At 40.8% G+C, this 57671-nt stretch carries 53 protein-coding genes and 1 tRNA gene (2 of these 54 cut by a window edge); 14 read left to right on the top strand and 40 right to left on the bottom strand.

What is annotated here, in order from left to right:
* Window positions 1-104, top strand: partial view of an AmmeMemoRadiSam system protein B gene (amrB, locus tag SLH46_RS02025; RefSeq protein ID WP_320279472.1) — the 3' portion only. The gene continues 1327 nt to the left of window position 1, outside the view; only the last 104 of its 1431 coding nucleotides appear in the window; its start codon lies off the left edge, out of view; it ends in the stop codon at window positions 102-104.
* Here the strand turns inward: amrB and recO are convergent.
* The 4 genes from recO to SLH46_RS02005 all read right to left on the bottom strand — a co-directional run bounded on the left by recO (window position 86) and on the right by SLH46_RS02005 (window position 4168).
* Window positions 86-811 carry a DNA repair protein RecO gene (gene recO, locus SLH46_RS02020; RefSeq protein WP_320279471.1) on the bottom strand — a complete coding sequence of 242 codons (726 nt, stop codon included), beginning with the start codon at window positions 809-811 and terminating at the stop codon, window positions 86-88. The genes amrB and recO overlap by 19 nt on opposite strands.
* A 29-nt stretch (window positions 812-840) precedes the next feature.
* The gene (gene porZ, locus SLH46_RS02015; RefSeq protein ID WP_320279470.1) at window positions 841-3159 is read right to left on the bottom strand and encodes a type IX secretion system anionic LPS delivery protein PorZ; all 2319 of its coding nucleotides are present in this window, start codon (window positions 3157-3159) and stop codon (window positions 841-843) included.
* Window positions 3160-3741, bottom strand: coding sequence for a non-canonical purine NTP diphosphatase (locus SLH46_RS02010; protein ID WP_320279469.1), 582 nt, complete (start codon window positions 3739-3741; stop codon window positions 3160-3162).
* A 124-nt stretch (window positions 3742-3865) separates the two neighbouring features.
* Window positions 3866-4168: an ArsR/SmtB family transcription factor gene (locus tag SLH46_RS02005; protein ID WP_320279468.1), complete on the bottom strand. Its 303-nt coding sequence runs from the start codon at window positions 4166-4168 to the stop codon at window positions 3866-3868.
* A gap of 176 nt (window positions 4169-4344) precedes the next feature.
* Between SLH46_RS02005 and SLH46_RS02000 the strand changes: the two genes are divergently transcribed.
* On the top strand, window positions 4345-5319 hold the full coding sequence (locus SLH46_RS02000) for a polyprenyl synthetase family protein (protein WP_320279467.1): 975 nt from the start codon (window positions 4345-4347) through the stop codon (window positions 5317-5319).
* On the opposite strand, the gene SLH46_RS01995 is transcribed toward SLH46_RS02000, so the two are convergent.
* The 16 genes from SLH46_RS01995 to hypD all read right to left on the bottom strand — a co-directional run bounded on the left by SLH46_RS01995 (window position 5295) and on the right by hypD (window position 25322).
* The gene (locus SLH46_RS01995) at window positions 5295-6092 is read right to left on the bottom strand and encodes a DUF2797 domain-containing protein (RefSeq protein WP_320279466.1); all 798 of its coding nucleotides are present in this window, start codon (window positions 6090-6092) and stop codon (window positions 5295-5297) included. The two genes, SLH46_RS02000 and SLH46_RS01995, sit on opposite strands and share 25 nt — an antisense overlap.
* Before the next feature lie 232 nt (window positions 6093-6324).
* The gene (locus tag SLH46_RS01990) at window positions 6325-7092 is read right to left on the bottom strand and encodes a hypothetical protein (RefSeq protein WP_320279465.1); all 768 of its coding nucleotides are present in this window, start codon (window positions 7090-7092) and stop codon (window positions 6325-6327) included.
* Between the two features lie 72 nt (window positions 7093-7164).
* Complete coding sequence (locus tag SLH46_RS01985) at window positions 7165-8637, bottom strand: M28 family peptidase (protein WP_320279464.1); 1473 nt, start codon at window positions 8635-8637, stop codon at window positions 7165-7167.
* Between the two features lie 212 nt (window positions 8638-8849).
* Window positions 8850-9917 carry a PCMD domain-containing protein gene (locus SLH46_RS01980; protein WP_320279463.1) on the bottom strand — a complete coding sequence of 356 codons (1068 nt, stop codon included), beginning with the start codon at window positions 9915-9917 and terminating at the stop codon, window positions 8850-8852.
* A gap of 8 nt (window positions 9918-9925) precedes the next feature.
* Window positions 9926-10720: a hypothetical protein gene (locus tag SLH46_RS01975; protein WP_320279462.1), complete on the bottom strand. Its 795-nt coding sequence runs from the start codon at window positions 10718-10720 to the stop codon at window positions 9926-9928.
* A gap of 201 nt (window positions 10721-10921) precedes the next feature.
* Window positions 10922-12970 (bottom strand): hybrid sensor histidine kinase/response regulator, encoded by a 2049-nt coding sequence (locus SLH46_RS01970; RefSeq protein ID WP_320279461.1) that lies wholly within the window; start codon window positions 12968-12970, stop codon window positions 10922-10924.
* A gap of 8 nt (window positions 12971-12978) precedes the next feature.
* Window positions 12979-13446, bottom strand: a complete 468-nt coding sequence (locus tag SLH46_RS01965; RefSeq protein WP_320279460.1) for a response regulator — start codon at window positions 13444-13446, stop codon at window positions 12979-12981.
* Between the two features lie 4 nt (window positions 13447-13450).
* Entirely contained in the window at window positions 13451-15544 is a 2094-nt protein-coding gene (locus tag SLH46_RS01960) for a CHASE domain-containing protein (RefSeq protein WP_320279459.1), read from the bottom strand.
* A gap of 247 nt (window positions 15545-15791) precedes the next feature.
* A complete protein-coding gene (locus SLH46_RS01955; protein ID WP_320279458.1) occupies window positions 15792-16802 on the bottom strand; it encodes an aldo/keto reductase in 1011 nt (336 codons plus the stop codon).
* Window positions 16803-16967: 165 nt separating this feature from the next.
* Complete coding sequence (locus SLH46_RS01950; RefSeq protein WP_320279457.1) at window positions 16968-17600, bottom strand: hypothetical protein; 633 nt, start codon at window positions 17598-17600, stop codon at window positions 16968-16970.
* Between the two features lie 51 nt (window positions 17601-17651).
* A complete protein-coding gene (locus tag SLH46_RS01945; RefSeq protein WP_320279456.1) occupies window positions 17652-19277 on the bottom strand; it encodes a T9SS type A sorting domain-containing protein in 1626 nt (541 codons plus the stop codon).
* Window positions 19278-19320: 43 nt separating this feature from the next.
* Entirely contained in the window at window positions 19321-19881 is a 561-nt protein-coding gene (locus SLH46_RS01940) for a GNAT family N-acetyltransferase (protein ID WP_320279455.1), read from the bottom strand.
* Window positions 19882-19942: 61 nt separating this feature from the next.
* Window positions 19943-20617: a hypothetical protein gene (locus SLH46_RS01935; RefSeq protein ID WP_320279454.1), complete on the bottom strand. Its 675-nt coding sequence runs from the start codon at window positions 20615-20617 to the stop codon at window positions 19943-19945.
* Window positions 20618-20928: 311 nt separating this feature from the next.
* Entirely contained in the window at window positions 20929-21465 is a 537-nt protein-coding gene (locus tag SLH46_RS01930; protein WP_320279453.1) for a YceI family protein, read from the bottom strand.
* A 236-nt stretch (window positions 21466-21701) separates the two neighbouring features.
* Window positions 21702-22610 carry a glycyl-radical enzyme activating protein gene (locus SLH46_RS01925; protein ID WP_320279452.1) on the bottom strand — a complete coding sequence of 303 codons (909 nt, stop codon included), beginning with the start codon at window positions 22608-22610 and terminating at the stop codon, window positions 21702-21704.
* A gap of 252 nt (window positions 22611-22862) precedes the next feature.
* Complete coding sequence (hypD, locus tag SLH46_RS01920; RefSeq protein WP_320279451.1) at window positions 22863-25322, bottom strand: trans-4-hydroxy-L-proline dehydratase; 2460 nt, start codon at window positions 25320-25322, stop codon at window positions 22863-22865.
* Between the two features lie 270 nt (window positions 25323-25592).
* Here hypD and SLH46_RS01915 point away from each other — a divergent pair, with 270 nt between their 5' ends.
* From SLH46_RS01915 to SLH46_RS01905, 3 genes are read left to right on the top strand one after another with little or no spacing between them, the layout of a single operon-like run.
* A complete protein-coding gene (locus SLH46_RS01915; protein ID WP_320279450.1) occupies window positions 25593-26696 on the top strand; it encodes an AI-2E family transporter in 1104 nt (367 codons plus the stop codon).
* 49 nt (window positions 26697-26745) lie between these two features.
* Entirely contained in the window at window positions 26746-27438 is a 693-nt protein-coding gene (locus tag SLH46_RS01910) for a DUF4136 domain-containing protein (RefSeq protein WP_320279449.1), read from the top strand.
* 11 nt (window positions 27439-27449) lie between these two features.
* Entirely contained in the window at window positions 27450-28037 is a 588-nt protein-coding gene (locus SLH46_RS01905; protein WP_320279448.1) for a hypothetical protein, read from the top strand.
* 147 nt (window positions 28038-28184) lie between these two features.
* On the opposite strand, the gene SLH46_RS01900 is transcribed toward SLH46_RS01905, so the two are convergent.
* Window positions 28185-28880 carry a DUF4956 domain-containing protein gene (locus tag SLH46_RS01900; RefSeq protein ID WP_320279447.1) on the bottom strand — a complete coding sequence of 232 codons (696 nt, stop codon included), beginning with the start codon at window positions 28878-28880 and terminating at the stop codon, window positions 28185-28187.
* 12 nt (window positions 28881-28892) lie between these two features.
* Window positions 28893-29966 (bottom strand): hypothetical protein, encoded by a 1074-nt coding sequence (locus tag SLH46_RS01895; RefSeq protein WP_320279446.1) that lies wholly within the window; start codon window positions 29964-29966, stop codon window positions 28893-28895.
* A 170-nt stretch (window positions 29967-30136) separates the two neighbouring features.
* Here SLH46_RS01895 and SLH46_RS01890 point away from each other — a divergent pair, with 170 nt between their 5' ends.
* Complete coding sequence (locus tag SLH46_RS01890) at window positions 30137-30811, top strand: hypothetical protein (protein ID WP_320279445.1); 675 nt, start codon at window positions 30137-30139, stop codon at window positions 30809-30811.
* Between the two features lie 57 nt (window positions 30812-30868).
* Here SLH46_RS01890 and SLH46_RS01885 read toward each other — a convergent pair whose 3' ends face one another.
* Both SLH46_RS01885 and SLH46_RS01880 read right to left on the bottom strand, forming a co-directional pair.
* Complete coding sequence (locus tag SLH46_RS01885) at window positions 30869-33088, bottom strand: hypothetical protein (RefSeq protein ID WP_320279444.1); 2220 nt, start codon at window positions 33086-33088, stop codon at window positions 30869-30871.
* 19 nt (window positions 33089-33107) lie between these two features.
* The gene (locus SLH46_RS01880) at window positions 33108-33710 is read right to left on the bottom strand and encodes a hypothetical protein (RefSeq protein WP_320279443.1); all 603 of its coding nucleotides are present in this window, start codon (window positions 33708-33710) and stop codon (window positions 33108-33110) included.
* A gap of 207 nt (window positions 33711-33917) precedes the next feature.
* On the opposite strand from SLH46_RS01880, the gene SLH46_RS01875 reads away from it, so the two are divergent.
* On the top strand, window positions 33918-34610 hold the full coding sequence (locus tag SLH46_RS01875; protein ID WP_320279442.1) for a porin family protein: 693 nt from the start codon (window positions 33918-33920) through the stop codon (window positions 34608-34610).
* Between the two features lie 7 nt (window positions 34611-34617).
* Here SLH46_RS01875 and SLH46_RS01870 read toward each other — a convergent pair whose 3' ends face one another.
* The 10 genes from SLH46_RS01870 to SLH46_RS01825 all read right to left on the bottom strand — a co-directional run bounded on the left by SLH46_RS01870 (window position 34618) and on the right by SLH46_RS01825 (window position 42621).
* Window positions 34618-35244 carry a hypothetical protein gene (locus tag SLH46_RS01870; protein ID WP_320279441.1) on the bottom strand — a complete coding sequence of 209 codons (627 nt, stop codon included), beginning with the start codon at window positions 35242-35244 and terminating at the stop codon, window positions 34618-34620.
* Between the two features lie 13 nt (window positions 35245-35257).
* A complete protein-coding gene (locus tag SLH46_RS01865; RefSeq protein WP_320279440.1) occupies window positions 35258-36049 on the bottom strand; it encodes a hypothetical protein in 792 nt (263 codons plus the stop codon).
* Window positions 36050-36167: 118 nt separating this feature from the next.
* Window positions 36168-36593 (bottom strand): hypothetical protein, encoded by a 426-nt coding sequence (locus SLH46_RS01860; protein ID WP_320279439.1) that lies wholly within the window; start codon window positions 36591-36593, stop codon window positions 36168-36170.
* 72 nt (window positions 36594-36665) lie between these two features.
* Window positions 36666-37673 carry a hypothetical protein gene (locus tag SLH46_RS01855; protein WP_320279438.1) on the bottom strand — a complete coding sequence of 336 codons (1008 nt, stop codon included), beginning with the start codon at window positions 37671-37673 and terminating at the stop codon, window positions 36666-36668.
* 56 nt (window positions 37674-37729) lie between these two features.
* Window positions 37730-38965: a BamA/TamA family outer membrane protein gene (locus SLH46_RS01850; protein ID WP_320279437.1), complete on the bottom strand. Its 1236-nt coding sequence runs from the start codon at window positions 38963-38965 to the stop codon at window positions 37730-37732.
* 28 nt (window positions 38966-38993) lie between these two features.
* Window positions 38994-40010 (bottom strand): META domain-containing protein, encoded by a 1017-nt coding sequence (locus SLH46_RS01845; RefSeq protein ID WP_320279436.1) that lies wholly within the window; start codon window positions 40008-40010, stop codon window positions 38994-38996.
* 39 nt (window positions 40011-40049) lie between these two features.
* Complete coding sequence (locus SLH46_RS01840; protein WP_320279435.1) at window positions 40050-40229, bottom strand: hypothetical protein; 180 nt, start codon at window positions 40227-40229, stop codon at window positions 40050-40052.
* Window positions 40230-40236: 7 nt separating this feature from the next.
* Complete coding sequence (locus tag SLH46_RS01835; protein ID WP_320279434.1) at window positions 40237-41106, bottom strand: VOC family protein; 870 nt, start codon at window positions 41104-41106, stop codon at window positions 40237-40239.
* Between the two features lie 388 nt (window positions 41107-41494).
* Window positions 41495-42004: a DUF4251 domain-containing protein gene (locus SLH46_RS01830; protein WP_320279433.1), complete on the bottom strand. Its 510-nt coding sequence runs from the start codon at window positions 42002-42004 to the stop codon at window positions 41495-41497.
* Between the two features lie 65 nt (window positions 42005-42069).
* Window positions 42070-42621, bottom strand: a complete 552-nt coding sequence (locus SLH46_RS01825; RefSeq protein WP_320279432.1) for a DUF4136 domain-containing protein — start codon at window positions 42619-42621, stop codon at window positions 42070-42072.
* A gap of 211 nt (window positions 42622-42832) precedes the next feature.
* Here SLH46_RS01825 and SLH46_RS01820 point away from each other — a divergent pair, with 211 nt between their 5' ends.
* Both SLH46_RS01820 and SLH46_RS01815 read left to right on the top strand, forming a co-directional pair.
* Entirely contained in the window at window positions 42833-43822 is a 990-nt protein-coding gene (locus SLH46_RS01820) for a helix-turn-helix domain-containing protein (protein WP_320279431.1), read from the top strand.
* 68 nt (window positions 43823-43890) lie between these two features.
* On the top strand, window positions 43891-44631 hold the full coding sequence (locus SLH46_RS01815; RefSeq protein ID WP_320279430.1) for a DUF2490 domain-containing protein: 741 nt from the start codon (window positions 43891-43893) through the stop codon (window positions 44629-44631).
* Window positions 44632-44775: 144 nt separating this feature from the next.
* On the opposite strand, the gene SLH46_RS01810 is transcribed toward SLH46_RS01815, so the two are convergent.
* From SLH46_RS01810 to SLH46_RS01800, 3 genes are all read right to left on the bottom strand, one after another.
* Window positions 44776-45765: an HAD family hydrolase gene (locus SLH46_RS01810; protein ID WP_320279429.1), complete on the bottom strand. Its 990-nt coding sequence runs from the start codon at window positions 45763-45765 to the stop codon at window positions 44776-44778.
* A gap of 79 nt (window positions 45766-45844) precedes the next feature.
* The gene (locus SLH46_RS01805; protein WP_320279428.1) at window positions 45845-47440 is read right to left on the bottom strand and encodes an arylsulfatase; all 1596 of its coding nucleotides are present in this window, start codon (window positions 47438-47440) and stop codon (window positions 45845-45847) included.
* A 230-nt stretch (window positions 47441-47670) separates the two neighbouring features.
* Window positions 47671-48786, bottom strand: coding sequence for a formylglycine-generating enzyme family protein (locus SLH46_RS01800; protein WP_320279427.1), 1116 nt, complete (start codon window positions 48784-48786; stop codon window positions 47671-47673).
* 607 nt (window positions 48787-49393) lie between these two features.
* Between SLH46_RS01800 and SLH46_RS01795 the strand changes: the two genes are divergently transcribed.
* Complete coding sequence (locus SLH46_RS01795) at window positions 49394-50305, top strand: aldo/keto reductase (protein ID WP_320279426.1); 912 nt, start codon at window positions 49394-49396, stop codon at window positions 50303-50305.
* A gap of 32 nt (window positions 50306-50337) precedes the next feature.
* Here SLH46_RS01795 and SLH46_RS01790 read toward each other — a convergent pair.
* A tRNA-Arg gene (locus SLH46_RS01790) sits at window positions 50338-50409 on the bottom strand.
* Between the two features lie 209 nt (window positions 50410-50618).
* Here SLH46_RS01790 and pheS point away from each other — a divergent pair.
* On the top strand, window positions 50619-51638 hold the full coding sequence (gene pheS, locus SLH46_RS01785; RefSeq protein ID WP_320279425.1) for a phenylalanine--tRNA ligase subunit alpha: 1020 nt from the start codon (window positions 50619-50621) through the stop codon (window positions 51636-51638).
* Between the two features lie 321 nt (window positions 51639-51959).
* Window positions 51960-52127 (top strand): hypothetical protein, encoded by a 168-nt coding sequence (locus SLH46_RS01780; protein WP_320279424.1) that lies wholly within the window; start codon window positions 51960-51962, stop codon window positions 52125-52127.
* A 72-nt stretch (window positions 52128-52199) separates the two neighbouring features.
* Here the strand turns inward: SLH46_RS01780 and mgrA are convergent, their stop codons facing one another.
* Window positions 52200-53183 carry an L-glyceraldehyde 3-phosphate reductase gene (gene mgrA, locus SLH46_RS01775; protein WP_320279423.1) on the bottom strand — a complete coding sequence of 328 codons (984 nt, stop codon included), beginning with the start codon at window positions 53181-53183 and terminating at the stop codon, window positions 52200-52202.
* 231 nt (window positions 53184-53414) lie between these two features.
* On the opposite strand from mgrA, the gene SLH46_RS01770 reads away from it, so the two are divergent.
* Together SLH46_RS01770 and SLH46_RS01765 are read left to right on the top strand one after the other, a co-directional pair.
* A complete protein-coding gene (locus SLH46_RS01770; RefSeq protein ID WP_320279422.1) occupies window positions 53415-54518 on the top strand; it encodes a universal stress protein in 1104 nt (367 codons plus the stop codon).
* A 248-nt stretch (window positions 54519-54766) separates the two neighbouring features.
* Window positions 54767-56929, top strand: a complete 2163-nt coding sequence (locus SLH46_RS01765) for a tetratricopeptide repeat-containing sensor histidine kinase (protein WP_320279421.1) — start codon at window positions 54767-54769, stop codon at window positions 56927-56929.
* 66 nt (window positions 56930-56995) lie between these two features.
* Here SLH46_RS01765 and SLH46_RS01760 read toward each other — a convergent pair whose 3' ends face one another.
* Window positions 56996-57671 carry the 3' portion of an alpha/beta hydrolase gene (locus SLH46_RS01760; protein WP_320279420.1) on the bottom strand. It continues 503 nt past the right edge of the window, so 676 of the gene's 1179 nt are visible here — the last part of the coding sequence; its start codon lies beyond the right edge, outside the window; its stop codon occupies window positions 56996-56998.

The following is a 57671-nucleotide window of genomic DNA, read 5'->3' as shown; positions in this document are numbered from 1 at the left end:
GCTCGCAAAATAAAGCCGGAATCGGTTGGGAAGGCTGGAAAACAGCCGAACTATTTACTTACGAAGTGGCGATAGTAAAAGATGATCACGAAAAAATCTCCTGAAGTACTTTTAACGATTTTATTTCGCCCAGGGTATCAAAATGCAAACGATAGTAGTCAACCAAACTCTCTAACAACGAATCACGCATACTTCGTTTAATTTTCAGCTGATCGAGTTCATTGATCTTCAACAGGGCCAGTTTTACCAGTTGCGCTGTAGCCTCTTTATTGGCGAACATCGGATGCGATGGTTCAAACGGAACCACAACTCCCTTTTGCAAATCAAGCCAGCCCTCGAAACCCGGCATTGTTGTATCGGGCATAAAACCCAGATATTCGGTTAAATGAAATAAAAAATACAAATGAAAATTCGCCTTTCCTTCATCCATCAGATCGAGGTACAACAGCGCGTGTTTTATAAACTCAAACAGCTCGGGATAACTCTCCTGCTCGTGGATGGTTTTGTACAGCAATTCTGCCAGAAAGATAGCTTGCGTTGACTTTACAATATCAAAAGGAATATCCTGGTAAGTGGCAAGACTTTTAATCGCCCGGATTCGCTGCAGATCTCGCGACTGTTTCTGATATGCTTCCAGCTCTACCAAAAACATCGGTTGCAGCAAACTGGCTTTATTTTTCGATTTTTTGCTTCGCGCTGCATTGATCATATAACTTTGCCGCCCAAATTCCTTCGTGAATATGGTAGCAATTACACTGCTCTCGCCATATTTTACCGAGTGTAAAACAATTCCTTCCGTTGCAGCTATCATAAATCTGTTAAGCTATTTCTAAAGCCTTATTAATGGATGAACAATACTTTTGTGATGTGCGTTTCTTCCCCATTTTCGTCGTTACAAAAAACCATATAAACACCGGTTTTTACGCGGTTGCCATTTAGATTTGTACCGTCCCAAACTGCCTGGCCTCCAAACGAAGTTGTTTTAAAAACAAGGTTTCCGCTGATGTCGGTGATTTTTACGTCGGTATTTTCAATCAGGCCGGCAATGGTTACCGGGCCATCGTAAGTTTCACGAACCGGATTCGGATACACGTATACATCACTGTACGAATCCGCACCACCTGTTGCCTCTCCCTGATAGGAGATCAGCCCCTTGTCAGTACCGAAAAATACCTCACCATTTTTTTGATTGATCGCAATCGACAGAATGTTATTCGAAAGTAAGGGACTATTTTCAGTGGTAAAATGCAGGACCTCAGCGTCTCCGCTTTCTGACACCAAAAATACGCCAGAACCTTCCGTCCCTAACCACTTACGATTAGCTCCGTCAACAGCAATAGCAGTAACAGTTTCGGTTTCAAGCAGCGGATGATAAATACCGTCATTCAGATCGAGACCCGGCTGAGTGGCGTAAAAATTATCCGAACTCCAAATTCGCGACGGATTACTATACACCGCCACACCTTTCGAACTCCCAATCCAAATTGCACCTTCCTGATCCTCAGCAATGGCAAAAACATCGTTCATTCGAGTAGTAACCTGATCGGTTCCATTGCTAAAATATGTGGTGACAAGCAGCCTTTTTTTCTGGTCTCCGTTTTTATTTACAACGTAAGCATCGTGACCCGGAACCAGCATCCATTTGTCTTGATTTTCATTTACTATGATATCCGTAACATTATAGCTGTTGGCAATTTCAGATAACTCAAACGATTCCCAATCGCCTGACGACGTTAACTTATGCAAATTGTGCGTACACTCTGCATTCGTTATCCACAGGTTTCCTTCCGAGTCGAAGCTCATCCCTCCAACACGTGTAAACGGCTCATTAGGCTGTTCAGGCAAAGCAGTTTCCAACGGACTGTTCAGGTTGTAATACCTTTCCACCAACTCATCGTTGCGGTATTCCAGTAACCCTCCTCCCCAACTGGCAACAAAAAAATGATTCGGATCGCGGGGATCCACTTCAATTGCTAAAATATTATGAAATCCGGTCAACTCAGGATGTGTTTCGTTGGTAAAATATGTCCAGCCATTAGCTCCAAAACGCTGAAAAAGTGGTTCGATATAACCGGCGGTACTACCCGGCGACATCCAAATATCGGTACTAAAGGCGCCAACAAAATACATATCGTTATTTATTGGCCCGGGAGGCAATGTCTGTTCAAAACTCTCGCCGTAATAACGCACCAATACTTCCTTATTATCTGCAATCCAAACCGAACCGTCGGCTGACACTGCAGCACTTCGCGGTGTAATACTCTCCTCAGTTCTGTCGCCGAACACATAGCTATTTATCTGCCCGATTCTATTATGATTGTTATCGATGATAAAAACCGCATCGCGACTGGCAATGGTTAAATACTCGCCATTACTTTGCATATCAAAAGCATAATGAATAGACGAATTGTAGGGCTCCCAGGTGTTGTTATTGAGCATATACATTTCATCGGCGTACCACTCGCCGGCTGCGTAGTTGGCAATTATGTTTCCGGCATGATAAACCAACTGACTGAAACTTTCATCGGCATGCGGAATGTCATCCACATGAATCCAGTTGGCAAAATTCGCCAGGTTCGATTCGTTTTTATCCGCACGGTAAATTCCCTGATCGGTAGCCGCAAAAATCGAATTGACATCGGTTTCCACGTCATTTACTTCCAATGACGATCCTCCGTCGCCGATATAATAAGTATCCTTTATTTCCTGCTTGTCAAGATTGAGTACTACGATTCCAAAACCACAGGCCAGGTAGGCCTCATTTCCCGATATACAAATATTATTGATGATCTTGTTCCCGGCAATGGTTTTCCGCTTGATGTCTGACAGATTAACTACCTCCCCGTCATCGAAAAGCAAATCGATATTACCGTTTGAATAGGCAATTACCAACACCTGATTTTGCTCGCTGTACGCGATGGAGTTTACGCCAAAATCCGAAAGCTCGATTCCGTCGCCAAATTTGTTTACACTATTGTCTTCCAGATCGTAATAAAACAGGCCACCTTCGGTAACACAGTAAACTTTATCAGACGAAACAGCAATTTTGCTGGCATTATTATACGAAAGATAATCTTGCCACGATCCCTGTTCACGCTGTGCCTGCGAAATAAAAAATATCGAGAGAAATAGTACAGAAAGTATAAATTGTTTCATCATTTAATCCAGCTTTTTTAAATAGTCGACCAGTTTTTGCACGGCTCTTCCGCGGTGACTGATCTTGTTTTTATCTGCGAGATCCATTTCGGCAAACGATTGGTTAAACCCGTCTGGTCTAAAAATAGGGTCGTAACCAAATCCAGATCCTCCACGTTTTTCTTTTAGTATTTCGCCGTTTACAATGCCTTCAAACTGCTGTTCTTCACCATTAATTACCAGCGAAATTACAGTTCTAAAACGTGCTTTCCGCTCATTTATTTTAGCCAGTTTTTCAAGCACTTTATTCATATTCGCCTCCGAATTTTTGTCTTCACCGGCATAACGTGCCGAGAAAACTCCGGGCTCACCATTCAGCGCTTCAATTTCAAGGCCGGTGTCATCAGCAAAACAGTCTATTTTAAATTTATCATAAATATAAAAAGCTTTTTGGCTGGCATTTCCTTCAAGTGTAGGTTGTTCCTCCGGAATTTCGTCGAAACATTCAATATCTTTCAAGCTCAGCAGCGAGAACTGATCTCCCAAAATTGCTTGTAATTCTTCCAGTTTGTGTTTGTTATTTGTAGCAAAAACGAGCTTCATCATCCAATAATTTTAGGTAAAAATAAGAAAATGACTCTACTTTGCAGGCACATTCGGGAATAGCTTTTTAAGGCACAAAAAAACCGCTTGATCTTAATCAGCGGTTTTCACTATCGTAATAATGTTTTTAGTCGCAGGTGCAGGTTTCCAGACAATCAACAATCTGACTTAAAATATTGTATCTCAAGTAGTAATATGTATTTTTTCCTTCGCGCTTCGAACACAAAACTCCTTTGTCACGCAAAATACCCAAGTGATGCGATGTAGTTGACTGCTCAATTTTCAGCAGTTCGTGAATCTCGGTTACTGTTAATTTTTTTCCTCCCTCCAAATGTTTCAAAATAGCAATTCGCATTGGATGTGCCATTGCCTTTAACATACTCGCAGCGATCTCTAATCGCTCGACGTTTATCTCCTTGATATCTACCATGGTTATACCTTTAGAAATGCAAATATATAAATATTTGAGACTTGTTTACTGCTTTTTTGTCTGTGGATACTTAACATTTGTACATTATCAGGAATTTTTAGTTTTTTTAAATAAAATGTCTGTTTTTATTTAAAATTGTTCTAAGTTCGTTCATCGAAAAAGAAGCCCAAAAAGGAATGACGACGATAAAAAAAATAAAGGCCCCCATTGAACAAGAACTGCTTGATTTTGAGCCTTATTTTAAAAAATCGTTGCAAAGCGATATCCCTTTACTGGCAACCATTTTAAATTTCCTTTATCGAACCAAGGGCAAACAGCTACGCCCTATGTTTGTGTTTTTATCGGCAAAACTGCACGGCGGAACCAACGAATATTCAAAATTGGCAGCCTGTTCGGTTGAATTATTGCACACCGCAACACTGGTTCACGACGATGTGGTTGACGAGTCGTACGAGCGCCGCGGATCGTTTTCGGTTAAAGCACTTTGGAAAAACAAACTGGCTGTTTTAGTAGGCGATTATATTTTGGCACGCGGACTGCTTCTGCAACTCGAGAGTAAAAAATACAACTTCCTTCATCTGATTTCGCGCGCGGTGCAGGATATGGCCGAGGGAGAAATCCTGCAAATGAAAAAAAGCCGCAAGCTGGACATCGACGATGAAACCTATTTCGAGATCATCCGCAAAAAAACAGCTTCTTTAATTGCTACGAGTATGGCCATTGGCGCAGCATCGGCAGTTGACGACGAAGTGATCATTGAAAAAATGTACAGCATTGGGCAGGATGCCGGAATTGCTTTCCAGATAAAAGATGATATTTTCGATTACCAGTCGAAAGGCCTTTTGGGCAAACCAACGGGCAACGACATTAAGGAAAAGAAAATCACACTGCCACTACTTCACGTTTTAAATGAAGCTGACCGTACAGAACGCAAGCGGATTTTGAGGCTGATTAAACGCAAAAATAACAGCTCGGCAGTTGTTGAAGAACTGATAAAACTGGTAACCGAAAAAGGTGGCCTTGAATATGCCGAACAAAAAATGAATGAGTTTAAAGACAAAGCAATTGCCGGATTAAACGAATTCCCAGATTGTGATGCACGCGAATCGCTCATCGAGCTGATGAACTATATTGCCACCCGCAAAAAATAACCATTGTGTTTTCTGATATTGAGCACGCGGCTATCATCGAAGATTAAATACTGCCCTTTTATGCCAGCCAATGTTCCGGTAATTTCCGGGAGTTTATCAAAACCAACACTTTTAATCTTGTCAGGAAACTGCTCAACGGGGTAATTTATTTCTGTTACACTATTTTCCGGATCCATGTATTTCTGCAATTCCAGCGGAAGCAGATTTGTAATACGTTCTTTTTCCGCTGCCAGATCAAAATCTTTTAAGACTTCGTTTTTCAGCATCGCGCGCCAATTGGTTTTATCGGTAAAATGATCCTTAAGAAACACCTCGATAACACCTGCAATGTGGCGGTTGGGTGTTTTGGCAATTTTAATGGCATAACTGGCTCCCTGATCGATCCATCGCGTTGGAATTTGATGTTCGCGGGTAACACCAACTTTTAAAGCGCTTGACACGGCCAAATACACAAAATGGTCGATCAGATCGTGTTTCTTTGCCCATTCCATGTCGCGAGCAATTCCCAAATGTGCCTTCGATAATTCGGGGCGAATGATCGACTCACTGGCTTCGGGAGCCGTTTGAAGACAGTTGTAACAAAATCCCTGGCTAAACGATGTTTTTGTTTTTTTGCCACACGATACACAATTTATCTGACCGTCGAAACGCATCGAGATTTCTTTACCGATCAGTGCGTTCACATCAATTTGTTGTTCGCCAATGGGCAGGGTATATTTTACCGGCGTATTATGCTCAGTGATCATTTTTCGTATGTTGCCTTCAAATTCCATGATAACTATTTTCTGACGTGAAAATAAGACAAAATGTGTATCATACAGTTTTTGTATTATTTTTTAATTTGAATGTCCGCAATTATTCACAACCGACAAGTCCCCCCCTCTGTCAGCTCCCTGATCCAGAATTTTCCCCGCAAAAACCCAGTTATCAGACGTAAAAGATGCTGAAACAAGTTCAGCATGACGAGCCATAAATAGCTGGAAAATTGATTGGATATTAATTCCTCTAATCATCAAAACCGGGTCGTTTGAATTCCATTACACCGGGAAATGTTTTTAGCATTTGCTTTTTTATCTGCGTCAGCTCGAGCAAAAACTGCAGGATTTCGTCTTCCATTTCACTAAAACCGGAGTAAAAAACCGAAAGCGCATCCATCGATCGTTTAATGCCAATTATGGCAATCTTTGCCGATCCCAGGTTGTCGGCGTATAAACCGTATTCGTCGTCGGGATCGTTTTGCCGCTGTTCAAGTTCCAAATGAGCCCGATGAACTTTAGCACCGATAAATGCACTGTACCACTGAATTACCTCGGCTGCATCGCGGTATTTAATCATCGATTCGTCGTCGTCGATCATAACCAGTTTTTCAGCTTTATCCGAGAAAAACTCCTTATTCTCGTTCATCCATTTGTGAATGTTGATCCCATAATTTCGGGCCTTCACCTCCAAAGGCGTTTCAATGTGCTCGGGTAATTCAATATCTTCAACATCACTCAGGTCGATCCCCTCTTTGTCTGCATCCTCTTCAATCATTTCCATGGTCACTTCCCAGGCCACGCGTATCTGATCCCAAAAGTTTTTATTCTCCTCATCAGGATTTAGCGAATCATCTTCGATCTTATTTTCCTGTTCATGCAAATAGGTCAAACATTTTTGCGTCATGGTACAGCGTTCGCACCAACGATCGCAATAGTTGTAAATTCCCGGAACAAGATCTTTTCTGTTTGCCAGGTCGAGCAATGTTCGTTTAAAGTGTTCTTTTCTCGATTTCATAGGTGCCAGACAAGTGGTGTTAGCAGAGTAACAAGGCAAATCGATAAAAAGTTGAAACGATCTTTGCGGCGGTTAAAGTTTTGTGTCGTTTGCCACGCCTAAAATACCGAGGTAGAGCAGTTTTGCAGCATCTTCCATAATCTCGGGTGTAAGCACATTTGTTTTATCGAGAGGCATGTGGTAGTGCACCGGATACACCGAGTTACGCGTCCACAATCCAAATGTTTTAATACCTACATTTTCAAAATTTGAGGCATCGGAACGTGGACGACCGTAATTTTTACTAACTGCCGAAGCTCCCATTTCGCGGTGAATAAAATTATTGTTAGCGTCCTCAAAGTGGCTATATAATTTTGAGTGCGTTTTTCCTCCCGACACAAAAAATCCGGTACCGTTTCCAACCATATCCAGGTTGATCATCAACTTTGTTTTCTCAACAGGGAACAAAGGATTTTTACAGTAATATTTCGAGCCGTACAAGCCACACTCCTCGCCACCGATAAGAATAAAAAGTACCGAACGTTTTGGCTTTACTTCCGATGAGGCCAAAGCTTTTGCAGCCCCTAAAATATCGCTGATTCCCGATGCATTATCCAAGGCGCTGGAAAAGATTACATCGCCCATTTTCCCCTGCCCATCGAGGTGACCACCGATAATTATCACTTCGTCTTTTAATTCAGGATCGGAACCTTCTATCATTGCAACCACGTTACAAGCCTGCGCATCAGGGAAATATTTTGTTTCGGCGCGGATAAATACTTTTTGATCTGCCGGCAACTCAAACGATGGCGTTTCCATATTTTTTAGCTGCTCACGAATTTGCTGGTAATCTTTTCCGGCATCGGCCATAATTTGTGTTAAAACCTTTGTATCGACGTGTGCATAAACAAATCCTTCGAGATTTACCGTATTCGGATTGGCCAATTTGCTGGCGTAAATCATTCCGGCTGCACCATGTTTTAGTGCATTTCTGAATTTATACCGGTGATACGCGTATGGTGTCCATTTGCCCAGTGTTTCATCGTTTTTGGTGTACGGCGTTCCACTCTCGAGAATGATAATTTTGCCTTTTACATCTACAGCTGCATAATCGTCGTAATCCAGTTCCGGGGCGGTAATTCCATGACCAACATAAACCAGTTCGGCCTGAACTGTGCCGCTTGCCGAGTTGGAACCCGGTAAATAATCTTCCGGGAAATCGAGATATGTTTTTTCGTCGCCGTTAAAGTAAACCACCGATCCCAGCGAGTTTACATCGGAATATTCGTTTGGGAAGTACTGAAAGTAACTATCACCATTTGCAGGTTTTACACCAAACTCTTCAAATTTTGAAGCACACCATTTGGCTGCTTCCAGATACTCCGGAGAACCGGACAAGCGGCCTTCGTATTTATCAGAACTCAGTTCCGTTGCATACTCCATTAATTCGTTGCTCGAAATGGAATGAAAAGTTTTTAAACGTAGGTCACTCTCATTCTGCTGTGCAAATCCATTTACAGTAAATGCTGCGAACAACAGCACTAAATAATATTTTACTTTCATCATTAAAATTTTGAGAATCGATAAAAATATAACTTTTTGCTTGTATCGGCTTTTAAATCTATAAAAGTTGAATAATTAATTTGGGAATTGGTAGAAAATGAATCGTAGCAACTATTATTCTGAACTCATTTCAAAATCCAGACCAGCAGTTCTCAATAAAATAGAGATGATGAAACCAACTAATGAAGACCATTTACGCATTAAAATACATCGACTTATTCCTCATCGTAAACCAAAACCACATCGTCGATGAGTAGCTTGCTGCCGACTGCTCCGGCAAAATTAGCTCCATCGTAACTCGACGAAGCCACAAAAGTAATGTGGGTTGGTAACATATAAGTAGCCGAATCGCCCGACACAAAATTCCCGTCGTCCGGGCTCATATAATCGGGATACGAGTCGTCGAGTGGACCATAAACAAACTCTATTTCCCTGGTAATCATCTCCGACTGATTTTCGTCGCTGCGAAACCAGGCTGTTCCAAGCCGTTGCGTTGTTCCCCCCAGGCGAACTTCGAGAAAAGCGTAAATATCGCAGTTATCGCCATAATCCAACACATTTCCGTACCGGTCTTCATTCACGTCGCCCGGAACATACGAATAGGTAAAACGGATTTTATCGGGTCGGCCGGTAAACGGTGTTCCAAATGCGATGGCTGCTTCCGGATCGGTCGGATCCAGTTTATCGGAATCGAAATAACCGGTAAACAACGAACCGGCGGCAATGGGTGTTTTTAACGGAACTCCTGCCAGTCCCAGATCATAAGTTTCCATCAGGGCGGCCATATTTCCACTGCCCAAATCGTAAGGTGTTGTAGCAATTTTTCCCAAAATCTGGGTTCCCGGGTTTCCGGTTCCCCAAATGGTGGAAGCAGCATCGGTACCGGGCTCGTAATATCCCGAGCTGGTTTTGTACCAGGTATTCAAATCGCCGTTGTCGAGTTGCGGTGTTGCCGACGCTACAAAGGTTTCTATTATCCAGGCAGTTGTGCTGCCATCTTCGGCAATTACGGTAATAGTGGCATCGCTGCTCAGATCGATTACATCGCCAACAGCTTTATCGGCAGTTGCAAACGATGAAAGTTCCAGCTCTTGTATCACCAGCGACGAAAGCTCAACACCGCCGGGAATTTCAATGGTAACGGTCTTTAAATCGGTATCGATAGTGGCATTACCAGCCTGATTGCTAACCAGAAACTTTTTAATATTTCCGTAAGGCGACAAACCAAAATGATCTTCCTTAACACAGGAAAACAGGACCAGTAGAATTGCAATTATATACATTGACCTTTTCATCTCGCTGCCTCCTTCCTGTTTTTACCCGCTCCAAAATAATAGGCCAATCCCAGCTCAAGCGAAAGCAGATTAATGTTAAAATCAACATTTTGACGTACTTGTTTCGATTCGGGGCCTTCGTTGGTGCTGCTTTTTGCCACATTTAACTCGTAGCCCAAAACATTATTCAACTGCACCTCGAAAGCAAAATTCTCCATGGCAAAAAAGGTAATTCCCGGACTTAATCCTACCCCGAAATTGAATTCCTTTTTAAACTTTTTTTCTACCTCATCAATGTTTTTCACATTACGGGTTAGCGAGTTACTTCCACCCAGCGTAAATCCAAATTCAGTGAAAAAACTCAATCGCTCGGTTTGTGTCAAAGGCACCGAAGAGCGAAATCCGGGACTTACGGCAAATCCACGAGACAGGGTATTCGACTGCACGGTGTCGGGATCCTGAAAAACAGATCCACCAAAACGATTCTGAAAATAATTTAGATTAATAATTACCATACCATAATCACCAGTGTAGTATCCTCCCTTGAGCAACAAATCGTAGTCGAGCCGATCTCCTTCAACCACCTTCTGAATCAAGTAATTGGTATTGGTAAGGTTTTTATCTGTTACCGAAAAAGCCAGTCCCACATAAAAATTACCTTTTTGGAAAGGATGAAAATTTTCGATGTAATAATTTGACAACAGATCGTAGGGAGTGAGTTTCTGATCAATCTTTAGCGAATCCTCCTGTGCGAACAGATACACCGGCAAGATCAGAAGAACGACAAGTATCCGGATGTTTTTCATTTTCATGGATTAACGGCATTTCTCTATCAAATATAAGGCATTGCTTTCAGAGTAGCTGCACACACAGTCTGAATAATGCCACTGCATGATACAATTATCCCACCGTTGCGGGGATTTTTAGAGTATACAAACGACAGGATATTTACCCTTTTGTACAGACAAAGAATAGGTGGGCGAATAATTTGTAACAACAGATGGAGTGTTGGCTTAAGGCTCTTGTTGATTCACTGGTATCGAAAACTTAACGTCTGTACCTTTATCTATTTCACTTTCAATCCAAATTTTGCCATCGTGTTTTTCCACAAAATCTTTACAAAGCGTTAATCCTAATCCGGTGCCTTTTTCATCGGCTGTTCCTAACGAGGAATTTACCTGCGATATTTCGAAAACAGATGTTAATTTTTGAGGCCCAATACCAATTCCATTGTCGGAAACAGTAATGGTAACAGCCGAATTTCCTTGCTCAGCACTTATTGATACGTTCCCGTTTTCGTGGGTAAATTTTATGGCATTCGACAGTAAATTCCTCACCGTAGTTTTCAGCATATTTCTGTCAGCGTAGAGCTCCACTGTATTTTGAATCTTATTGCTAACGTTGATTTTTTTATTTTCAGCAGAAATTTGCAAACCCATAATTTCCTCGTTGCACAAATCTTTCAATCGCACAATTTCCGGTTCAAAAGGAATTTTTGAAGATTGAGAATGTGCCCACAATAATATATCTTCCAATAAATTAAATGTGTTTTGAGTCTGGCTTTTTAGCGTATTAATGTATTTCTCAATCGTATCCTGAGAGAAGGTATGAAGGTTGTCTGATATAACTTCTAAAAAACTATTTATACTGCCAATAGGACTTCGCAAATCGTGCGCAATAATAGATACGAACTTATCTTTTGTGGCATTCAGCTCTTTTAGTTCGGTAAGCATTTCCCGGATTTTTTTCTCGTCGTTTTTTTGCTGAAAAATCTTCCACACCGTTTCCGACAATAAATTTAGCTGAATGACATCATCCTTGTCATAGGGCAAAGGTTTGTTTGCAACTCCTAATATAAAATTGATTTCTTCGTTTTCGAAAAAGGGCGTAACCAGGTAGTTTTTTACATTTGAACACCCCTTGAAGTATCCCTCATTTGACGATTCCCGGTCAATATTATTTGCTGTTACCGTTTTTCGCTGCCTGACAGCTTCACCCCAAAATCCTATTTCATCTAAACCTAAATTTTGCTGCGTAATTCCAGTATTGCATCCTTCTATCCCGCACTTCGTCCATGAATTTAATACAAACTCTTTCGTCTTTTCATCGTAATGATACAAGTACCCGCACGCGCTCTGCGTTATTTTAACCGCGGTATTCAGCGCATGATCGAATATTTCCTGTTTATCGGTGATGTTGTGCTGCGAAAGTTCCAGTAAGTCGTGCAAACGCGAGCTGTTTAGCTTGATCTTTTCATTGGACAACACTCTCTCTGTAATATCATGATTGTTTACCCTGATTCCTAAAAATGATCCGTGAGGATCAATTACAGGCTGACAATTATGCTCGATCCAGCGAATATCACCATCTTTTCGTTTAATTCGAACCTGCATAACATCCGGTTTATGGATGGTTCCAACATCTGTTCTGTGTGCCTCCCATTTCGTTTTATCATCCTCGAAAATTATTGCATCAATCAGACCGGGATTTTCATTCAAATCCTCTACTTCGTAACCCGTAAATCGTTTAAACGAAGGTGAAACATATTGTAACGATCCATCGGGATTTTGCCAGTAATCCCAGTCATTGGTGAAATCGGCAACTGTTTTAAATTTAAACCTGGCTTCTTCCAGTTCTTTTTCGTATTGTGCCTTTTGAAGTTTGGTATGGTGGATTTTTAATACTTTGGAAATTTTACCCGGCAATTCATTTTTTAATTCAATCGATTTAACCACAAAGTCGAGGGCACCGGCTGTCATCGCTTTTACAACGGTTTCAATACTGTCGTCAACGGTAAGAAAAATAAAACTAAACCGATCTTTTCCCTCACCTAATTTTTCCAGAATTTCAAGACCGTTCATGCCCGGCAGTTTGTAATCGAGTAAAACAATATCTGCATGCGTTTCCGGATTATTAAGGTAGTTGAAAGCTTCTGTCCCCGATTTAATGCTCGTTATAAGATACATTTCGTCAGAGATTACATTTTTTATAAAATGTATGAAGTCAATGTTGTCCTCAACAATTAAAATTTCAACCTTTCTGTCAAATAAGTTATTGCTCATAAGAAATGCTAGTTGTCGTTAATTGCTTTTTTCGTATCGCTAATTACTCCCCAATAATATCCGAGTTTTGCAATTTTTTCGGTGAATTCATCGTATTTCAATGGTTTCACGATATAATCGTTGGCACCAAGTTTTAAGGCTTTTGCCACGTCCTCGCTGTTTGCAGTTGTTGTCAGCATAACAATAGGAATGTTCAAACATTTTTTTTCTGCGCGGATTCCTTCGAGCACCTCAAAACCATTTTTAATCGGCATTTTTACATCCAGAAGAATAAGTATTGGGTTTGGCTGATCACTGTTTTCTTCATCTTTCATCTTAAAAAAGTAATCCAGTACTTCCTGTCCGTTTGAAAAATGAATGATTTCATTCATTAAATTGCTTTTTTTCTTTAGCGTACGAATGATCATCCGTGCATGGTCAGGATTGTCTTCTACAACCAGTATGGGAGCGAATATATTTTTTTGTTCTTTATTCATTGTTTCAATTTCTGTATCTGATTTTGAGCGTGGTGCCTTTTCCAACTCCTTCCGACTCGGCCCACAGGTCCCATTGGTGTTTTTCAATCACTTTTTTACAAAAAGTAAGTCCCATTCCCACACCATCTGTGTCGATTTGCATGAGGCGTTCACCAGCCTTGAAAATGGAAAATAACTGGTCTTTGGGGATCCCAATTCCGTCGTCCGCCACAAAAAGTATGTTGTTCTTTGCACCAATGGTGATTTTCTTTCCTCCGTATACCAATGCATTAACAATTAAGTTTCTGAAAACAGTTTCGATGCGGTATTTATCGGCATGTAGTTTTGGCAAATCTTCAACAACGATATTTGCTTTTTTATTTTCAATGAATAAGGCCAGATCCATTAATATTTTTTCAACAATCACATTCAAATCAAATGTTTCAAACGGATGAATTTTAGTATTCAAGCGGGAAATGTCGAGCAGACTTTTAATAAGATTGTGCATGCTTTGCGCATTGTTTTTTAGCCTCAGCAAACAAAACTTCCCGTTTTCGTCCAACTCGCTGTCGTAATCTTCCAACAATTCAGAAGCGTAGCCTTCCATCGAAATCAGGGGTACCTGCAGGTCATGCGAAGTGATATATACCATTTCTTCCAGGTTCTCATTCATTTCAATAAGTCGTTGTTCCACTTGCTTCCGTTTGGTAAGGTCGAGTCCGTAAGCCCAATTTTGCTTCCCAATGGTTTTAAATCCCCATGTTATATTTTTCTCAGAACCATCTTTGCATTTTACAATTGCCTCAATGGGATCGATTTCCGATTTTGTTTTAATCGCCTTCCCTACTTTCTCCTGCCATTCTTTTTCTAATCGTTCGCGGTATTCTTTGTTCGGATAGGCAAGAGGCCACCATTGGTTAAAATTAGGCACTTCTTCAATGGTGTATCCAAACAAATCGACAAAAGTATGGTTGATGTACTCGGCGGTTTGCTCAATTCCTGTCGACATATAAATAGCCATTGGCGAGGTGTCGGCCAGGGTCTTAAATTTTTCCTCGCTTTCTTTTAATTCTGCTGTTAATCGTTCGGCAATCAGCAGTGCTTTTGTCTTTGTATTTTGCAGGGATGACGTTAAAAAGAACAGCAGCAAACTGGTTACCAGACCTCCTATAAATACGATGATTACCCGATTCGATAATAACCATTCAAATTTGTTCGACTGTTGAAAATATAAGGTCCATGTTTTGCCGTTAAATTCAATCGGCATTCCAAGTGTCCTGGTTTTCTCAGGCGCTTCATTCACTTTCCCATGTTGACTATCGAAAAGAAGCGCTTCCGCAGTAATATCTTCGTTGTCGTATATCTGAAGGTGTATCCTTTCGGAATTAATGGCATCCCAGCGCCCGAGTATCCCGTTCATTAAATCGTCCATCCGGTAAGGGCTGTAAACCCATCCGACAAACGCTTCTCTTCGCTCAGCAATGGTTGACATCGGTTTGTCTTTCTTGTAAACCGGAACATACATTAAACTTCCGGCCTGTAGATCTTCGTTGGTTTCCTGTACCAGTAATACTTTTCCGGTAAGGGCTGCCAGGTCATAATCCCTAGCCTGTTCCATGGCTTTTCGTCGTACCGGCTCGGAGTACATATCGTAGCCAAACGCACGTTGATTCCTGAAATCGAAGGGTTCAAGATAGATGATGGCGGTGTATGTATCCCTTTTACCTTCGGGGTAAATGTGAAACTCAGGAAATCCTTCATTTCTAATAATTTGAGTCAGTTCGCTAAGTTTATTTTCAGGAACAACAACCGAATATCCCACTCCCTGTATTCCGGGTAAATTTTTATCTATTTTACTTTTTTCAATAAAATCATGCCACCCGACACGGGTAACCTCATCGGATCCGATAACATAAGCAGCTCCACTTCGCAAAAGTTGGGCATGTGCGTACAACCGCGACATTATCTTCGTTTTAATCTCCTGGCAGACCATCCCAAAATCTTTATTCTCTTCTCTGCTGAGATTCAAATGAGTAGCGTATGTAAGCGCTCCCGTAATTAGCACTCCGATGATCAGAACCAGGAAAGCTTTCCACGAGACTTTGGATAGTTGTATCATATGGTGATTTTGTGTTTTCCCTTTCACAGATTTCAATTTTTTAATCCGAATCCCTCAAAATAAAGGTAAAATAAAATATATAAATATGAAATTTATGGAATGGGGCCACAACACGGGAGGCTCCTGTATAAGCATTATTGGAACCTTCTTGTTTAATAACAATACACCTTAACTTTTTTCAGCATTGCAGGCTTAGGCACGAATTACCAAATCGCGCCGGTGGTAAAAATGCTTCTCTAAAAAATACCTAACGGCCACTTCCCTGACGCTCAATCATCCAGCCCGGATATTCCGGCGAAAGTTTACTCACTTCAGCCAGTTCTTTTAGTTCGCTTTCATCAAGTTTTACTTTTACCGCATTCAAGTTATCGGCTAATTGTTCGGGTTTGTTGGCGCCAATAATTACCGACGAAACTACGGGCTGATGCAGCAACCACGCCAATGCAATTTGGGCCACGGTAACTCCTTTGTTTTCCGCAATTTTTCGCATCACATCCACAATATCGAAGGCTTTTTCCTTATTCACCGGAGGGAAGTCGAAATTCACCCGTCGGCCTTCTTTTGTCTTGGCATCGCGGCTGTACTTGCCACTTAACAAACCTCCCGCCAGCGGGCTCCAAACCATCAGACCAACTTTCTGATCGAGCAGCAAAGGAACAAGTTCGCGTTCCAGATCGCGGCCGGCGATGGTATAATAGGCTTGCAACGACACAAATTTACTCAGGTGTTGCTGTGCCGAAATTCCCAGTGCTTTCATCAGTTGCCAGGCAGCCAGGTTGCTGCAGCCAATGTACCTTACTTTTCCACTTTTAACCAGCAAATCCAATGCTTCAAGCGTTTCTTCAAGGGGTGTAAGTTTATCGAAACCATGAATCTGGTAGAGATCGATATAATCCATATTCAGACGAGTTAGACTTTCGTCGGCTTGTTGCAGAATGTGCTTTTTGCTCAAGCCGACTTCATTCGGCCCTTCGCCCATCTGACCACGCACTTTTGTGGCAATTACCAGGTCGTCGCGTTTTAATCCCAGGTCGCGAATGGCTTGTCCGGTCATTTGTTCGCTCAATCCTTCACTATAAATATTGGCGGTGTCGATAAAGTTTATTCCGCCGTCAACCGATTGTTTTACGAGGCTGTTTACCTGGTCCTGTGGCAGCGTTCCAATGGCTGTCCACATACCGCGGCCTCCAAAGGTCATTGTTCCCAAACAAAGTTCTGACACCAATAATCCTGTGTTTCCCAATAAATTGTATTTCATAATGTATGTTTTTTGGATGTTAAAATCTAATCGGGTTGTTGTGTTTTTGTTTAGAACTAAAACAATACGAATTGCAAATAGTTCTGATAATCAGCAGGTAATTCACGACATGCGGCAAAAAATGAGTTGCTCTCTTAAAGTATAAACTCCGGGTACCGGTTTACCTTAATATCCGTTGCATAAATCTTTATTCAGAATCGAATTGGCGTATTGTGCCCGGTATAAATCCAGGGTATCGCAAATCAATTGATTGATTAACGGGTGCGATTTTTCTCTTGGCGAACGTACATATAGATCTTTAACCGTACTATTTTCTTCCAGTACCTGAATATGAAACGAAGTGCCATCTATAGTTATGTATTGTCCACTACGCCTGTCTCGCAGTAGCTCCGTTTTGTCGGTTTTGTAAACAGAGTCGATCAAACTGAAATACTCAGCATTTTCCGATGGATCGATGATAATACTGTCGTCCATGTATATTTCATACTTTCCTCTGATCTTTTTCAATTTAGATAATAATCTATCTTTTTTTCTTTCAGATGTTGCCTGCCGTCTCTTGTTGAAAATCCGTCTAATTTTCTCTTGTTCTTCCATGTACTTGGGATCAACATCTACCTGCTTCTTGTAGTATATTTTAACCTGCTCACTGTCTCGTTCAATCTGCATATTCAGCTTCATGCTACTAACTCCACCAAAAGCATCTATGGTAATGCTGTACTTCAGATCTTCACGTCCTTGACCGAATATCACCAGGTTTGAAAATACCAGAATTGCTGTTACGAGTGTTTTTAAATTCATCCTCTTCAAGTTTTCATGCACGCTGCATGTGGTTTTGTTAGCCGGCGTTATCTAGTCACCCTGAACTATAAATTTACCACTCAGGCGCTCTCCATTCGTCGATTCAATTCTAAAATAATAGAACCCTGTTCTAAATCCTCTACAATCGATGGTAATATTGTGCGTTGGATTATCGCTATTATTAATCTTCTGTTTTTCGACAAGCTGACCGCTGCCATCAAAAATCGCCACAACATCATAAGCGGTATTATTCGCGGGGAATTGAATAGTTACATATTCCGAAACCGGGTTTGGATAGATTACTAGCTCATTCGAAGAGTCACAAATATCCGGCGCAGCCGTTTCTCCACCGGTAGTTAATTGTAAGGTTGTGATCGATTTTTTAGGCAAGGTTAAATTCGAATTGTCCGATGCATTTACAGCTAAGCAATTCTCGTTTTCAGATGTCCGGTAAACCGCGGTTTTATGAAAGCTAAAATCATCAATCGAAATACTTACGTTTATGTTTTCTGTTTCAGAACGATTTACCAGCACCAGCGAAACCGAATCGAGAGCCGGATTAATAAAAGCCAGCGTTTTTATATTTTCGTCTTCATTACTGCAATTTATCCGCGTCCAGTCGGGATGAATAAATGCCGAATACTGCTTAAATGCATAAAATTCTTTTGTTTTGATGTATCCATTTTCGGTGGTCCACCGGTTTTTATCCCACGGAAATTCGATGTTAACCAACCCCGATCCATCCCAAATTAAATCCCAATAAAGGTAGGCCACCACATTTTCGTCGTTAAACGATTTAAACATTAAACCGCCCAGCGAAAACCAATCACCCCGGCTATACTCCGTTTGAAAATGGGGCAGTTCCTCCTGCAAATTGCCCACCTCATTAAAATAACTACTCACCCACGGATTATTTTCATCTACGCCGTGGTAAAGGTGATGGGCAACGCCATAAATGTACGAGGAGTTTAGTGCATTTATATAATTCTGAACCGTGTTGTAGCCAATTCCGATCGTTTCTGGTCCCAAAATTTTTGGTTTTACGTCCCGCTGTTCAATCTTATTATAAACGGCCTCCAAAGCTTGATTGTAACCGGCGATGGTATCGGCTGAATTAATTGTTTCGGTAGGTTTAAACAGGCACGACTCCCATGAGGCTTTATAATCGGGTTCGTTTTGAAGGCTGATGTAGGCCGGATAAACACCACTAGCATTGTATTCGTCCAACGACTTGTTCCACCAGTCGGCAAAGCCGGCATAATTAAACTCCACGGTACTTCCGTTTACCGTGTATTTTAAGGAGCCTCCGTTGTTTCGGTTGTTGTTTGATTTTAAATAAGCTGGTGGCCCCCACGAAGTTGCCAGTATTTTTATGTGATGACCAAGCGAATTTTTAGCCGCATTATTAAATTCCGCAATCCGGTCAATCATTGTGGTATCGTAATCATAAGCGTTCCGAACACGAAGAATATCGAGGCTCAGTTCGCTGAATATAACGTCGTAAATCTCCGCTTTATTTGGATGCGCCGTTAACCAGTTTTCGTAATAGGCCAATGCTGCGCCAAAACCTTCAACGGTCTGGTACTTCTCGTTGGTGTTGATAACAACATCCACATCGGTTTGAGCAAAAACAGAAAAGGACAGCAAGAAGATTAGGGTAAAAATCGGGTATTTCATTTGGTTCTTTGGTTTTAATGCTTGTGGTATAAGGTTGGCTATTTTAATAATTCCGTTTATCATCCTCTAGAATTGCATAATGATAATTGTCTATCCATTCGCCGCGAATCGGTAATATTTTCCGTCGCAAGCCCTCTCTTGTCATGCCAATTTTTTCTAAAACCCGAATCGATTTTACATTCTTAGTCGCCACTCCAGCCTCAACTTTGTGTAAGTTAAAGTATTCAAATCCTAGTACAACCAGCCTTTTTGCTAGTTCGGTGGCATAACCGTTTCCCCAATACGCAGGATCCAGCTTGTAATAAATTTCTCCGAGTTTAAATTTGTTATTCGACAATGAATAGCCTGCCACTCCAATAAACTCATTTGTATTTTTTAGTACTACTTTCCACATATACGAGGCTCTCGGAATAGCATCCTGAGCCTCAATTACCGGTTGAAGAAACTCTTCCGTCTCATTAATCGTTTTAGGAATTCCCATGGTGTTAAACTCATCAACTTCGGGCATCAAATGAAGTTTGTGAATATTCTCCAGGTCATTAATTGTAACTTCAGATAAGATTAATCTGTCCGTTTCAATTTCAAGTAATTTTCGATTATTCATATTGCTCCTTTTTGACTTTAGTTGAAGAATTTTGTACTTGTATTATGGCTAGCTCTTGATTTTAAATCATTGAGCCAACAAGTCTTTGAATTAACCCGTCTTCTGTAAAAACCCAGACAATTTCGTAAGCACCAGCTCCATCACTATTCCATTGATGCACAAAATAGGTGTCTCCTATCTTATACGTGTCAAAAGCATTGTTACATTCATAAATATCGCTGTAGAACACTTGATGCAGTTTAATATTTTTCGTATTAATTTTTACATCAATATTTTTCACCTGGCTTTTGGGTAAATTTCCATCAGTTCCCCAAACTGGCCTACCGTCTATAAAAGTTACCCATTTTTCGTTTTCTGTGTCTATTATTCGGTTCGACGAATCGAAATCGGCTATCTCGTACTCAAAACTAAAGTCATTTCCAGAATAATTCTCCAAACTGTCAAGTGGCAGTATTCTTGATTTGTGAATAAAACCAACGATGAAATCAGGTGAATTTTTCCCTAAGCAAAATTTATTTTTAGGAATGTAAACGGATATCCAGTCTTGAAGATTATCGGAAGGAGCATAGTCATACCAAAATACTTCATTTTCATAAATTTTATGAATGACTTCAGATTTTCCATCTGGAGCATTACGTACATTAGTCCAACCATCAGAGTCTTTAATGGTTGCGACTTGTCCTATTACCAGTTGATAAGCCAGTAAGAAGAATATAAAACTAATTGCTCTTTTCATGTCATTTAAAAATTAGGCATCACAACAGTCCATCATCTCCTAATTATGTAATTTTCACTATATCATTACAAAAACTAAAGTTAGTATTCTGTTTAACAAAAGCAATATTGGGAATAAGTGAAATGTTGAAAATGAATGGGGTGGATTCAACAAATTACAGCAATAAGTTTATGCGTTGTTTTATAGAATCTATCGCTGGGAATAAAGGCCCGAAACAAAAAAGACAAAAGTTTCACTGAGGCAACCAGGAAACTCTTGTCTTTTACATACCATGATTCTTCATCACGGCACATTAATTATTAGGTATTATTTTATGCTGTTTGCTTTACAAGCTGAACCTCGGCTTGTAATTTTACGTCTTCGCTTACCAGAACGCCACCACTTTCAAGGGCGGCATTCCAGCTTAGTCCCCATTCTTTGCGGTTGATTTTTCCTTCCAGCGAAAAACCGGCTTTTTCATTTCCCCACGGATCTTTGTTTGTACCTCCAAACTCAACGTCGAGCGTCATCTCTTTCGATACTCCTTTAATGGTAAGTAAACCTGTAAGTTTGTATTCGTCGTCGTCCACTTTTTTAAACGAAGTGCTTTCAAAAGTCATTTCATTATAGTTTTCAACATCGAAGAAGTCTACGCTTTTAAGGTGATTATCACGATCGGTGTTATTGGTATAAACAGAGCCGGTATCAACGTTTACCTGAATTTTCGACGATTCGAAATCTTCTCCTTCCACGGTAACATTAAAGTTTTTAAACTCGCCTTTTACATTCGAAATCATCAAGTGTTTTACTTTAAAAGTAATCTCACTATGCGTTGGGTCAAGTACCCAAATTGTTTTTTCTGTTGCCATTTTCTTAAATTTTTATTGTTTAATTTTCTGTTTAATTCTTCGACACTGTTTTGTTTCAATGCCGTTCTTACATCTATTTATGATTTTAAGATGTTTTTTTCTTCTACAAAGATACAGCGTTCGGTTTCCGTGAAAAATAAACTAGTTTAAGAATTGTAAAACACTAAAGATTAGCAAATAAAAAAGAGCATCCAGTTTTGGATGCCCTTTTCTATTATTCTTGAAGTGTTTTCTAATTATCCACCAATTTCAGCCTCAATACCATATTTTTCGAATATAGCCAGCGCTCGGTTTTGTTCCTCTTCGGTGGGTTCTTCCATATTAAATTCGTTGTACTTCGATCCCAGCTTGTTGTACTTATTGGCTGCAATATTATGGTACGGTAATAAGTTTACCACCGGCTTTTTACCCGGCAAGGCAGCTATAAATTCCGCCATTTCAGTAAGCGTATTATGGTCGGCATTTACATTGCGGATAAAGGGCACACGAATATTAATGTTTGCTCCGCTTTCGGCAAGCAACCGAAGGTTTTTCAGGATAAGCTTATTGCTAACGCCCGTCCATTTTTTATGCTTGGCCTCATCCATCAGCTTCAGGTCGAACAGAAATAGCTCGGTCTTTTTAGCCACTTCCAGCAAAGTTTCGGAGTCGGCAAATCCGCAGGTATCAACCGTTCGGTGCAGCTTATTTTCGCCACAGGCATCCAACATTTGCATCAGAAAATCGGGATTCATTAATGGTTCACCACCCGAAAACGTAACTCCACCATTCGATTGCTCGATGTGAATGCGTTCGCGTTCGATGATCTGCATTAGCTCGTCAACCTCGTAGGGTCGTCCAGACATTTCAATGGCTTTAGTCGGACATACATCGGCACAAATACCACAAAGGGTACAGGCTTCGTAGTCGGTAACAATTCCTTTTGGTGTCAGTGTCAGCGCATCTTCGGGGCACATCCTCACACACTCCTGCGAGCCGATACACTTCGATTCGGTATACAGCTTTTGTACATCCGGCGACTGGCTTTCGGGGTTGTGACACCATTTACAACTTAACGGGCATCCCTTCATAAACAGGGTGATGCGGATTCCCGGCCCATCGTTAATGGCATAACGTTTTATATCGAATATTAATGATTGATTCATTTTAAAACTAAATTGTCATATCGAAAAAAGAATGATTGATAATGTCCACAAAATATTTCTGCAATTAAGATCATACAAATTGTAAATAACCACTTGGCTCCTCACCCCTAAATCCCCTGTAGGGGACTTTAAGCCTTCCGCCAGCTGGCGGGGAGGTTTGGAGGGGTGAAACGAAAGCAAATTATCTTTTAAAGTATCATTTCCGTTTTTTGCTTTCAGGACAAGCCAATCTTTTCCTTCCGTCTAACGATTTTACAGCACCTCGTTCTGTGTACGGTCAATAACTTCCTGTTGCAGATCGGCATTCATGTCATTAAAATAATCGCTGTATCCGGCCATACGCACCAGCAGGTCTTTGTAATCTTCAGGACAAGCCTGTGCCGCCAAAAGTGTAGCCGTATCAACAATATTAAACTGAATGTGGTGACCTCCCAACGAGAAATAACTGCGGATCAGGTGTCCCAGTTTCTCCACGTCTTTGTCGCGTTTCAGCAAACTCGGGACAAAGCGCAGGTTCAACAAGGTACCTCCCGATTTCGATTGATCGAGTTTTCCCAACGAGCGAATTACGTTTGTTGGTCCGTGTGTATCGCAACCGTGCGATGGCGATGTACCGTCGGAAATCGATTTACCGGAAAAACGTCCATTTGGCGTAGCTCCCAACACCAGACCAAAATAAACATGGCAGGTGGTTGAAAGCATATTCAGGTGAAATACTTCTCCTTTAGTATTTGGTTTTCCTTCGATAGCGTCCAGCAAGTCGTTGTAAACCTGCACGGCAATTGTATCTGCATATTCGTCGTCGTTACCAAAGAATGGCGTACGGTTCAGAATGCGTTGACGCAACACTTCTTCGCCTTCGAAGTTTTTAGCCACAGCATCGAGAATGGTGTCCATCGAGAACGTCTTGTCTTCGAAAACATGCTTTTTCAGCACCGAAAGACTGTCGGTTACCGTCGCTAAACCGGTACACTGAATGTAGTTGGTATTGTATCGCGGGCCACCGTTGTAATAGTCTTTTCCTTTCGAGATACAATCTTCAATCACCACTGAAAGAAATGGCGCCGGTGCATATTTGGCAAACATCTGGTCGATGTAATTGCTTACACGTATTTTCTGGTCTACCACAAAATTCAGCTGCTTCAGGAAAGCTTCGTACAACTCATTGAAACTTTTAAAGGTTAGTGGATCGCCGGTTTCGATACCTGCTACTTTTCCTGTAAGCGGATCGATACCGTTATTCAGCGTAATCTCCAGAACTTTTGGAACGTTCAGATAACCGGTTAACAGGTAAGCTTCTTTACCAAAGGCACCCACCTCAATACAACCACTACAACCGCCTTCGCGTGCGTCCTGCAAGGTTTTTCCCTGGTTCACCATTTCCTGAATATACATATCAGGATTGAATACCGAAGGGTAACCGTGTCCCTGGCGGATCAGTTTGCCGGCAGCCTGTAAAAACTCGTCGGACGTTACTTTGGCAATGTGCACCGAGTTACCCGGCTGCAATACGTGCAGCTCTTCGATAACTTCCAGCATCATGTACGAAACCTCGCTAACACCATCAGTCCCGTCGGGTTTCACACCTCCAATATTTATGTTGGTGAAATCGTTAAACGTTCCGCTTTCGCGCGCTGTAATACCCACTTTAGGCGGCGCAGGGTGGTTATTTACTTTTATCCAGAAACAGCTGATCAGTTCCTTGGCCTCATCGCGGGTCAGCGTTCCTTCTGCCAGTTCTTTTTCGAAGAACGGAGTAAGGTGCTGATCGAAATGCCCAGGATTCATCGCATCCCAGCCGTTTAATTCGGTAACGGTACCGAGGTGCACAAACCAGTACATCTGGATGGCTTCCCACACGTTTCGCGGTGCGTTGGCCGGTACCCAGCGACACACTTCTGCAATTCGCTTCAGCTCGGCAACACGTTTCGGATCGCTTTCGGTTTTTGCCATTTCCTCGGCCAGGTCGGCGTGACGCTCAGCAAAAACAATGGCGGCATCGCATGATACGTCCATGGCTTTTAGTTCTTCGAGCTTTTCGGTGGCTTCAACGTCGTTCATAAAATCGAGACGATTGATATGATCGTTGATCTCTTTTTTATAATCGAGCATCCCCTTTTTGTAGATTGCTCCGTCGAGCGCGGTATGACCGGGAGCACGCTGCTCCATAAACTCGGTGAATACGCCGGCTTCGTAGGCACGTTTCCATTCGTTTGGCACGTGACTAAAAATACGTTCACGCATAGTGCGACCTTCCCAGTAAGGAATTACTTCCTGTTCGTAAGTATCAATATCTTCCTGCGAAATAGTGTACTGTTGCTGATCGCGCGTGTTCAACACATGAAAATCCTCAACGCTGTGGCAGGTTAATTCAGGGAAAGTTGGAACCGATTTCGGAACCGGGCCACGTTCGGCAACAATCAATTCATCGTCGCCAATGTATATGGTTTTTTGCTTACAAATTTCAAGAAAATTAAGGGCACGCATCATCGGCTCCGAGTACTTGCCGTAGTTTTCTTTATAAAACTTCGTGGTGATCAAAGCACGCTCGATCGACAGCGACTCCTGTGTTTCAACACTAAGTTTACGCAAACGCTGAATGCGTTCGTTCATACCGGGACCAATGGCGTTGGGATGCGGCGTATAAAAATTACCTTCAGCACCAGCCGGGCGCTCGGGTGTCTTTATGGTTAAATCATCTGCTAAAGACATGATTTCAAAAGAATTAAATTAAACAAAAAGTAAAAGAAACAGGGCTAACCTACGAGATAGATTCTAAGCATACAAGATCCAGCACTCGAATAAGCACCGGTAACTTACCAGTAGATTTGATATTTTCAATTTTGATGTCACTTGACTTGTATGTTTTTATGCCGTAAATTTAGTCAAAAGTTAATTACGTTGTCACGATAATACACAATAGAGCAAACAATTTCAACAAAAATACAACTACAGCAAAACATAATTAAATATAACTATATCATGTCGATAAAAAAAGCAGCCAATTCACTTGAAAAAGAACACATTGAGTCCTACATTAAAACAGCGCTAATTTTCGCAATAGTAGTAATTTGCTTCCTCATTTTTAAGCCATTTTTGGTACCTGTAATCTGGGGAATGATCATTGCAATAGCATTTCATCCGCTACATGTTCGGTTAACCAAATTACTAAAAGGTAAATCCGGATTATCGGCAACAATTATAACGCTTGTTCTTTTAGCACTATTACTCATCCCTTCCGGATCATTTGTCAGCTCCTTATTCGAGAATGTAAAAGACCTCTCCGCGCAGCTAAAGAGTGGAGAACTGATGGTTAACGAGCCACCTGAAAAAGTAGCCGGCTGGCCGTTGATTGGGAAATCGTTATACAACTCGTGGCATCAATTTGCAGTAGATGTTTCTGCCGCAGCCACGCAATTCCAACCGCAAATTGAGGCTTTAGGACTTAAGGTGCTTAACTTCTTTAAAGGTTTTATGGGAAGCATACTGGTTTTTATGCTATCCATTATTATTTCCGGCCTTTTCTTAGCCAATTCAACTTCAGGCTATCCTTTTATCTATAAACTTTTCAACCGCCTGGCAGGTGAAAAAAAAGGTACTGAAATCGTCGACAACTCTAAAAAAACAGTTAGCAGTGTAGTAACCGGTATTTTAGGAACAGCTATTATACAAACAGCTATAATTTCTGCAGCACTTTTTGTGTTTAAAATACCTCTGGCAGCCCTGTTAACACTGGTTACTTTTTTCTTTGCAGTAGCACAAATACCGGTATTTCTGGTTATCATACCTCTTATCATTTACATGTTCTCGGCAGTTGGCGGTGCCCCCGCAGTTTTGTTTACTGTTTGGGGAATTGTAGGCGCTTTAAGCGACAACGTACTAAAACCAATGTTGCTGGGTCGCGGACTGAATATCCCAATGCTCGTTATTCTAATCGGGGCAATTGGCGGAATGTTACTCATGGGAATGATCGGTCTGTTTATTGGTGCAGTAGTTATGGCTTTGGGGTACCAAATCCTTCAATTGTGGTTCGACGACGTTCAGGAACAATTAGAAACCACGGATGTTAAAAATGCAGAAGATTAATCCACAAAACACACTTACATTATAAATTTAGTTTTTTAAGCAAGTTACTATGAATAGAAACTACCTCGTCTTTGCGCTTCTCCTATTTGTTTCGACCATTCTTTTTTCGTGTCATCCGGAATACGATGCCACCGTTGAGGAATTGGACATTGCTATTACCCAATATGATGAAGACCAGAATTTCTCGCAGCTACAAACCTTTTACCTGGCAGATTCGATCATTTACATTAACGATGAAGAATCAAATTCGCTGGTGAGTGTAGATCATGCACAGGAAAGCCACATTTTATCTTTAGTACGACAAAATTTCCTTGATATGGGCTGGACTGAAGTTAGCGGTCCTACCGATGGTCAAATCGATGCAGATGTTTCCATCATGCTCTCGGTACTTGAAACCGACGTGAATTATTACTACAACTATTGGTGGGACTGGTGGTATTGGTATCCGTGGGACTGGTGGTATCCGTGGTATACTGATTTTTACTGGTATCCGGGTTATCCGGTTTGGCCGGGTTATCCGACTTACCCATCGGGTGGTTACACCGTTGGAACCTTGTTTATCGATATGCTGAATATGGATGATGTTGAAATGCCCGACGAAGACGATAGTTCGTTTAAGGTACCGATGCCCTGGAAAGGTTCGGTTATCGGCATTTTGGCCGGGTCGGATTCGCACATCCAGGAACGGTTAACAACCGAGATCAACCAGGTATTTGAACAAAGCCCTTACCTACAAAAATAAAGCCGGCAACCATGAAGAAATATATCATTATATCACTACTGTTTATTGCATCCATTGCCGTAAAAGCGCAAGAAGGAACATCAATTTTTGTCAACTATTTACCATCGATACCACTTGGCGAAACAGCCGATTTTAGCAATAATTTAAGTCCTCGCGGAGCAGATTTTGAGGTACAACGTTTCATTAACAAAGAGCTGTCAGTCGGGTTTAACATCGGGTGGAACCTGTTTAGGGAAAAGATTCAGGAAGAAACTTTTTACTACGAAGGACTTACAATAAATGCCGTTCAGTTTCGGTACACCAATATTGTTCCGATAACTGTTAACGTAAAAAAATATTTTTCGGGCGAAGGCGACTACATCCCTTATGCAGGATTTGGACTTGGAACCTCGTACAACGAAGCAAGAAATGATGTTGGCGTTTTTTCCTTAACCGACGACAAATGGCTGTTTCATGTTGCTCCCGAAGTTGGAATGCTCTACGATATGAACTACAAAGCCTGGCTTTCGGTGAAATTGAAATACAATTACGGATTTAAATCGGGTGACTTTCCGAGTCAGTCGTATCTGAGTTTAGGAGTTGGAATCGGACTCAAATAACATATATTTCCGGGAGGTAGTATCAACGGTTTCAAAACGATGTCATTCTGAACTTGTTTCAGAATCTGTACGGATTGGACTTCAAAAACTTGAAGATCCTGAAACAGTTCAGGATGACGGAACAAAGAATAGTGAACTGCTTTTTCGTTAATAACTGTTGCTGTTTGTACTCTCCCAATCCCTTGTTGAATCTTCAGTTGCCAAGTCGGTAGAATGGTGCTCTTTCACATCTCCGGGATTGTTTTCGCGGAAGTAGATCCACACCGTAATTTCGTTTTTGGCTTTGTTAATTTTATCGATCTCAACACGCAATACATTTATTCCTGTATTTTGCCTTATCTCTTCCAGCAAAGTCTGGTTATCGTTTAAAACCGAGTAGTTCGACGGCGTGTAAACCATGGCACGTTTTAGCACATATCCTTTGGGTTTATAATGCTCCATTATCAATGCCGAAACAATAATTATAAGGTTGGCAATGATAAGCCCTATCAGCGTTTGCATACTAAACTCAACAAGCGCGTTGATAATTGATACACCGATCACCAGAAACAGGTAGGTCATTTCTTTTAAATCAATAGAAGGCGAACGGTAGCGGATAATTCCGAAAATGGCAAAAAGTCCCAGCGCAAATCCCATGTCCAAACTCACCTTGTCGAGAATGGATGCAATCAGAAAGATCATCATTCCCATCAGAAAAAAAGTAAAAATGTATTTCACCCGGCTGTTTCGAGGGTAATAAATAAAACGAATGAGAATAAATATGGAAATTACATTTACCAGCAGCCGGATCAAAAAATCGGACCAGGGTTCTCCGCTAATATTTACGAGTTGTTGTTCTATCATTTAATTTATTGTTTAAAAATCAAGGTCTCTGCATTCATTTTTTAAGGTTCGGATAAAATATTCGGGATATTCAGCCATCTTGTAAAACTCATTTACAAAGGTCAACACTTCTTTCTTGTCTCTTTTATCCAATAGTTCACAACTTTCGATGGCAGCAATAACTTCCGGTTTTTTCTCATTAAACAAGTTAATTGCCCGGTGGTAAGTTTCATCATTTGTTTGGCAATACCCCAGATAATCGCGGTCGGTAATTGTACTGGCACCGCTCCAATCCTGCGGAATGGCATAACTTGTATTTACAAAACCCGCATGATCAAAATCGTACGGCAAGGGAATCACGTTATTTGTAAGCGTTTCCATCGACTTAACGTATTTCATATTATGCCCACCCTTATAACGCCAATCGGTGTTGGCAATAAAATACTGGTAAAGCGCAACAAGCGTACCTTCAACAGGCAACACATTCTTCCCTACGATTATATTCTCATTAACTTCAACTGCATTTAGCCTCCTTGTAATTAAATCAATCGGTTCAATTAAAAAGCCTATCTGCTTATAGTTACGTTTTTTCTTCCCCGTATCAACATAGTTAACATTCAACAACCTCACTCTAAAACTATTCGGAGTAAGAATATTGAATATTTCATACGCTAGATATTCACGTATTATGTATGATTTATAGGCTTGTGACATGTTACAATGCGTGACAATTTTAATTTTTTTAATGCCTTCCAATTCTGTTTTGTCAATCGGATCGGTCTTAAAATTCAAATATATTGGCGGGAAAAAGCAATGACTACGGCGAAAATTACCACGTGCTTTCAGGCGAATATTTTTAATTACCGAGTCGTTATCCGAGGTATAAATGGCAAGTTCAGCAGGCAAATATTCGCCTTTTGACTTATGCTTAATAAATGAAGTAATATCGTATTTTAAAGTGACTTTTAGCGGTTCTTCCTTATCGAAAAACCTAATGTTTGTTAGCGTGTCGGCTACCGGTTCAAAAAGCGAGGTATCTGTTTGTTGTTGTGCAAAGGAATAATTAAGGAGGGATAAGAAAATCAGGCTGATGATCAAACTTTTCATAAGTTACAGATTTTATTTCCACTTAGGTGTACTAAAAATAGTGCATTTTTAGGAGATTCACGATTTGTTACTGATTTTTAAGAAAATCATGCTCTATCTTCCTTACAAAAAGGTCGATCGCTCATCATAATTTTTGTATTATTGTATGAAACAAAAACAGAATTAGAACAATGAAAAAGTTTAGCTTCCTATTCCTGGCATTGAGTTTTTTATTTGCCAGCTGCTCATCTACAAAACTTATAAACTCGTGGTCGGACAAAGAAAATACGCCGCAGGAATACAACAACATTGGAGTAACGGCACTTTTCCCGCAATCGTCGAGTAGATATATTACCGAGCATAATGTTGTGGATTATTTAAATGAAAAGGGCATTAAAGCCATGCCTACCACCGACGTTTTTCCAATGGCCGGCCAATTAAAAGGGGCTGCCAAAGAACTGAAAGACTCTGAAGCCATTAAAAAAAGTGTGGTTGCCAAGGTTACCGAGAATAATATTGATGCGTTGATGATCATCACCATGTTTGATAAAACAAAAGAACAACGCTGGGTAAACGATCGTGGATTTTCGATGGGAGGCACCGGTTATTACGGAACACCTTATGCCTTGGGAGGATCGTATTATGACTATTATTATTACTCGATGGGAACCATTATGGATCATGGATATTACACCGACGATGTGACTTATTTTATTGAATGCAACCTGTACGATGTAGCTACTGAAAAATTAATTTGGAGAGCCCAGACAAAAACATCAAATCCTGAATCGATCGAAGAAGAATCGAAAGCACTGGCTTATATCGTTGTAAAACAATTACTGGGTAAGAAAGTAATATCGAAATAGCATTTAATTACTTACAAAAAGAGCAGACATTTTAAAAGTGTCTGCTCTTTTTTTGTGCTACCTTCTCATGCCTCCGCTTCTGGCCGGTGCCTGTCGGCTACGCGGTGTTGTTGTTGGCCGGTTATTCTGAAAGTTATTGTATCGTGTTGTTCCACGATTTCTACTGTTAAAGTCCCTTTCTAAGTTATTCGGTCGCGTTGAAGGCCTTGTAGACGGACGCTGCGACGGCTGTGTTGAAGGTCGTTGCGTTGGCTGCGTCGGTCGCGTTGATGGACGCTGCGTTGGTTGAGTTGGCCGCGTCGATGGACGGGTTGAACTGGTATTGCCCGATTTATTTGGCAAATCAGGACGTGTACTTGGCCGTTTATTTTCCTGTTGCCAGTTGCCGTTGTTATCGCGTCGCATAATATTTCCATCTCGGTCGGTGTAAACATTATTTGGGCGAGAAGAAGGGCGTGATGTAACATTATCGCGTCGGTTTGGTGCATTTGGATTTCGTACGTCGCGGGTGCTTTGTATTCCCCGGTCTCTGCGGCTATAAATATTTCTCGAGTTGTAACGGCCGTTGGCATAACCTCCTGCATATCCACGCAAATAACCGTCTCTGTAACCATGATGGTAACCGTGATGATAACCATGTCGGTAACCATGACGATAACCTGCAGGTCCCCAGTAACCGTAGCCTCCTCCATAATAATTCATATGAAACCATCCGTAGCTAAAACCTACATTAAAACCCCATCCGGTGTACGGATTGTAATGCACTCCAAAACCAAATGTCCACGGACGCGGGTAGTAGTAACTGCCATACCACGGCCGGTAATAATATCCTGTTCCGTAAAAAACACAGCCGTTGTACCAGTACGAATGACAATAGCCGGGTGTATAACCAACATAAACTACGTCGGGTGTTGAGTCGTAAATGTAAACGTACTTCACATTGTAAACCGGGGCACTTGGTGGTATTTCGTCCACTTCGGCCGGGCGCGAATCGCTAACAATCCACGGGCCGCTTGCTTTTGTCGATTCAAACCAAATTCCATCATCAACACAATAATATTTGCCTTTTATGCGTAAAACCGTACTGGCTGTGTTTATGGCATATTCCACATCCGAATCCTCAATTTTTTCAAACTTCGGGTTACCGTCGTACTCCACAGTAACCGATGCTGTTTTCCGGTCGACCACGGCAGTTTGTGGCATTTGTTGTTCGTATTTTGCCTCTTTTGCTTCGGCAGTTCCCGGAACACTCGCTCTTACCGTTGCAATCGATTCATCTTCGGGAATTTTAGCAAAATCCTCCGGAAGATCTTCCGGCTCGATAAATGTCCAATCGCCATCAGCCAGTGTTTTTGAGCTAAACCAGCGACCGTTCAACAAGACAAAATGATGTTGTGAGTTGATATCCATAATGATATCGTTTTCCGAGTTTTTTACAAACAGCAACGATGTACCTTTTATGGTCTCGTATTCCAGTTTCCCGTCGGAGCTGATCAACTCGGCAGGCACCGAACTTACGATGATCTCCGGAATAGCATCGCTTCCTTCAACTTCAGATTCATCCTGATCCTCCATCATATTTTCAGCTACTTTTTCTACCTCTTTCGGAACCGATTTAGTTTGCTTCCAATTGTCACTCAACACGTCAGAAGCAGTAAACCAATATTCTCCACCTTTCAGGTAATAATCCGATTTCCGTTTCAGAATCAGAAAAGGTGTATTCTGTACATACTCCAAATTCGAATTATCTACTTTTTTCATTATTGGATCACCATCGATAATCACCAACACCGACGGAGAAGAACGGTAATAAATTTCTGGTGGATTGTTGTTAATCTGATCATTCAATAGTTCCAGATTCTCCTCATCTTCAAGGTCAGCCAGAATACGATCTAGCGACATTTTAACATCCAACGATTCCATATCGGTAATAACCAATTGCTTTAACTGCTCCAGTTTCGATTCGTCTTCCACATCCGGAAATCTTACCATCGGAATCTCCACTTTTACGAGGTCGGCAGTACGATTTTCTTTATCGGTTAAAAGTGTGGCACTAAACCACAATGCGCCAAAAACCATTTCATCGTCTTTGGTTTTCACCGAAACGGCCATTCTTCCATCCAAAATATTCATATTCAGCGATTCCAGCTGTGGCTGGTATAACGTAATTACATTTCCCGAGGCCTCAATTTCGCGGGGCCAAACCAGCTTTTCTTCACCTTCTGCCCGACTTAATAGCGAAGTCAGAAAAAGGCATATTAACAATAGTTTATTCATGGTATTTAAAATTGAAATTCTAATTCTGAAGACGAATAATTAATCCGGCACCCATATCCCAGTGTACAACAGGAACATTAAAACTCACTCCTCCTGAGCATCCACTTCCCCCGGTTCCAATGCCACACCAAAAGCCGGCACCGTCAAACTCAAGCGGCAACATCAGGTTGGTAAACAATCGCAGTCCCACTCTTTCCGAAAGAATAAGTTTAGCACCGACACCGATTCCTCCCGAGAAAAGCCACGCCCGCTCGTCGCCTCCCGACTTTTGCACATAACGCGATGTTCCAAAACTTACTTTGGTAAAAGGAACTACCGTTCCCTTTGAAAATTCGCGAAGTACACCAACCTGGTACTGCTCAACTGCCATATCAACCGTTCTCAAAAAACCACTACCTTCGGTATCATTTCGTTCGTAACTTAATTCGGCATACATCAGATCATCAAACTGAACACTCAATAAACCGCCGTAAAGAGCATTGTCCTTGATATCGAAATACCTTCCGTAATTATCGACCTTACCGGCAACTGTGTAACCAAAAATTGGAGTTAATTCAACAATTTGCGCAAAAAGCGACATTCCTGAAAAGAGGAAAAAGATTAAAATTAAAGATTTTCTCATGTTAAGTTTTGTTTGATTTTGTCCGATATATTCCAAGTATAAAAGTTCGGTTTTTTAAATATTAATCGCAAATGAAATTTAGACAACAATCCATAGAATTATAAACGGTGGATCTTTTATCATTTCTTATGTAATTCCTCGTTGGTTTTATTACTATCTTGTAAACAACTTACACTGCCAAAAAAAGAATCTTTGAAAAACTTTTTGATGAAGAAACTACTGATCATAAGCATATTTCTGCTCCTTTCAACTTTTTCGGAAGCACAGGTATTGATTTCATTACTGCTGGGCGATAAATTAAACTCTCCGAATATTGAGTTTGGACTGGAAGGCGGATTAAACTTCTCGAACATAAATGGGTTTGACAATGCCGGCAACCTTCGCTCGCTTAATCTTGGACTTTATTTTGATATCCGCATGAAAAATAACTGGTTTTTACACACCGGTTTTCAAGGCATGTCGAGCCTGGGAATGCGCGACCTTTCTTCTTCCGATCTTGAGTTTCTGGAGGCTGACATCTACGATGTGGAAGGTAAATACAATCAGAAAGTGCTGGCATTTATGGTTCCGATACTGGCCAATTACAAATTCGATAATCATTTCTACGTGGAAGCCGGTCCGCAACTGGGTTGGTTATACGACGGATGGATTGCCTTTACCTCGGATGCCGAAGAAAAAGACTGGAAAATTAAAGATTTTAATAAAGAACAGTTCAACTGGTTTAACGCCGGAATAGCTGTTGGCGCCGGGTACAAATTACTTAAAGGCACAGGATGGAGCCTCGGAGTGCGTTATTACCAGGGACTAACCGACGTATATAAAAACCGCTCGAAAAGTCTTCACCACTCGCTGCTCCTGAAAGTTTCGGTGCCGATAGGTGTAGCCAAAAAACCGGACTAAAATTAACTTATGGCTGTTGCAACACTCCCGATTTTAATAAGGTTTTCACCATGGAATAGGCATGATCCTTAGCACCCGACTCGTACGAAACCGGATCTATCAGTTCTGACTGACCGGACCAAACAATGGCATCTTCTTTTGTTGTGGCTGATGTATCAAACAAACGTGATTCGACTACAAAAGACGTTTCCTGGCGGTAGTAACCGGGACGGTAGGCATACCCATAACCGTAATAAATGTGTCGTGGATAAAAATACGGATACGGACGATAGTAATCCACATAATCATAAACTTCCTGCGCTTTAACATCAACCAGGCTCGACACGATTACAGCGTCGTAGTCCGAAGCTTTTATTTTCGATTCGATTCCCTCCTCGCTTATTTTCTCGATACTTACAATTGGAGGGAATAATTTCAAACTATTTTCCGCATGAAATCCTTCTTCCTCGAGGGCTTTTACAATGGTATTTTCAAAGATTGTTCGGGCTTCCATGTTTTGCGTTATGGCCAGAACGAGTATGTTATCAAATTTTTTCGCCGTGTAATTCTCTTTTGTCCAGGTATATTTCATTGTTGGAATACAAGCCGACAACAAAAGACTTACCAGCGCTGCAACTATCCATTTACGTTTCATAATTCAACATTTTTTATTTTGGAAACAAAAACACAAGCACTGTTCGTACGCCAAATTTCGACTTGGCATTGTCGGGCGCAGAAAGATTAAATCTCGGACCAATAACAAACTGCACTTTCTGTTTTCCCATGGCAGTAACCGCAGTAAATATAGGATTCAGCCACACATTAGTAGTTTCGGCTTTCCAGTTTTGGGTGAGTTCCAGGTTAGTGCCAATCCCGGCACCAGATTTCCAGTTGTAGGTAAAAAATGGCTGAAGGAACATATTGCTAACTGTGTTGTTTTCATCCACACTCCATACCTGGTTTACAAGTCCTCCAAACGTCATTCCATTGGCTTGATAAAGTGCCACAGCGGTAGGCCCAATTCCAAATTTGTTAGCAGAAAAAGCATCACCTCCGGTAGGAAGCAGAAAAACAGGTCCCACCCCCCAGGTTATTTTTGACACTTTTGGGCTGATAAAAGCACTAACCACTGCATCGCCAATCCCACTCTGGCTGGTACCTTCACCGCTTATGTCGTATTGAGTATACACCGGTAAAATAACACGCGAAATCAGATTCAGGTTATCAGAAAGCGAAATAGGGATTACCGGCTGAATGTTTAAGGTATTTCGAGAGCCGTTAAATTCACCAATCCCAACATCCAGGTTATTTTGGAATGGAAGACTGATAAGACTGGCAATCGGATTTGACAATTTTTTTGCCAGTTCTGCAGCTTCGTTTTTAGCCTCATCCTGCCCGGAAACAACGAACGGACAAACAATTACAAAAGCCAGAAATAATACGCGAACAAATCGATACATTTTTTTAATATTTGTTGTCAATAACATTTATTTTATCTTTTCACACATAGCATTTTACGTAAGTTTTCAGCAGTAATTTTGTCCACTGTAAAACTCTCAATTTCTCATGCATGAATTACTAGTCCTTATCTTTATCCTTAATTTTTTTGCCCCAAATTTCCACTTTCGCCCGTTTATTGGTTACGATGGTTCCCATCGAATCGTATTCCAATTCCAGGTCCTTCAGTTCGTTATCCTTTCCGGGCAAATCAAAACCCATCGTCGACATGCCTTTATTTAGCACACCTGCTGTCGGATCATAGTCTTTTGTACTTCCGTCGGACATTTTTACATGGATCTTTTTGATTTTCACAGCTCCCTGAACACAGGTAATTTTAATTTTCGTTACTTTTTTCTCTTTGCCTGTCAGCGTTATTTTGTCTTTATCAGCTTTAAATGCTACATTTTTTTCACCAAGTTTTATCCAACCATCATCGGACTGCGCCATAGATTGAACCGCAAATGCCAGGACAATCGCAACTATAAACATTACTTTTTTACTCATTTTATATATGTTTTGGTTATACAATTCTACAATTTACAAAATCAAAATGTGTTATGCATCCCCTTTAACGAACTAAAATCCAAAACGGTAATTATACGATAGCAACAGCGATTTCCGGTTACCAATAATTCCACCTTCTGCCCGGAACTGATGGTGTTTATTTAGTTGATATTGTCCGCCAATAATCATATTCCATTTTTGTTTTGGTTCTTTTCGAATGCGGTATTTTATGCTGCCCGATCCATCAGCAGCTTCAAGCCGATCGACAATGGGTGTTAAAACTTTATCGGCAATTAATTTTTGCGGTAAGGTTGCTTCATTATCGTACCAATTCCAATAATTATTTACAATTTCATCGCGCCGTTGCCAAGTTTCTTGCGGGATTAAATCACCCATAAGGATTGAACCTTCGGTAACTCCGCCCATTTTTATGCGCATACCTCCAATCCATGGAGCGATATTCGATTCCGGATTTTTGCCTACCCGAAAAGCTCTTCCCAGTCTTCCTGAAAAAGTGTAGGAACGTACCGGGGCTTCAAAATTCGACATCATGGTCCAGATCCAGTTTCCGTCCACCACAAAAAAGTATTTTCCCAATCCACCGGCCCCAGTTACTCCAAATCCTAAACTGGTTCCTTCGAGGTTGGCCACAGCTTTTAAGGTTACCGGATAAGTGAGTTCGACCTCGGTTTGTGCCCAGGCTTTTCCAAAAATTCCGTAGACATTAAAAAAGGGCAAAACCCACAAATCGGGACGAACATTTACTGATGTTGCATGGGCATTTACGGTACCAAACTCAAGTAATTCGGTAAGATCAAGCATTTCGCTGTTATTAAAACCTATTGCGATTTCAGGAATTACAACATCCTGCTTTGCAGTAAAATAATTGAGCATTCCACCTGCCGAATACGGGATATTAAAACCTTTTTCGAAAGCTTTGCTGCCCAGAAGTGGAAATTTATACGGATACTTTGCCGCCACTGAATCCTTTTTCTCAAATTGCGAATACTGTGCATAGCCGGCATATCCGATAAAGATAAACTGGAACAGCAATAAATATTTTAGTCGACTTTGAGTCAATTGAATTTTCCTTATGATTTTTTTAACCTGGCAAGTCACAACCTCATCCCTGAATTTTAGAATACCTCGTTTATACCAAAATAGAAACCGCGGGCACCGTATTTTCCAAAGGCATAATCGATACTAAGGTTAGCACGCGATTTTTTGTTTATCATCACCCGCAGACCGGCACCATAACCGTAATCGAGGTATTTAAACAGGTTTATATCGGCATTGCGGTTGCTGGCGGTTGTTGAATTTACAAATACCACTCCTCCAAATGTTTCTTTGGCTTTCTGCAGTGGAAAACGGTATTCAACCTCTCCGTATAAAATATCCTCGCCCCGAAAACGTCCTTGTGTATATGCACGTCCCGAGCGACCAAACTGATCCCATCCCACTGCCGGTAGATCCAAATACGGAACTTTACCCGATGTTACAAACGATCCATATGTCCAGAATCCGATTAAATGTCGTGGCCTGTTCTGATCGAGATGCAAGTAATCGCGGTATTCGAGCCACAACACGGAAGAGCTTTTTGTACTGCCTAAAAATTCAGGATTAATCCGCAGGTTGACAAAAGCGTAACGTCCGCTGTATGGATTTACAGCATTGTCGCGGCTGTCGAGCAAAGCATTTAACGACACTCCTGAAAGTGTGTACTTATCAGTTGGCAAACCACTGATTACCTGGTAGGAATAATGACTTGTCAGAACGGGTTCTTCGGCCTCAAGGTCTAACAAATTATCTTCTATTTTCGAATGAATATCCAGGTGGTAACCAACACCCAAAAAGTAGCGTGTATCGCCCATACGTTTTAAAACGGTTTCGTGAAAGCGCAGATAATTAAAATCCATCATTTGGGCATCGGGAATCGCTTTTGTAAACAAACCGTCGGAGTACTCAACTCCCGCTCCAACCGGTTTTGCTGATTGTGGCCCGGTACCCAATCCATAAGTAGGTTGCGAAGTAACAAAGTAACGCCAGTCGCCCATCAAATTCCAGCTGTCGCCGGCTAAAAATACGTTTGTTTTTGCCGTAAACAGAAACTGTTTTTTGGTGGTGTAAATCAAGGTTCCCAAGCCAGAAGAAATGCTGGTAGTTGAAGGATCGCCCATAAACCAGCTGGCTCCGGGAGCCACTCCTAACAACCACCCGTTACTCGGATTATACGCAATAGCAGGTAACGGAATTATGGAAAGGTTTTTCTCCTCTTTCTCCTTCTTTTCTTTTTTCTTGTCTGCTTCGGTTTCGGCAAATACCAAAATTGTGCATAAAACCAGTATCAGGGCTACTGCTATTTTTTTCATCATTGATTTTAAACGGTGATGTATCAGAGGATTAATCTACTTTTTTCATTACAACCAAAACGGTCCCCTTTTCATCCAGCAGCGAAAGTTTCAGACTGGCTATTTTGTAACTTCGTACCTGTGAAATTGCTTTATTGAATTTGTCGGGGATATTCATGTCGGGACACATTTTTCGTGTTCCTGCCAAAGGTCCAAAAGTCAATTCCGAATTGGTGAGATTTAAAATCTTTCCGGTAAAGTTATTGCATCCATCACTTCCCATTGCTTTCATTTCCGAGCTGTTAATCTCAAGGCTTGGTGCTGTACTTGCATCGGCGACTAAGGTACCGTCCACAATTTCGGCTACCCAAATATCGTTTAACAGAACTTTGGCTTCGGTTCCCCTGTTGAATTCGAGGAGTTCGTTTCCGGCTTCATCCAGTAAAAGCAGTGTATTGTCGGTAAGCTGATATTTTTTTACAGCGCTTAAAGCCTCATTAAAAGCTTTTGAAATGCTCATATCTGGACACATTTTTTGCGTGCCGGCAATCGTTCCAAACTCAAGCGAACTTTCCCCTATTTTATTGATAGTTCCTGTAAAATTATTACAATTATCGATGCCGCTAATCTGTCTTTCAAAGATGTCGATCTGCAATGTTGGAAGAACTCCGGCACCGCGCATTCGGGGCAATTTTATCACCGATCCGTTTATTTTAAGGGCTTCCCAGTTTCCATTTAACGCTAATTTGCCATCTTCTTTTTTCTCCAGCACTTCCACCAGCGTGTATTTTATCGACGAAGCATCGGCAGGAACATTCTCCAGCTGTTCTTCCTGAACTTTCAATTTGTAGATATATCCGGGTTCGTAGTCGAATCCTTCAATTTTTGAATAGAAGTTTTGCCAGGCTCCATCATCCAATACTTCACCTTTCTGTATCAACATACATTTCATCGGGCCTACGCCAACACAATCTACCCGGTAGCTATTCACCCAAAATATTGTTGCTGTATCTTTTGAATTACATGCAAAAAGCAGCAAAATAATCCCAACTATCCATGTGTTCTTCATAATATTTCGTTGTTGAATTTTAACTCAGATTAATACAAATTACATCCGGCCTCCGCTGTACAAATCGAGACTCACGTGCGGGTCTAATTTCGGACCATTGGGGCCAAAGCGAACATCAACACCGGCATTGGCACCCCAACGCATATTCGAACAGGCAGACAAAGCAAAACCGGCCGCCAGAACCACTAAAACAACTATTATTTTAATTTTCCTTTTCATATGCTTATTATCTTAAAATCCATTGTTGTATTGTAAACTGAGCACCGGTTGGATCCATTAAAACGGCCACCGTTCCTTTGCGAATTGTTGGTGTTGGCTCCATCATTACATGAGCTCCTGCAGCTTTTGCTTTTTCTACCGTAACATTCACATCTTTCACCTTAATGTAGGGCATCCATGCACTTCTGGCCCCTTCCACCGGATTTCCAATCACTCCTGAAAAAATCTTATTTTCCTGTTTAAACAGGAAGTAGGGCACTTTTGAGCCTTTTACTTCTTCCGTTTCGTAGCTTGCGAGCCCTTTGTAAAAATCCATCGACGCGTCCATATCGTTCGACCAAAGCTCGTTCCAAAGCCACGAGTTCATTTTAATTTGCATGGCTCGCTGCGGTAGCGGATCGCCACTTTCCGATTTCAAAAAAGCCACAAAAGCACCTTGCGGGTCCTGCACCAATGCAGTTTCACCTCTTCCTGGAAACGATGCTTTTTTAAAGATGGTTTTTCCGCCTTCGGATGAATTGTATTTTACTGCAGCGCTGACATTGGGAACAGAAACAGAACCGAGCCATTCTGCCGCTTTACCAAATTTATCGCCCAGTTTAAAGATGCCCCCAATTGGAGTACCTTCATTTTTAATCACAAAATAGGCATCCACTCCTTCGCCCAACGTTTCAAATTCCCATCCAAAAACTTCAGCATAAAAATCTTTTGCCGCCGTTGGATTATAAGTTGCCAAATCGTGCCAGACAATCTGCCCCTGGTTATGGGTATTCGTTTCGATTTGCGATACAGGAGGAAATGTAATCGCCGATTCACAGGCCATCAAAATCAAGGCCGTAAACATAATTGTGGAGATAACTTTAACTTTTCGTTTCATATGCTAATTGTGTAGAATTGTGTTTCATCGGAGTAGTAAGTTCGGAAAAATATTTCGGACTAACAGCGGGTTTTGAGAAGTATTTTCAAAGAAGGCTGTCCTCTGGTGAGTCAGCCTTTCGTATTTTTAAGATCATCGTCTTGTGCCGATACCACCGAAATTGCCATAAGAAAAGTGGCAAGTAGTGTTAAATTTGTTTTCATGTTTATCAGTTTATAAACTACGATTAATTGTAGCGATAATCAAGTTACAACAATGATCACAGAAACACAATATATCTGCTCCAAATGAAAAAAGGTTTTCCAATTCTGGAAAACCTCTCTGAAAAATTCGGTTTGCAATCAATCAATCTAACATATTTTTAATAGGATTCATATCATTTACATTCTTACGATTGAATTGGAACAAGATTCCCGTAATAGGATATGTGTTGTTTGTTATTACTTTTTACGTTCAGACTGGCACTTCCATTAGACGATACATTTATTGAGTAATCTACCACATCGCCTTGATTTCTTACTCTAAAACTTATATTGTATCCTCCTTTTTTTGTTTCCTTTACTTTGTAATCCTCAATTGGGGAATTAAATACAAGGGGACTTCCACTAGCAGAGCCGTATCCTGCAGAGTAAGCTCTTCCTACATAAGGAAGATATGAATCTAAATTCCCATCCTTTATAGAAATACTGTAATTAGTAATGGATCTGCTCTGGCCTTTGGATGGTATCATCTGGGTTGCGTCGAAATACCATACTTCAGCCTCAATAATTTGCTTTGTTTGTTCTATTAAATTGGCTTCTTTTTCAGCTCTTTTTTCTTGCCTTACTTTTCTTTTCTCGTTTGCATTAACAGTTATAACTGAAACCATCAATAATGCTAATACTATTAAACTTTTCATCTTGCTCAATTTTATATTTCGTTTAGTTTCTAATTTCAATAATTCGTTTTGTTGATTATCTCAGACTAAGATTGTTTCCCGATTGGAAATGCTTCAAATACTTTCTCAATTACTGTTTTAATTTTTTCATCAGCCTTTTTGTTATTTCCGTTAATGTTATCAGAAGCTGATCCCAGCCAAAGTACCTGGTCTGTTGATGAATCGATTAGTGCAACCTGTAAAACTCCGGTTTTAGTGGTGTATTCTTGAGTAGTGCTGTATCCGCTCCCGTGGCCATATCCACCAAATCTTCTGTAACCATATCCGCGACTGCCATAGAATGTGGAATTTGTTGAGTAGTTTGTTTGAATATCAATACCAACTCCCCAAACAATTTTTAAATCGGCTTCTTCGGCTTCAGAGAGTCCTCTATCCTTTATTTGTTCTTGAATAGCATTTTCTACCCGCTGTGCATTAATCGGGTTAATATGCTGTGGACCTTCGTTTGGCTGGTATTCAATTTTTACGGTTTGGTATACTGAAAAATCAACATCGCTCACACTGTCGGTTAAAATTTTTGTTGAAGAACAACTTGCTAATAATGATATTGCTGCTGCAAATACTAATAATTTTTTCATGATTATAAATTTTAATTGTTTATGATTTATTTCGTTGATGCAAAGATGAATACTATTGAATCCTTATTTTATTCCCAAAAGACTATCTGCTTATCCAATCGGACATATCCGTTCAAATTCTGTAAGATTTTGCTAAAAAGCTGTTGCGGGTAGTTTTATAGAAGTATCTATTTCATTAAATTGTACAGGTTTTGAAGTTAATAGTATGCTTATGTCGACTGGTGAAGAAAAGATTCGTATCGTTGTTCCGGAAGGAGGTAGTAAAAACTATGTAAAAGGTTTTAGGGAGGTATTTGGAGGCATTGAAACTGAAAACAAACTTATAGTTGAAAAAGGGCCGGTTGAATTTCAGATGAGTTATTATACAATTGAAGGAGTTGAATTTACCTATCTTGATTTAATAACAAGGAAACCGTTATTGCTTACCAGAACACCCGATAACAACCCAAATTATCTTCATTTAAACATTACTAAAGAAGGTTCATTTACACGTAAATATGAGGAAGAAAATGCGGCATTTGACACAGAAAATCAGGGGAATGTGTTTTTTTACAACGCACTTTTCCCGGTAGAAAACGAAATTGCAGCAGATTCGAATTTAACCTACCTCGGATTTAAGATTGACCTTAAAAAGATGGGGCCAATATTTCAAGGAATGGGTGAAGTTATAAGAGAATTATTTGTCGGCGATAAAGCCCTCGCCTATCGGTCAGATTTATCAAAGGAAAATGAGCGGCTAATATCAGATATTTTTGCTTTCAATGAGTTGTCTCGCGGGAAAGTACCCCTCATTTCTGCGCGAGCCCTGGAAGTTTTTACCAATATTATTTTGCATTTTAAAAATGAAGTTGACAAAGATGAGTTGGCGGGATTGCATATTGCTGATTACACTTTGCTTAATAAGGTAAAGAACAAAATAATCTCTAGCCTTGATAAATCATTTACTATTGAAGAACTGTCAAAGGAATTTGGAGTCAGTCCAACGAAATTAAAAAAGGACTTTAAACATCTGTTTGGGACTTCTATTTATCAGTTCTATAACCAGGCCCGAATGGATGAAGCATACCGCAGACTCAAAAGTGGCAAATATTCTGTTTCAGAAGTTGGTTACGACCTTGGCTATTCAAGTATTTCAAAGTTCAGTAGTATGTTTAAAAAGGTGAAAGGATTTTTGCCAACTGATGTTGATAAAGTGAAATAGAAAGTAAGTTTTGTATTTTTCAATGAATTAAATCTTATTTAATGTTTCGATATTCGATCATAAAAATTTTGAGAACTTTTTCCTTATTTTTATTGATCTGGTTCTCAAGTTGGATAGATATATCTGCACAGAATTATCATTACGAATTCTGGCCCGAAGCCGATATATGGTATAAAATAACACCTGGATTTAGAGTTTCATCGATTGCAGCTATTACCAAATACCTCGAAAGCAATACCCGCGACTTAAATGTAATGTTGCAGGCCGATCAATCTTTTGGAAAGGCAAAACGTTTCTTTTTTACCAGACTAGTGGATCAAAACCAGCCAGAGGTGCTAAAATCATGGTTAGTACGAGGTGGTTACGGTGCGGGATGGAGTTTATATGATAAATATGAAAGTTATTCCGAGGACATGATTTTTACCGAGTTGCATCGTCGTATTGTGTTAAAACATCTCATCCTTTTTTCACAGCGCATCAGGTTCGACAACCGATGGCTTGGGCAGGATCACGAATATTCCTATCGTTTTAGATTCAGAGCAATGTTTGAACGCGAGATTAAATTAGAAAAGACTTCTATTGTTCCTTATATCAGTATCGAACCGTTCTACGACTCGAGATTTAAATCATTCAATCGAGTAAGATCAACCGGAGGTGCTACTATTTCATTAAATCATCGTTTTGACCTTGAAGGAACCATTGTTCATCAATATGATTCTAATGCTTCTTCCCCGAATGTTCTGGCATTTAATGCCATTCTTCATATATATTTCGAGACTCCAAAGGTTAGAAAAAGCGAAGGAGAGTAAACAAAATAATTTTAACATCTCCGGAATTCTATCAGTAAGGACAACTAGCGATAACAAGAAAGGAAAAACCCTATTGCCGGCGCGGCTGCATCCTGCTTAATCAAGCCCAGACTTTTCCATATTAAGTGAATCAAGATTAATAAACTATTTACTAAAAATCTCCATAAAATCATCTTTCATACTTACCACATGCCAACCTTTTTCGGCAGCATCGTTCACCGCATTTTCGGTACCGTGCATATAGCTGTATTCGCGTGTTTCGTCGTCGTGATGTACCAAAATAGCCATCGATGGCCCATCTCCCGAAAGCGTATATTCCATCATCTGGTAATCGCCGTCGCTGTTTCCGGCAGCGAATATGGGTTTGCGTCCAATGTGCAGTTCAATGTTGGTGGGTTTTACCTGCTTATCGTTGGCCGAATTTATTTTGGCTGTTCGAACCAGGTACGAACCGGTTTCATCGGAAACGTATTCGAGTAAGACACTACTTCCCACCACATTCTCTTTCGGAATGTTGTAAATTTCTTCCGAAATCGTTCGCACCGAAGTGATTTCGCCACCGGTAACTATGTAAACTTTAAAATCGTTGGCCTGCAAGTAATGAACCAGGTCAACCATTGGCGAAAATGTCAGTTCCTTTAAAGGACGGTTATATTTTCGGTGCTGAACTTCTGAGAGTGTTTTATAACAAAAGTCCTTATAATCTTCCTCTTTCATTCCTGCCTGGGCGCTAAAAATTTTACTGATAATTTCTACCGTGCTGTAATCATTTAAAACCGAAAGATTGTCGCCGGCCAGTCCGCTAAAGAATTTATCTTCTTCCCACTCCGGCCGGTTTGGGTACTCGCTTTTTACGTAGGCGATCTCCAGTTCTATGGGTATATAAAGCGGCTTTTCGCACCACAATGTCCCATCGTTATCGAAGACTGCAATACGATCTTTTACTTGAACAAAATCGGCAGAATTCGGATCGGTTACATTGGCAACAAATTGGTTAATGGCTGTTTTTACTTCTCTGTCGTTCCACAGAGAAAGCTGATCGGTTTCCTGAGTTGACAGATTTGCTTTTTGGTCGCTGGAAGAATTGCAGCTTATAAACGCTACGATAATCGCCAGAAATATCAGTTTTTTCATTCTACTAATTTTTGTTATACATAATTATTGCCCTGCAGAAAGATAACAGCAGAGCAATAATTATTGTTTGTTTATGTTATTAATGACCTCCTGACGGATTATTTAGCATTTCCTCAATTTTGCTCAGATTGAAAGCACCAGGTGTTTGCGATGGCGGATATTCCTGCATGGTAAGCAAAAATTGTGCTGCCAGTTGTTGAATTGGAACCAGAACAAAAGCATGGTCGAGCAGCCAGTCGTAATACGTATTTGAATTGTGCAGGGCTTTTTCGAATGGATCTCTGCGCAAATTGAATACATAAGGTACCCGAAGTTCGACAAATGGCTCGATCCAGACACCGAATTTTTCACCCCGGTTTTCGAGGAAAACAGCTTTCCAGTCGTCGTAGCGGGCAGCTACAACCTGACCATCGTCGTTTACATACCAGAATTCATGTCGTGGAGATTCATCCACTTTACCGCTTAAGTAGTCGAGTTGATTGTAACCGTCGACATAGTTACGATAAGACCTTCCATTTATGGTTGTTCCTGCTTTCAATCGTTCTTTAACATCTGTGTCGCCAGCGGCTGCCGCAAATGTTGGAAGCCAGTCTTCATGCGATACAATTCCGTTCACCGTTTTTCCAGCCGGGAAATGGCCGGGCCAGCGTACAAAAGCCGGAACGCGATAAGCACCTTCCCAGTTCGAGTTCTTTTCGCTATGGAAAGGTGTTGTTCCTGCATCAGGCCAGGTGTTGTAATGCGGACCATTGTCGGTTGAATAAAATACGATGGTATTATCAGCAATTCCTAACTCGTCGAGAACCTGGAGCAGTTGCCCCACATGCATGTCGTGCTCTACCATTCCGTCGCTGTATTCATCCTGACCTGAAATTCCGCGATGCTCGTCTTTTACGTGCGTGCGGAAATGCATACGGGTTCCGTTCCACCAGCAAAAGAAAGGTTGATCTGCTGCATTCTGACGTTTGATAAAATCAATGGCAGCTGACACTGTTTCGTCGTCAATGGTTTCCATCCTCTTTTTAGTAAGTGGGCCGGTATTTTCAATAGTTTGTCCGCCATTACCGTCCGCCTTACATTTTAACACTCCACGAGGAGCATAAGTCTCGGCAAAGGTTTTACCGCTTTTTAATATCATATCGCCCGGATAATCTTCATTCTCCGGCTCTTCTTCAGCATTTAAGTGGTAAAGGTTCCCAAAGAATTCGTCGAAACCGTGCATGGTAGGCAGGTGTTCGTCGCGGTCGCCCTGATGGTTTTTACCAAACTGACCGGTTGCATAACCTGCTTCTTTCATTACCGAAGCAATAGTAACATCGGTTTTTTGCCAACCTTCTTTAGCACCCGGCAAGCCTACTTTGGTCATTCCGGTTCGCACCGGAACATTTCCACCCAAAAAAGCAGCACGTCCTGCCGTACAGCTTTGTTGTGCATAATAGTCGGTAAACGAAATACCTTCGTTGGCAATACGGTCGATATTCGGTGTATGATACCCCATCATTCCACGGTTGTTAAAACTAACGTTCCATGTACCAATGTCATCACCCCATATTACAAGAATATTGGGTTTGTCGTTTTGAGCATCTGCCATTTGAGGCAAGAAGATTACTGCAATTGTTAGTAATATAATCCATGTTACCCAATTGCTTTGTTGATTGTTTGATTTAATCATCATAGGTCTGGATTTTTATAATTTTATTGATTATAAACAAGTTACGACAATTCGAAATAAAAATCCAGCTTTCTAACACATATTTCATCAAATCAATTGAATCATACGTCAATTGATTTGGTGATGCGATTTTAACGTCAAAAATCTTAGGGAATATGAAGGGCAGCAAATACCTTAAAAACAAATAGAGGGCATCTAAAAACAACTAGGATTATATTCGCTGAAATTTATTTTTAGTCTTTTACACATCTGAACCCGGTGTGGCTCATACCAGTATAAATTTCACCCGGCATTCGGGCAGCCACGCGATAGCTTGAGCAATAACTGTCGTTACACAGAAACGAACCTCCGCGAATGGTTTTTCGTTTGTCGTAAGCATTTCGTGAATCGTTACTTTTTGCCGGTCCTTTCGGATCGATAGTAACTTTATTGGTTGGCAAACTTTGATAATAATTCATGTCGTACCAATCGGCAGTCCACTCCCATACATTACCGGCCATATCGTACAGATTATATGGATTTGGCGCGTACATTTTTACGGGCGCCGTTCTGACAAAACCATCTTTTTGCGTATTCAGATTCGGGAAATTTCCATTCCACGAATTGGCTTTTGGTATACCGTTTTCGATGTGTTCGTTTCCCCATGGATAAATGTTATTTTCCAATCCGCCTCGCGCTGCAAATTCCCATTCAGCCTCGGTGGGTAAACGTTTCCCCGCCCATTTACAGTAAGCCATTGCATCGTTCCAGCAAATGTGCACCACCGGATGATTTTCACGCCCATCAAGATTACTATCCGGTCCTTCGGGATGTTTCCAGTTGGCGCCTACCACCCACGACCACCACTGCGAAAAATCGTTTAGCGGAACACTTTGCGAAGGCGGAGTAAAAACCATTGATCCGGCCTTTAACATTTCATCCGACGGTTTTGGCGTACCCGGAGGCACCTGCTTTTTCATTTCGTCCCAGTCGACATCTTTTTCGGCTTCCGTAATATACCCCGTTTCATCTACAAATTTTTTGAATTGCGCATTGGTTACTTCATGCTCATCCATCCAAAAACTGTTGACCTGAACCGGGTGCTTTGGGTATTCATCGGGCCGCGCCTGATTATTATCGGCCCCCATTTCAAATGTACCTCCCGTAATAAAAACCATTCCTTCGGTGCCGGTAGCCTGCGGAATTATTTCTGTTGAATCTGCTTGAGCAAAAAAGCGTGATTTGGAATTTATATCACAACAGGATAACTGCTGTTCATCTGCATTTTCTTTGGTCTTTTTTTCATTTGTGGAATTACACCCAGCAAAAACAATAAACAATAAGAATAACAAGGGAAATATTCGATCCATTTTGTCCGGTTAAATTTTATGTATAACCTGAAAATAAATAAAAGGTTTATGGGTGTTTTTATTAAAAAACAAAGGCCGGTTCAACAACCGGCCCATTATGAATGTGTTTCTCTTAATGTTTTGCTAAAGTCTATATACAGCACATTAAGTTTAACGTAAACAAGTTACGACAAATAAGTTGAAATACAGACAGAACAAAGCACTTATTTTACCGGTTAACAAGCTAAACATCAACCAGTTTTACAATAATTATATTATAGAAATTATTCGGTGGTAATTCAGAAATATTTTGGTGGAGTGAAGTTATAGAATGAAGAAAGGGCAGTTCAACAACTGCCCTTTTACTAATGTTAACCCCCAAACACACATCGTGCTGAACGCACGACAATACAAATGAACGAAAAAGTATTTAGTTATCAAAAACAATGCGAAATATTTTTTATTTTTTTTAGACTTTTTATCTGTTATCATCTCGCACAACCTCACCACAACCTGTATAATAAGCACTTACGTGTTGTCAAAAATTAAAACATTCGTCCACAACGCCCTTTTTTAAATCGTCAGGAAATTTGTAGATTTGATAGCAATCTGAAAAATTTAAATCAAGATGATGGACTCCGCGATTTCATTTATTAAAGAATTTGGAAATAATTTTTCTAGTGATTACTCCATTCCTAAACGAAAACTGGGAAAAACCGGTGAAGAACTATCCATAATTGGTTTTGGAGGAATAATGCTCAACGATAATCCGCAGGAATTTGCCAACGAATTAGTTGCCAAAGCTTTTGATCTTGGCGTGAGCTATTTTGATGTGGCACCCAAATACGGAAATGCAGAAGACCGGCTGGGACCGGCATTAAAACCTTATCGTAAAAAATCATTCTTAGCGTGTAAAACCAGGCAGCGCGATGCAACGGGTGCCCAACAGGATCTGGAGAATTCGCTGCGAAAAATGCAAACCGATTATTTCGATTTATACCAACTCCACGAACTGTCAACCGACGAAGAAGTACAAACGGTTTTTGGAAAGAACGGAGCGCTTGAAACACTTGTAAAAGCAAAGAAAGAAGGTAAAGTTAAACATATTGGATTTTCGGCACATTCGGTAAAAGCAGCACTGTTTGCACTAAATAACTTTGAGTTCGACTCCATACTTTTCCCCATTAACTTTGCCTGCTGGAATGCCGGAAACTTTGGACCACAGGTGTACGAAGAAGCAGAAAAACAAGGCATTGGAATTCTCGCCTTAAAAGCCATGGCACTTACCACATTTGGCGATAAAGAAGACCTGATATTTAAAAACTGCTGGTACAAACCCATCGACGACGAACTTATTATGAAGCAGGCACTTCGATACACCTTGTCGAAAAAAGTTACAGCAGCTATTCCTCCGGGCGAATACACCCTGTTTTTAAAAGCCCTCGAGTTTATGCAGGATTTTAATCCTATTGAAGAAGAAGAAACAAAAGAATTGCTGGCATTGGCTAAAAATACTAAGCCGGTGTTTATGCACAATTAAAATAAAAGGCCACTGATAATCAGCGACCTTTGTAGTCCCGACGGGAATCGAACCCATATCTACAGTTTAGGAAACTGCTATTCTATCCGTTGAACTACGGGACCATTTTTTATAAATTCTGTATTTCAACAAATCCCAACTCCTATTTCCGGTTATCAACCAGGCAGGTATTCGTTGAACTACGGGACCATAAAGTGGCGCAAAAGTAGTCAAAAACCTGAATCCCGACAAATCAGTCTAAAATATTGTTGCCCTGTTCTTATTCACTATAAACTGAATCATTATCTTTGCACCTCAGTTTAAACGAACAAGGATGTTAGACAAAATCAAAGCATTACAGGAAGAAATTGATAAGATCGTGGCTTCAAGCAAGGAAGAGGTAGAGGAGCTGCGCATAAAATACATCAGCAAAAAGGGATTGATCGGTCAATTATTCAACGACTTTAAAACTGTTCCTGCCGAACAGAAAAAGGAAGTTGGACAGGCAATTAACACGCTTAAAACGCTGGCTTTAGATAAAATTAACGCACTAAAAGATAGTTTTGAGAACAATGGCAGTGAATCGGCCGGGCAGGATTTAACCATGCCGGGCGAGCCCATGAAACTGGGAACCCGTCATCCGCTGTCGCTGGTTAAAAACGAGATTATCGGTATTTTTGGCCGCCTTGGTTTTACTGTTGCCGAAGGACCTGAAATTGAAGATGACTGGCACGTATTTTCTGCTTTGAACTTCCCGCCGGAACACCCTGCCCGCGATATGCAGGATACCTTCTTTATTGAAAAAGATCCGGATGTGTTGTTACGTACACACACTTCAAGTGTTCAGATTCGTGTAATGGAGCGTACCGAGCCGCCAATCCGTGCTATTTTCCCTGGACGTGTTTTCCGTAACGAGGCAATTTCTGCACGTTCGCACTGTATCTTCCATCAAATTGAAGGTTTGTATGTTGACGAGAACGTTTCGTTTGCCGACCTGAAACAAACTTTGTTGCAGTTTGCCAAAGAGTTGTTTGGCGAAGACACAAAGATTCGTCTGCGCCCTTCGTACTTCCCGTTTACCGAGCCAAGTGCCGAAATGGATGTAAGCTGCTCAATTTGTGGCGGAAAAGGATGTAACGTTTGTAAATACACCGGTTGGCTGGAAATTTTAGGCTGCGGAATGGTTGATCCAAACGTACTGGAGCTTTGTAATATCGACAGCCGAAAGTATACCGGTTTTGCCTTCGGAATGGGTATCGAGCGTATTACAATGTTGCGTTACGGAATTAAAGACATCCGACATTTCTTTGAAAACGATGTACGTTTTCTGAAACAATTTGAGTCGGCTACGTAGTAAAAAACGAATCAAAAAAGATACTAAGAGGAGCTTAAAAAGCTCCTCTTTTTGGTATATAATGGGCTTATTCTCAAATGCCGATTTTAAGTAGTATACCGTATCATTATGTAACTACCACGTTAACACGAATTTAACAAACGAGAGCAGCAAAACATGCTATTTAGCAAACTTTCAAAAAAAGGCATACCTTTGTACCATACTTTTAAGTCTTTTATTAGACAAAATGTAAGAAATAGAAACAGCCCGATCCTGCGTCACACAAAAACAAACAATTAAATATTTTATAGTTTTTAGGATTGGGCAACTAAATATTTATAAATGGAAACGAAAGCAAATCAGAATCAGATTGTCATTAAGATGAATACTGAGAATGAGAAAAAAATGTTGCCAATGAATTTTATTTTTACACTGGCGGCAGGTGCTATTGCCGGAATGGCAGTTATTTTCAGCCTCTTCTGGGGACTGGAAAAAATACTTGGAATGTAAGATTTGTATTATACAACTAAAAAGGCTCGCAAATGCGAGCCTTTTTTTATGCTATTAAATTCTTGTTTATCGCTATTTCAACACTTTCTCTATTGCAGCCAATTCCTCATCCGAAAAACTCAGATTTTTCAATGTTTCCACATTATCATCGATTTGTTTCACCGAGCTGGCACCAATTAATACCGAAGTAATTCGTTTATCACGTAGCACCCAGGCCAGTGCCATTTGCGCCAGCGACTGACCACGTTCCATGGCAATATTGTTTAATGCTACAATTTTATCGTGTGCCGAATCAACATCTTCCTTTTTCAGAAATACCTCTCGGGTAGCACGCGATCCTTCAGGAATACCTTTAAGATACTTATTGGTAAGTAACCCCTGCGCAAGTGGCGAAAACGGAATACAACCTATTCCCTCTTCCTCTAACACATCCAGCAGTCCTTCTTCCACCCATCTCACAAACATCGAATATTTGGGTTGATGAATCAAACAAGGTGTTCCAAGTTCCTTTAAAATAAGGGCCGCTTCTTTTGCCATATCGGCCGGATAATTTGAAATGCCCACATACAACGCTTTTCCCGAACGAACGGCCTGGTCGAGTGCCATCATTGTTTCTTCGAGCGGTGTGTCGGGATCGGGACGGTGCGAATAAAAAATATCCACATATTCCAGCCCCATACGCTTTAAACTTTGGTCGAGGCTGGACAGTAGATACTTGCGGCTTCCCCATTCGCCATAAGGCCCCGGCCACATCAGGTAACCGGCTTTACTCGAAATAATCAGCTCGTCGCGATAGGCACTAAAATCCTGTTTTAAGATCTTACCAAAATTCTCTTCGGCCGATCCCGGAGGCGGACCATAATTATTGGCCAGATCAAAATGTGTGATCCCCAAATCAAAAGCCCGGTGTAACATCGCCCGGCCATTCTCAAAAACATCAATTCCACCAAAGTTATGCCACAGCCCCAGCGAAACAGCAGGCAACTTCAGTCCCCATTTTCCGCAGCGGTTATACAGCATATCGTCGTAACGCGAATCTTTTGGTAAATAAGTCATCGTATTAAATTTAATTGGTTATTGTTTCAAACTGCTTCCCGAATCATTGCCAATAATTCCGGTTGCATTGCTTAAAGTTATTATTCTTTTGGCACTTTTCTAAATTAGCAGTCCAACGTCATCTTCCAACATGTTTTCAAATATGCGGATTGACATAAGATTTCAGCTCTTTTCTGAAACTAATCGCCCTTAAAACCATATAAATAATATAGAAACTAAAATCAGAAAGCCATGAGTGAAAAACTAGTTACAATTGTAGTATTACCTCTGGCGCGCGCCCATATTTTAAAAATGCGTTTGGAGGAAAAAGGGATTAAATGCGAATTGGAAGATGTGCATTTGATCGAGGGAGTGACCACATCAACCGTTCGGGTAAAAATTTTGGAAAACGACCTGAACGAAGCCTTCAAGGAAGTAGATAAATTTCTGGGATTAAAAACTGAAACTCCGAAGAAAAGCAGCAAGCCCGGACAAATACTTGTTCCTGTTGATTTTTCTGAGGTTTCGGAAAAAGCTGTTATGATGGCTTTTAACATTGCCAATCACCTTAAAATACAGCTGGTAATTATGCATTCGTACATCAGCCCGCTGCGTTTTTCTATTCCCTATGGCGACATTTATCCGTACGACACCACTCTGTTAAAACAAACGGAAGATGCCGAGGAAGAAGCAAACCGTCAGTTCAAGAATTTTTTAAGTCCAATCGTTCACAATATCGGACCCGAGCGTTGGGAGGAAGTAAAACCGGAATACATCGTAAAACCCGGATATGCCGAAGAAGATATTTTGGCTTTTGCCAATGAACATCCTACACGCCTTATAATAATTGGTCGTGGAGGCGATAAGTCGTGGCCGGGAACAGTTGGAAGTGTAACTGCCGATGTTATGTATAATGCAACGGCACCTGTTTTGGTTATTCCGGAGGAAATGGAGCCCAAAGCGGTTGACGAGTTTAACGATGTGCTATACGCTACTAATTTCGACGAAAAGGATTTTACAGCGCTTGACAAACTTATGAATATTGTAAAATCGTACGATGTAAAAGTAACCTGTGCACATGTTGGCCTGCCCGACGAGTATGGCTGGGACATCGCCCGACTGGAAGGCATGAAGGATATTCTGAACAAAAAATACGAGAAAAAGGAATTTGAATGTAAGCTGATAATGGGAAACAATGTGCTGGATACACTGGAAAGTACCATAGAAAGAGACAACGTAGATATTTTGGCACTTACCACCCATAAACGGGGCATGATTTCGAGGCTTTTTAACCCGAGTCTTGCCCGTAAAATGGTATTTCACACGCATATTCCACTGCTGGTTTTTCATGCCTGAGCAGGAACTGTATTCATCCCCAAAATAAAAACGGATTTTCATGGGCTAAGCATGTTCGTGGAATAATCTTTCGACAAGCCGTTGAGATAAAACATTAATTAATAAAATGTTGTATTTCACAATTTCTTTTGTTCTGTATAACAACAATAAACACCTTGTACTTTTCTTTGTTAAAGAGAGTGGAAAAGTGTAGTTTTATACAACTACAGACAAGTTGTAAAGTACATTTTTGAGTGATAAACCGGAAGTTGAAAAAAACGAAATCGTTGATGAACCATGGCAAGAAGCTAATTCTATGCGTTTTTTGTGCGCTATGTTTTATTTACCAGAATACTGTTTTTGGAACTCCTGCTATTACCGGGCAAAATGATAGCCTGCGTCAGGTAATTCTCAATACCAAAGGAAAAGAAAAAATAAATGCCCAGCTTGAACTGGCAAAGCATCTGTTTGAGATCGAAAACAAAGAGGCCAAATCAGTGGCACAATCAGCATTGAGCGAGGCAAAACAATTGCGTGACAAGACACTGCAAATGAAAGCCTTTTTTATACTGGGACGTATCAGTCATGAGGTAAACAACATTAATTATTCGCAGGTTTATTTCGACAGTGCACTCACCCTTGCCAACGAACTGGATAACACCTGGTACCAAAGCGAAATTTTATTACGCTTGGGAATCAACCAACATAGCTGGGGAGATCATCTGGAAGCACTACAATCCTTTAACATGTCGATTCAGGCTGGAAAGCAAGGTCAAAACTACCGGGCAGTGGGTGCATCCTACTCCATGATGGGAACTATTTTCAGGGTAAACGGATTGTACGACCGTGCCATCGAGTACATTATAAAATCGCGACTGAATTACGAAAAAGCAGCATACGAAGAAGGATATGCCTGGGATGCTTACCTCCTTGGACGAATTTATGCCGACCTCCAGCTACACGACAAAGCCATGGATTACTTCGAGCAGGCGCTTGAGACCTACGAGAAAATGGCAACTACAGATAATAACCAAAGCGGGGTTGTTATTTGTTACGAACAGATTGGCGACCTAAATCTACTTTCGGGCAATACCGATGAAGCGCGTAAAAACATTGAATACACACTCGATATTCATACGGAAAGTGGTTCGAAATACGGAATATCAAATGCCTACAAAAACCTTGGACGTATTGAATATACATCAGGAAACTACGTTTTAGCAGAAAAATACCTGAAAGATGCTTTAGCCATAAAAAAGGAAGTTGGCGATCAGCTGAATAAACCATCAATCTATCTCTACCTGGGATTGTGCAATATAAATACCCAACGAACGCAAAAGGGACTGGATTTGATTTTAAAAGGACTCGATCAGGCCATTAGCAATAATCAAAAACGCATTCAGATCGATATTTATTCAAAACTAAATGAAATATACCTGAATTTAAATAATCTGGAAAAAGCAATTGAATGTCAGCAACACCTGATCAGCATTCAGGATTCCATGCTACTGGGAGCTGTGAACATTAAAATGGAACAGTTGCAGGGTATTTACGAAATTGATGCAAAAAACAGTCAAATAGAAGAACTGGAGCAACAAAATAAAATTAACCGGCTTACCTTAAAACAACATCGCTCATCAATAATTTTTATAATTATTGGCTTTATTCTCACTATTCTTGGCGTTGTAGTTATTTATTTCTTTTACCGCCGCTTACGTCAGAAAAAGATACAGCTGGAAGAAGCAAATGCTGCAAAAGACAAGTTCTTTGCCATAATTGCACACGACTTGCGTGGTCCTATCCATACGCAAACTTCCTTTCTTCAACATCTATACAGGGAGTTTGATTCTATTGAAGAAAAAGAACTCAGAAAACTTCTGAAAATCTTGCTTGATTCATCAGAAAGTATTAGCGACTTACTTAATAACCTACTGCTTTGGGCACAATCGCAAGTGAAAAAGATGGAGGTTAAACCAACAGCGCTCGGACTTACCTATGTGCTGAAAACCACTCTTGAAAAACTGCAGCAATCGGCCAATCTGAAACAAATAAATATTAAGCTTGAAACTGACGACAACCTGCAGGTGATGTCGGATGCCGACATGTTTCAGACCATTATTCGCAACATCATCAGCAACGCAATAAAATTTACACCACGTGGCGGAGCGATCAACATCAAAACCTTTGCATCCGAAAAAAATCAGGCGACCATAAACATCAGCGATACAGGTATCGGAATAAATCCCGATAAACTATCAAAACTCTTCGATATTAGTTTTAAAAGCCATTCGCAAGGAACAGAAAACGAGAAGAGCAACGGACTGGGACTTATTCTGGTAAAAGAATTTGTTGAGAAAAACAACGGAACAATTCACGTCGAAAGCGAAGCCGGAAAAGGTACTTCGGTTATATTTACCGTGCCCCGTGCATAACTTTAAATTACTTCAAGTACAGGACACGGTATTCTCATACATCTTTTTTCATGCTCTTATACTCCATCACTCGTACTCCGGAAAATCATTCGAGAGCATCACCAAAGCCTTTTCCGTACGCTGGTAAAGATGATCGATGTGTGTTCCTTCGAATCTCTCAAACTGGTGTTTAACATGCATCTCACTCAAATGCTTATCGAACAATTGGTTGGGTGGATACATCATCAGGTCGTCACTCATTCCACAATCAAAATAGACTGTTTTCAGTTTTTTCAGTCCATTTCTGTATTTAGTTGACAAGGCCATTAAGTTTTGCTGATCAATTTTTTTCATCAGCTCCTCATCCATTACGGGTGTTCCGTCAACAAAAGTAAAAGGCAAATCGGCTAAATACGGAGGATTGGAAGGATTGGGCAACCAGGCTTGCATGAGGAAATATACACTGTTATTTACAAATTTATATGGCTGCATCGGATCGTAAGGTATCGGCCCGGCAGGTGCGCCCATCGGCTCCCACATATCATCTTCAACAGGCATCATAGCCGCCATGTACATCAACGTTTCGCGGGGAAAATGAGCAGGCGATAATCCCGCAGCATAACGGAATACATCAGGATGTTTCATGGCCAGTTTTAGTGCGCCGTAAGCACCTGCACAATGGCCCGTAATGGCCCTCCAGTTAAAATGGGCAATGGTACGGTAGTTACTGTCGATAAACTTAACCAGGTCGTTGCAAATATAG

Source organism: Draconibacterium sp. IB214405 (assembly GCF_033963885.1).
Lineage (GTDB): Bacteria > Bacteroidota > Bacteroidia > Bacteroidales > Prolixibacteraceae > Draconibacterium.
This window is presented reverse-complemented; position numbering and strand designations above follow the sequence as displayed.

Excerpts from the sequence above, each read along its gene's own strand:
- mgrA (WP_320279423.1), bottom strand. The coding sequence starts at position 53,183 with ATGACTTATTTACCAAAAGATTCGCGTTACGACGATATGCTGTATAAC.
- SLH46_RS01990 (WP_320279465.1), bottom strand. The coding sequence starts at position 7,092 with ATGAAATCGAGAAAAGAACACTTTAAACGAACATTGCTCGACCTGGCA.
- SLH46_RS01770 (WP_320279422.1), top strand. The coding sequence starts at position 53,415 with ATGAGTGAAAAACTAGTTACAATTGTAGTATTACCTCTGGCGCGCGCC.
- SLH46_RS01950 (WP_320279457.1), bottom strand. The coding sequence starts at position 17,600 with ATGAATTTAAAAACACTCGTAACAGCAATTCTGGTATTTTCAAACCTG.
- SLH46_RS01835 (WP_320279434.1), bottom strand. The coding sequence starts at position 41,106 with ATGAAACGAAAAGTTAAAGTTATCTCCACAATTATGTTTACGGCCTTG.
- SLH46_RS01780 (WP_320279424.1), top strand. The coding sequence starts at position 51,960 with ATGGAAACGAAAGCAAATCAGAATCAGATTGTCATTAAGATGAATACT.
- SLH46_RS01905 (WP_320279448.1), top strand. The coding sequence starts at position 27,450 with ATGAAGAAATATATCATTATATCACTACTGTTTATTGCATCCATTGCC.
- SLH46_RS02000 (WP_320279467.1), top strand. The coding sequence starts at position 4,345 with ATGACGACGATAAAAAAAATAAAGGCCCCCATTGAACAAGAACTGCTT.
- hypD (WP_320279451.1), bottom strand. The coding sequence starts at position 25,322 with ATGTCTTTAGCAGATGATTTAACCATAAAGACACCCGAGCGCCCGGCT.
- SLH46_RS01800 (WP_320279427.1), bottom strand. The coding sequence starts at position 48,786 with ATGGATCGAATATTTCCCTTGTTATTCTTATTGTTTATTGTTTTTGCT.
- SLH46_RS01825 (WP_320279432.1), bottom strand. The coding sequence starts at position 42,621 with ATGAAAAAATTATTAGTATTTGCAGCAGCAATATCATTATTAGCAAGT.
- SLH46_RS01940 (WP_320279455.1), bottom strand. The coding sequence starts at position 19,881 with ATGAATAATCGAAAATTACTTGAAATTGAAACGGACAGATTAATCTTA.
- SLH46_RS01895 (WP_320279446.1), bottom strand. The coding sequence starts at position 29,966 with ATGAAAAGTTTGATCATCAGCCTGATTTTCTTATCCCTCCTTAATTAT.
- SLH46_RS01880 (WP_320279443.1), bottom strand. The coding sequence starts at position 33,710 with ATGAGAAAATCTTTAATTTTAATCTTTTTCCTCTTTTCAGGAATGTCG.
- SLH46_RS01900 (WP_320279447.1), bottom strand. The coding sequence starts at position 28,880 with ATGATAGAACAACAACTCGTAAATATTAGCGGAGAACCCTGGTCCGAT.
- SLH46_RS01795 (WP_320279426.1), top strand. The coding sequence starts at position 49,394 with ATGATGGACTCCGCGATTTCATTTATTAAAGAATTTGGAAATAATTTT.
- SLH46_RS01830 (WP_320279433.1), bottom strand. The coding sequence starts at position 42,004 with ATGAAAAGTTTAATAGTATTAGCATTATTGATGGTTTCAGTTATAACT.
- SLH46_RS01870 (WP_320279441.1), bottom strand. The coding sequence starts at position 35,244 with ATGAAACGTAAATGGATAGTTGCAGCGCTGGTAAGTCTTTTGTTGTCG.
- SLH46_RS01860 (WP_320279439.1), bottom strand. The coding sequence starts at position 36,593 with ATGAGTAAAAAAGTAATGTTTATAGTTGCGATTGTCCTGGCATTTGCG.
- SLH46_RS01955 (WP_320279458.1), bottom strand. The coding sequence starts at position 16,802 with ATGAAATACAATTTATTGGGAAACACAGGATTATTGGTGTCAGAACTT.
- SLH46_RS01995 (WP_320279466.1), bottom strand. The coding sequence starts at position 6,092 with ATGGAATTTGAAGGCAACATACGAAAAATGATCACTGAGCATAATACG.
- SLH46_RS01945 (WP_320279456.1), bottom strand. The coding sequence starts at position 19,277 with ATGAAATACCCGATTTTTACCCTAATCTTCTTGCTGTCCTTTTCTGTT.
- SLH46_RS02005 (WP_320279468.1), bottom strand. The coding sequence starts at position 4,168 with ATGGTAGATATCAAGGAGATAAACGTCGAGCGATTAGAGATCGCTGCG.
- SLH46_RS01910 (WP_320279449.1), top strand. The coding sequence starts at position 26,746 with ATGAATAGAAACTACCTCGTCTTTGCGCTTCTCCTATTTGTTTCGACC.
- recO (WP_320279471.1), bottom strand. The coding sequence starts at position 811 with ATGATAGCTGCAACGGAAGGAATTGTTTTACACTCGGTAAAATATGGC.
- SLH46_RS01970 (WP_320279461.1), bottom strand. The coding sequence starts at position 12,970 with ATGAGCAATAACTTATTTGACAGAAAGGTTGAAATTTTAATTGTTGAG.
- SLH46_RS02010 (WP_320279469.1), bottom strand. The coding sequence starts at position 3,741 with ATGATGAAGCTCGTTTTTGCTACAAATAACAAACACAAACTGGAAGAA.
- porZ (WP_320279470.1), bottom strand. The coding sequence starts at position 3,159 with ATGATGAAACAATTTATACTTTCTGTACTATTTCTCTCGATATTTTTT.
- SLH46_RS01820 (WP_320279431.1), top strand. The coding sequence starts at position 42,833 with ATGTCGACTGGTGAAGAAAAGATTCGTATCGTTGTTCCGGAAGGAGGT.
- SLH46_RS01865 (WP_320279440.1), bottom strand. The coding sequence starts at position 36,049 with ATGTATCGATTTGTTCGCGTATTATTTCTGGCTTTTGTAATTGTTTGT.
- SLH46_RS01810 (WP_320279429.1), bottom strand. The coding sequence starts at position 45,765 with ATGAAAAAACTGATATTTCTGGCGATTATCGTAGCGTTTATAAGCTGC.
- SLH46_RS01805 (WP_320279428.1), bottom strand. The coding sequence starts at position 47,440 with ATGATGATTAAATCAAACAATCAACAAAGCAATTGGGTAACATGGATT.
- SLH46_RS01930 (WP_320279453.1), bottom strand. The coding sequence starts at position 21,465 with ATGGCAACAGAAAAAACAATTTGGGTACTTGACCCAACGCATAGTGAG.
- SLH46_RS01890 (WP_320279445.1), top strand. The coding sequence starts at position 30,137 with ATGAAAAAGTTTAGCTTCCTATTCCTGGCATTGAGTTTTTTATTTGCC.
- SLH46_RS01935 (WP_320279454.1), bottom strand. The coding sequence starts at position 20,617 with ATGAAAAGAGCAATTAGTTTTATATTCTTCTTACTGGCTTATCAACTG.
- pheS (WP_320279425.1), top strand. The coding sequence starts at position 50,619 with ATGTTAGACAAAATCAAAGCATTACAGGAAGAAATTGATAAGATCGTG.
- SLH46_RS01850 (WP_320279437.1), bottom strand. The coding sequence starts at position 38,965 with ATGATGAAAAAAATAGCAGTAGCCCTGATACTGGTTTTATGCACAATT.
- SLH46_RS01975 (WP_320279462.1), bottom strand. The coding sequence starts at position 10,720 with ATGAAAATGAAAAACATCCGGATACTTGTCGTTCTTCTGATCTTGCCG.
- SLH46_RS01915 (WP_320279450.1), top strand. The coding sequence starts at position 25,593 with ATGTCGATAAAAAAAGCAGCCAATTCACTTGAAAAAGAACACATTGAG.
- SLH46_RS01960 (WP_320279459.1), bottom strand. The coding sequence starts at position 15,544 with ATGATACAACTATCCAAAGTCTCGTGGAAAGCTTTCCTGGTTCTGATC.
- SLH46_RS01840 (WP_320279435.1), bottom strand. The coding sequence starts at position 40,229 with ATGAAAAGGAAAATTAAAATAATAGTTGTTTTAGTGGTTCTGGCGGCC.
- SLH46_RS01985 (WP_320279464.1), bottom strand. The coding sequence starts at position 8,637 with ATGATGAAAGTAAAATATTATTTAGTGCTGTTGTTCGCAGCATTTACT.
- SLH46_RS01875 (WP_320279442.1), top strand. The coding sequence starts at position 33,918 with ATGAAGAAACTACTGATCATAAGCATATTTCTGCTCCTTTCAACTTTT.
- SLH46_RS01925 (WP_320279452.1), bottom strand. The coding sequence starts at position 22,610 with ATGAATCAATCATTAATATTCGATATAAAACGTTATGCCATTAACGAT.
- SLH46_RS01965 (WP_320279460.1), bottom strand. The coding sequence starts at position 13,446 with ATGAATAAAGAACAAAAAAATATATTCGCTCCCATACTGGTTGTAGAA.
- SLH46_RS01885 (WP_320279444.1), bottom strand. The coding sequence starts at position 33,088 with ATGAATAAACTATTGTTAATATGCCTTTTTCTGACTTCGCTATTAAGT.
- SLH46_RS01980 (WP_320279463.1), bottom strand. The coding sequence starts at position 9,917 with ATGTATATAATTGCAATTCTACTGGTCCTGTTTTCCTGTGTTAAGGAA.
- SLH46_RS01845 (WP_320279436.1), bottom strand. The coding sequence starts at position 40,010 with ATGAAGAACACATGGATAGTTGGGATTATTTTGCTGCTTTTTGCATGT.